At 69.6% G+C, this 55033-nt stretch carries 57 protein-coding genes and 2 pseudogenes (2 of these 59 running past the window's edge); 39 read left to right on the forward strand and 20 right to left on the reverse strand.

Annotated features, from left to right (window positions below; translation table 11 throughout):
• Positions 1-927: the 5' portion of an ABC transporter ATP-binding protein gene (locus N5079_RS22900; RefSeq protein WP_261586031.1), read on the reverse strand. The gene continues 9 nt to the left of window position 1, outside the view; the window shows 927 of its 936 coding nt (coding positions 1-927); it begins with the start codon at positions 925-927; the stop codon falls past the left edge of the window.
• A gap of 110 nt (positions 928-1037) precedes the next feature.
• Between N5079_RS22900 and N5079_RS22905 the strand changes: the two genes are divergently transcribed.
• The 8 genes and pseudogenes from N5079_RS22905 (at position 1038) to N5079_RS22940 (ending at position 8945) form a co-directional block, all read left to right on the forward strand.
• Positions 1038-1487 carry a universal stress protein gene (locus N5079_RS22905; protein ID WP_261586032.1) on the forward strand — a complete coding sequence of 150 codons (450 nt, stop codon included), beginning with the start codon at positions 1038-1040 and terminating at the stop codon, positions 1485-1487.
• A gap of 237 nt (positions 1488-1724) precedes the next feature.
• Positions 1725-2336: an ArsR/SmtB family transcription factor gene (locus tag N5079_RS22910; protein WP_261586033.1), complete on the forward strand. Its 612-nt coding sequence runs from the start codon at positions 1725-1727 to the stop codon at positions 2334-2336.
• Between the two features lies 1 nt (position 2337).
• The gene (locus tag N5079_RS22915; protein WP_261586034.1) at positions 2338-3087 is read left to right on the forward strand and encodes an SRPBCC family protein; all 750 of its coding nucleotides are present in this window, start codon (positions 2338-2340) and stop codon (positions 3085-3087) included.
• 700 nt (positions 3088-3787) lie between these two features.
• Entirely contained in the window at positions 3788-5398 is a 1611-nt protein-coding gene (locus N5079_RS22920; protein WP_261586035.1) for an MFS transporter, read from the forward strand.
• A 334-nt stretch (positions 5399-5732) separates the two neighbouring features.
• Complete coding sequence (locus tag N5079_RS22925) at positions 5733-6251, forward strand: toxin-antitoxin system HicB family antitoxin (protein ID WP_261586036.1); 519 nt, start codon at positions 5733-5735, stop codon at positions 6249-6251.
• Between the two features lie 83 nt (positions 6252-6334).
• Positions 6335-7183, forward strand: a complete 849-nt coding sequence (locus N5079_RS22930; RefSeq protein WP_261586037.1) for a DUF4097 family beta strand repeat-containing protein — start codon at positions 6335-6337, stop codon at positions 7181-7183.
• Positions 7184-7205: 22 nt separating this feature from the next.
• Positions 7206-8156 carry an ATP-binding cassette domain-containing protein gene (locus N5079_RS22935; RefSeq protein WP_315967879.1) on the forward strand — a complete coding sequence of 317 codons (951 nt, stop codon included), beginning with the start codon at positions 7206-7208 and terminating at the stop codon, positions 8154-8156.
• A pseudogene (locus N5079_RS22940) lies at positions 8153-8945 on the forward strand (ABC transporter permease). Before N5079_RS22935 ends, N5079_RS22940 begins: the two are co-directional and overlap by 4 nt.
• Positions 8946-9003: 58 nt before the next feature.
• Here the strand turns inward: N5079_RS22940 and N5079_RS22945 are convergent.
• Together N5079_RS22945 and N5079_RS22950 are read right to left on the reverse strand one after the other, a co-directional pair.
• Positions 9004-9786, reverse strand: a complete 783-nt coding sequence (locus N5079_RS22945) for an ATP-binding protein (RefSeq protein WP_261586038.1) — start codon at positions 9784-9786, stop codon at positions 9004-9006.
• Between the two features lie 167 nt (positions 9787-9953).
• Complete coding sequence (locus N5079_RS22950; protein ID WP_261586039.1) at positions 9954-10520, reverse strand: TetR/AcrR family transcriptional regulator; 567 nt, start codon at positions 10518-10520, stop codon at positions 9954-9956.
• Positions 10521-10648: 128 nt separating this feature from the next.
• On the opposite strand from N5079_RS22950, the gene N5079_RS22955 reads away from it, so the two are divergent.
• The 3 genes from N5079_RS22955 to N5079_RS22965 all read left to right on the forward strand — a co-directional run bounded on the left by N5079_RS22955 (position 10649) and on the right by N5079_RS22965 (position 12876).
• Positions 10649-11173: a nuclear transport factor 2 family protein gene (locus N5079_RS22955; protein ID WP_261586040.1), complete on the forward strand. Its 525-nt coding sequence runs from the start codon at positions 10649-10651 to the stop codon at positions 11171-11173.
• 125 nt (positions 11174-11298) lie between these two features.
• Positions 11299-11706: a DUF3224 domain-containing protein gene (locus N5079_RS22960; RefSeq protein WP_261586041.1), complete on the forward strand. Its 408-nt coding sequence runs from the start codon at positions 11299-11301 to the stop codon at positions 11704-11706.
• Between the two features lie 75 nt (positions 11707-11781).
• Positions 11782-12876, forward strand: coding sequence for a diacylglycerol/lipid kinase family protein (locus N5079_RS22965; RefSeq protein WP_261586042.1), 1095 nt, complete (start codon positions 11782-11784; stop codon positions 12874-12876).
• A 216-nt stretch (positions 12877-13092) separates the two neighbouring features.
• Here the strand turns inward: N5079_RS22965 and N5079_RS22970 are convergent, their stop codons facing one another.
• Positions 13093-14211: a hypothetical protein gene (locus tag N5079_RS22970; protein ID WP_261586043.1), complete on the reverse strand. Its 1119-nt coding sequence runs from the start codon at positions 14209-14211 to the stop codon at positions 13093-13095.
• Between the two features lie 332 nt (positions 14212-14543).
• Here N5079_RS22970 and N5079_RS22975 point away from each other — a divergent pair, with 332 nt between their 5' ends.
• The 3 genes from N5079_RS22975 (at position 14544) to N5079_RS22985 (ending at position 17459) form a co-directional block, all read left to right on the forward strand.
• Positions 14544-14996: a ribosomal protein L7/L12 gene (locus N5079_RS22975; protein ID WP_261586044.1), complete on the forward strand. Its 453-nt coding sequence runs from the start codon at positions 14544-14546 to the stop codon at positions 14994-14996.
• Between the two features lie 255 nt (positions 14997-15251).
• Complete coding sequence (pip, locus tag N5079_RS22980) at positions 15252-16211, forward strand: prolyl aminopeptidase (RefSeq protein ID WP_261586045.1); 960 nt, start codon at positions 15252-15254, stop codon at positions 16209-16211.
• 186 nt (positions 16212-16397) lie between these two features.
• Positions 16398-17459 (forward strand): tyrosine-type recombinase/integrase, encoded by a 1062-nt coding sequence (locus tag N5079_RS22985; RefSeq protein ID WP_261586046.1) that lies wholly within the window; start codon positions 16398-16400, stop codon positions 17457-17459.
• Positions 17460-17481: 22 nt separating this feature from the next.
• Here the strand turns inward: N5079_RS22985 and N5079_RS22990 are convergent, their stop codons facing one another.
• A complete protein-coding gene (locus N5079_RS22990) occupies positions 17482-17784 on the reverse strand; it encodes an amidohydrolase family protein (protein WP_261586047.1) in 303 nt (100 codons plus the stop codon).
• A 327-nt stretch (positions 17785-18111) separates the two neighbouring features.
• Between N5079_RS22990 and N5079_RS22995 the strand changes: the two genes are divergently transcribed.
• The 4 genes and pseudogenes from N5079_RS22995 to N5079_RS23010 all read left to right on the forward strand — a co-directional run.
• Positions 18112-18831: an SIR2 family NAD-dependent protein deacylase gene (locus N5079_RS22995; RefSeq protein WP_261586048.1), complete on the forward strand. Its 720-nt coding sequence runs from the start codon at positions 18112-18114 to the stop codon at positions 18829-18831.
• 174 nt (positions 18832-19005) lie between these two features.
• The gene (locus N5079_RS23000) at positions 19006-19764 is read left to right on the forward strand and encodes a MerR family transcriptional regulator (protein ID WP_261586049.1); all 759 of its coding nucleotides are present in this window, start codon (positions 19006-19008) and stop codon (positions 19762-19764) included.
• A 280-nt stretch (positions 19765-20044) separates the two neighbouring features.
• Positions 20045-20776, forward strand: coding sequence for an HAD family hydrolase (locus N5079_RS23005; protein WP_261586050.1), 732 nt, complete (start codon positions 20045-20047; stop codon positions 20774-20776).
• A 34-nt stretch (positions 20777-20810) separates the two neighbouring features.
• Positions 20811-20936: pseudogene (locus N5079_RS23010) on the forward strand (SAM-dependent methyltransferase); the annotation flags it as partial.
• 34 nt (positions 20937-20970) lie between these two features.
• On the opposite strand, the gene N5079_RS23015 reads toward N5079_RS23010, so the two are convergent.
• The 3 genes from N5079_RS23015 to N5079_RS23025 form a co-directional block, all read right to left on the reverse strand.
• Positions 20971-21753 (reverse strand): GNAT family N-acetyltransferase, encoded by a 783-nt coding sequence (locus tag N5079_RS23015; RefSeq protein WP_261586051.1) that lies wholly within the window; start codon positions 21751-21753, stop codon positions 20971-20973.
• Between the two features lie 28 nt (positions 21754-21781).
• Positions 21782-23209, reverse strand: a complete 1428-nt coding sequence (gene purB / locus N5079_RS23020) for an adenylosuccinate lyase (RefSeq protein WP_261586052.1) — start codon at positions 23207-23209, stop codon at positions 21782-21784.
• 97 nt (positions 23210-23306) lie between these two features.
• Positions 23307-23726 carry a hypothetical protein gene (locus tag N5079_RS23025; RefSeq protein WP_261586054.1) on the reverse strand — a complete coding sequence of 140 codons (420 nt, stop codon included), beginning with the start codon at positions 23724-23726 and terminating at the stop codon, positions 23307-23309.
• Between the two features lie 258 nt (positions 23727-23984).
• On the opposite strand from N5079_RS23025, the gene N5079_RS23030 reads away from it, so the two are divergent.
• Positions 23985-24164: a hypothetical protein gene (locus N5079_RS23030; RefSeq protein ID WP_261586055.1), complete on the forward strand. Its 180-nt coding sequence runs from the start codon at positions 23985-23987 to the stop codon at positions 24162-24164.
• A 46-nt stretch (positions 24165-24210) separates the two neighbouring features.
• Here the strand turns inward: N5079_RS23030 and N5079_RS23035 are convergent, their stop codons facing one another.
• Complete coding sequence (locus N5079_RS23035) at positions 24211-24783, reverse strand: TetR/AcrR family transcriptional regulator (RefSeq protein WP_261586056.1); 573 nt, start codon at positions 24781-24783, stop codon at positions 24211-24213.
• Between the two features lie 83 nt (positions 24784-24866).
• Between N5079_RS23035 and N5079_RS23040 the strand changes: the two genes are divergently transcribed.
• The gene (locus N5079_RS23040) at positions 24867-25817 is read left to right on the forward strand and encodes an NADP-dependent oxidoreductase (protein ID WP_261586057.1); all 951 of its coding nucleotides are present in this window, start codon (positions 24867-24869) and stop codon (positions 25815-25817) included.
• A gap of 378 nt (positions 25818-26195) precedes the next feature.
• Here the strand turns inward: N5079_RS23040 and N5079_RS23045 are convergent, their stop codons facing one another.
• Positions 26196-26390, reverse strand: coding sequence for a transposase (locus N5079_RS23045; protein ID WP_261586058.1), 195 nt, complete (start codon positions 26388-26390; stop codon positions 26196-26198).
• A 366-nt stretch (positions 26391-26756) separates the two neighbouring features.
• Complete coding sequence (locus N5079_RS23050; RefSeq protein WP_410007822.1) at positions 26757-29918, reverse strand: efflux RND transporter permease subunit; 3162 nt, start codon at positions 29916-29918, stop codon at positions 26757-26759.
• 210 nt (positions 29919-30128) lie between these two features.
• Here N5079_RS23050 and N5079_RS23055 point away from each other — a divergent pair, with 210 nt between their 5' ends.
• The gene (locus N5079_RS23055) at positions 30129-30740 is read left to right on the forward strand and encodes a MarR family winged helix-turn-helix transcriptional regulator (protein ID WP_261586060.1); all 612 of its coding nucleotides are present in this window, start codon (positions 30129-30131) and stop codon (positions 30738-30740) included.
• Positions 30741-30869: 129 nt separating this feature from the next.
• A complete protein-coding gene (locus N5079_RS23060; protein WP_261586061.1) occupies positions 30870-31643 on the forward strand; it encodes an SDR family NAD(P)-dependent oxidoreductase in 774 nt (257 codons plus the stop codon).
• Positions 31644-31743: 100 nt separating this feature from the next.
• Here the strand turns inward: N5079_RS23060 and N5079_RS23065 are convergent, their stop codons facing one another.
• Complete coding sequence (locus N5079_RS23065) at positions 31744-32223, reverse strand: pyridoxamine 5'-phosphate oxidase family protein (RefSeq protein ID WP_261586062.1); 480 nt, start codon at positions 32221-32223, stop codon at positions 31744-31746.
• A 217-nt stretch (positions 32224-32440) separates the two neighbouring features.
• Between N5079_RS23065 and N5079_RS23070 the strand changes: the two genes are divergently transcribed.
• The 4 genes from N5079_RS23070 (at position 32441) to N5079_RS23085 (ending at position 35546) form a co-directional block, all read left to right on the forward strand.
• Positions 32441-32815, forward strand: coding sequence for a MerR family transcriptional regulator (locus N5079_RS23070; protein WP_261586063.1), 375 nt, complete (start codon positions 32441-32443; stop codon positions 32813-32815).
• The gene (locus N5079_RS23075) at positions 32812-33789 is read left to right on the forward strand and encodes an aldo/keto reductase (protein WP_261586064.1); all 978 of its coding nucleotides are present in this window, start codon (positions 32812-32814) and stop codon (positions 33787-33789) included. The genes N5079_RS23070 and N5079_RS23075 overlap by 4 nt, the downstream gene beginning before the upstream one ends.
• 589 nt (positions 33790-34378) lie before the next feature.
• The gene (locus N5079_RS23080) at positions 34379-34756 is read left to right on the forward strand and encodes a helix-turn-helix transcriptional regulator (RefSeq protein WP_261586145.1); all 378 of its coding nucleotides are present in this window, start codon (positions 34379-34381) and stop codon (positions 34754-34756) included.
• A 67-nt stretch (positions 34757-34823) separates the two neighbouring features.
• On the forward strand, positions 34824-35546 hold the full coding sequence (locus N5079_RS23085) for a VOC family protein (RefSeq protein ID WP_261586065.1): 723 nt from the start codon (positions 34824-34826) through the stop codon (positions 35544-35546).
• 191 nt (positions 35547-35737) lie between these two features.
• Here N5079_RS23085 and N5079_RS23090 read toward each other — a convergent pair whose 3' ends face one another.
• A complete protein-coding gene (locus tag N5079_RS23090; protein WP_261586066.1) occupies positions 35738-36763 on the reverse strand; it encodes a helix-turn-helix transcriptional regulator in 1026 nt (341 codons plus the stop codon).
• 71 nt (positions 36764-36834) lie between these two features.
• On the opposite strand from N5079_RS23090, the gene N5079_RS23095 reads away from it, so the two are divergent.
• Entirely contained in the window at positions 36835-37623 is a 789-nt protein-coding gene (locus N5079_RS23095; RefSeq protein ID WP_261586067.1) for a DeoR/GlpR family DNA-binding transcription regulator, read from the forward strand.
• Positions 37624-37677: 54 nt separating this feature from the next.
• Positions 37678-38991 carry an MFS transporter gene (locus tag N5079_RS23100; protein ID WP_261586068.1) on the forward strand — a complete coding sequence of 438 codons (1314 nt, stop codon included), beginning with the start codon at positions 37678-37680 and terminating at the stop codon, positions 38989-38991.
• Positions 38992-39143: 152 nt separating this feature from the next.
• Here N5079_RS23100 and N5079_RS23105 read toward each other — a convergent pair whose 3' ends face one another.
• The 3 genes from N5079_RS23105 to N5079_RS23115 all read right to left on the reverse strand — a co-directional run bounded on the left by N5079_RS23105 (position 39144) and on the right by N5079_RS23115 (position 41969).
• Positions 39144-40130, reverse strand: coding sequence for a sensor histidine kinase (locus N5079_RS23105; protein WP_261586069.1), 987 nt, complete (start codon positions 40128-40130; stop codon positions 39144-39146).
• A 219-nt stretch (positions 40131-40349) separates the two neighbouring features.
• A complete protein-coding gene (locus tag N5079_RS23110; protein ID WP_261586070.1) occupies positions 40350-41120 on the reverse strand; it encodes a sulfite exporter TauE/SafE family protein in 771 nt (256 codons plus the stop codon).
• A gap of 93 nt (positions 41121-41213) precedes the next feature.
• A complete protein-coding gene (locus N5079_RS23115; protein ID WP_261586071.1) occupies positions 41214-41969 on the reverse strand; it encodes a hypothetical protein in 756 nt (251 codons plus the stop codon).
• Between the two features lie 198 nt (positions 41970-42167).
• On the opposite strand from N5079_RS23115, the gene N5079_RS23120 reads away from it, so the two are divergent.
• The 9 genes from N5079_RS23120 to N5079_RS23160 all read left to right on the forward strand — a co-directional run bounded on the left by N5079_RS23120 (position 42168) and on the right by N5079_RS23160 (position 49773).
• A complete protein-coding gene (locus N5079_RS23120) occupies positions 42168-43142 on the forward strand; it encodes an AAA family ATPase (RefSeq protein WP_261586146.1) in 975 nt (324 codons plus the stop codon).
• A gap of 96 nt (positions 43143-43238) precedes the next feature.
• Positions 43239-44156 (forward strand): DUF58 domain-containing protein, encoded by a 918-nt coding sequence (locus tag N5079_RS23125; protein WP_261586072.1) that lies wholly within the window; start codon positions 43239-43241, stop codon positions 44154-44156.
• Positions 44153-45100: a VWA domain-containing protein gene (locus N5079_RS23130; protein WP_261586073.1), complete on the forward strand. Its 948-nt coding sequence runs from the start codon at positions 44153-44155 to the stop codon at positions 45098-45100. The genes N5079_RS23125 and N5079_RS23130 overlap by 4 nt, the downstream gene beginning before the upstream one ends.
• A gap of 193 nt (positions 45101-45293) precedes the next feature.
• Positions 45294-45728 (forward strand): ester cyclase, encoded by a 435-nt coding sequence (locus N5079_RS23135; RefSeq protein ID WP_261586074.1) that lies wholly within the window; start codon positions 45294-45296, stop codon positions 45726-45728.
• Positions 45729-45837: 109 nt separating this feature from the next.
• Positions 45838-46449, forward strand: coding sequence for a class I SAM-dependent methyltransferase (locus N5079_RS23140; protein ID WP_261586076.1), 612 nt, complete (start codon positions 45838-45840; stop codon positions 46447-46449).
• Complete coding sequence (locus N5079_RS23145; protein ID WP_261586077.1) at positions 46446-47000, forward strand: TrmH family RNA methyltransferase; 555 nt, start codon at positions 46446-46448, stop codon at positions 46998-47000. The genes N5079_RS23140 and N5079_RS23145 overlap by 4 nt, the downstream gene beginning before the upstream one ends.
• A 58-nt stretch (positions 47001-47058) precedes the next feature.
• Positions 47059-47862, forward strand: coding sequence for a glycerophosphodiester phosphodiesterase (locus tag N5079_RS23150; protein WP_261586079.1), 804 nt, complete (start codon positions 47059-47061; stop codon positions 47860-47862).
• 21 nt (positions 47863-47883) lie between these two features.
• Positions 47884-49305, forward strand: coding sequence for an MFS transporter (locus tag N5079_RS23155; RefSeq protein WP_261586080.1), 1422 nt, complete (start codon positions 47884-47886; stop codon positions 49303-49305).
• A gap of 123 nt (positions 49306-49428) precedes the next feature.
• A complete protein-coding gene (locus tag N5079_RS23160) occupies positions 49429-49773 on the forward strand; it encodes an RNA polymerase-binding protein RbpA (protein WP_261586081.1) in 345 nt (114 codons plus the stop codon).
• Between the two features lie 449 nt (positions 49774-50222).
• Here N5079_RS23160 and N5079_RS23165 read toward each other — a convergent pair whose 3' ends face one another.
• Together N5079_RS23165 and N5079_RS23170 are read right to left on the reverse strand one after the other, a co-directional pair.
• Complete coding sequence (locus N5079_RS23165) at positions 50223-50687, reverse strand: MarR family winged helix-turn-helix transcriptional regulator (protein WP_261586082.1); 465 nt, start codon at positions 50685-50687, stop codon at positions 50223-50225.
• Between the two features lie 122 nt (positions 50688-50809).
• The gene (locus N5079_RS23170; RefSeq protein ID WP_261586083.1) at positions 50810-52738 is read right to left on the reverse strand and encodes an amino acid transporter; all 1929 of its coding nucleotides are present in this window, start codon (positions 52736-52738) and stop codon (positions 50810-50812) included.
• Between the two features lie 273 nt (positions 52739-53011).
• Here N5079_RS23170 and N5079_RS23175 point away from each other — a divergent pair, with 273 nt between their 5' ends.
• Positions 53012-53623 (forward strand): class I SAM-dependent methyltransferase, encoded by a 612-nt coding sequence (locus tag N5079_RS23175; protein ID WP_261586084.1) that lies wholly within the window; start codon positions 53012-53014, stop codon positions 53621-53623.
• Here the strand turns inward: N5079_RS23175 and N5079_RS23180 are convergent.
• Together N5079_RS23180 and N5079_RS23185 are read right to left on the reverse strand one after the other, a co-directional pair.
• Positions 53616-53921: a hypothetical protein gene (locus tag N5079_RS23180; protein ID WP_261586085.1), complete on the reverse strand. Its 306-nt coding sequence runs from the start codon at positions 53919-53921 to the stop codon at positions 53616-53618. The two genes, N5079_RS23175 and N5079_RS23180, sit on opposite strands and share 8 nt — an antisense overlap.
• 187 nt (positions 53922-54108) lie before the next feature.
• The gene (locus tag N5079_RS23185) at positions 54109-54333 is read right to left on the reverse strand and encodes a hypothetical protein (protein WP_261586086.1); all 225 of its coding nucleotides are present in this window, start codon (positions 54331-54333) and stop codon (positions 54109-54111) included.
• A 176-nt stretch (positions 54334-54509) separates the two neighbouring features.
• On the opposite strand from N5079_RS23185, the gene N5079_RS23190 reads away from it, so the two are divergent.
• Positions 54510-55033: the 5' portion of an HAD domain-containing protein gene (locus N5079_RS23190; protein WP_261586087.1), read on the forward strand. It continues 7 nt past the right edge of the window; the window shows 524 of its 531 coding nt (coding positions 1-524); the start codon lies at positions 54510-54512; the stop codon falls past the right edge of the window.

Consider the following 55033-nt stretch of genomic DNA (forward strand, 5'->3'; position numbering starts at 1 on the left):
CAGCGTCCGGCCGGTCAGGTGAAGGAACACGTCCTCCAACGTCGAGCGGCGCACGAGCACGCTCGCGGGCGTCAGGCCCCGCCGGTGCACCTCGGCCACGGCCGAATCCCCGTCGTCGGCGTAGACGAGCACCCGGTCGGGCAGCGGGTCGACCCGCTCACCCACCCCATCGAGCTTGGCCGCGTAACCGGCGTTGCCGTCCAGCCCGTCCGGGAAGCGCAGCTCGACCACCTCGGCCGTGGAGTAGCTCTGGATGAGAGAGCGCGGCGACCCCTCGGCGACGATCTTCCCGCCGTCCATGACGACGAGCCGGTCGCACAGCTGCTCGGCCTCGTCCATGTAGTGCGTCGTCAGCACCAGCGTCGTCCCGCGCTGCTTCAGCCGGAACAGCCGCTCCCACAGCAGATGGCGGGCCTGCGGGTCGAGGCCCGTGGTCGGCTCGTCCAGCAACACCAGGTCGGGCTCGTTCACCATCGCCCGCGCGATGGTCAGGCGCCGCTTCATGCCGCCCGACAGCGGCTCGACCTTCCCGTTGGCGCGATCGGACAACTGCACGAACTCCAGCAGCTCGTCGGCCCGCCTGCGGCCCTCGGCCCTCGACAGTCCGAAGTAGCGCGCGTAGGTCGTGAGGTTCTCCCGGACCGTCAGGTCGGGGTCGAGATTATCGAGCTGCGGGCACACCCCCAGCCGACCCCGGATCGTGGCCCCGTCACGCACCGGATCCATCCCGAGGATTCGCAACTCGCCAGACGTGGGCGCGGACACGCATCCGATCATTCGCATGGTGGAGGACTTCCCCGCCCCGTTGGGCCCCAGGAAGCCGAACGCCTCACCCGGCGCCACCTCCAGGTCGATCCCATCGACGGCGGTAAAGTCCCCGAAGCGTTTGACCAGGCCACGAGCGAAAATCAAAGGTTGGTCAGCCACACGTCGAGACACTAACGAACCGCCCCGACATTTCCGCAAGCGATTATTCAGCCCGTACGGCAGGCACCCCCGGCTCGGGCCGCGAGCCGGGCCGCCATAGGCTCACGGACATGAGCGCCTTCGAGCTGGGTACGGACGGTCCCAAGGTCATCGTCGTCGGCGTCGACGGCTCCGACAACTCGCTCCGCGCCGCCGCCTACGCCTGGGGACTCGCCCGCCGCCAGGGCTCCGAGGTGATCCTCGTCCACGTCACCGACCTCGGAACGCTCAGCGCCCTGGTGCCCGACGCGTCGGCGTCCGCCGCCGCGGCGGGGGAGCAGGTGGCAACCGAGCTGCGCGAACGGTTCGCCCAGTTCGCGAGGTCGAGCGCCAGCCCGGTCCAGTACACGTTCAGAACTGAGCGCGGCGAGGCCTCGGCCGCCCTTGGACGTGTCGCCGACGAGGTCAGAGCCGACGCCGTGGTCGTGGGCGCCTCCGCACAGGCGGGGCACCGTCTGATCGGCTCGGTCGCGGTCCGCCTGGTCCGCGCCGGCCGCTGGCCCGTCACCGTCGTCCCCTAAGCCGCACGGCCAGAGCCATCCCCTGCCGAAGCGCCATTCCCGGCCGGGCGTTCCCGCCCGGGGGTTCGGTTGCGCGTTCCCGTCGCCGTTCCCAGCCGTACGGCACCAGCCACTTTTCCCGTGCCATCCGTTCCCCACAGCGCGCTGGCGGCTCTGCGCGCCCTGAGCCCTTAAGCCGATCTCGCCGACAACTTCCAGAGTCTTGACAATAACTCTTGTCGGTGAGAGTGTTGCGGCATGTTCGAAGTGGCGGTGATCGAGGACCCGGCCGCGGCCGAGGTCTCGCTGGACCCGGTGCGGGCCCGGCTGCTGGCCGAGCTGGCCGAGCCGGCGTCGGCCACGATGCTGGCCGCGAAGGTCGGCCTGGCGCGGCAGAAGGTCAACTACCACCTCAAGGCGCTTGAGCAGCACGGGCTCGTCGAGCTGGTGGAGGAGCGCCGCAAAGGCAACGTCACCGAGCGGGTGATGCGCGCCACGGCGGCGTCCTACGTGATCTCGCCGACCGCGCTCGCCGCCGTGGCCCCGGACCCAGACCGCTCGCCTGACCAGCTGTCGGCACGCTGGCTCCTGGCGGTCGCCTCCCAGCTCGTCCGCGATGTGGGCGCACTCATCACCGGCGCGGCCAAGGCGAAGAAGAGGGTCGCGACCTTCGCGATCGACGGCCGGGTGCGTTTCGCCACGGCCGCCGACCGGGCCGCCTTCGCCGAGGAACTGGCCAGCGCGGTGACCACGCTCGTCGGCAAGTACCACGACGACGCCGCCCCCGGCGGACGGGACCACCGCGTGATCGTCGCCGTCCACCCGAGCATCACCCACGACATGACCCAGACCGAAACCAAGGAGTTCTGATATGCCGCACGAGTTCGAAGTCCGTGAGGAGATCGTCCTGGAGGCCACGCCCGAGCAGGTGTGGGACGCGATCGCCAAGGGACCGGGAATCGACTCCTGGTTCATGGGGCGCAACGAGGTCGATCCCGGCGAGGGCGGCGCGGTCCGGATGACCCTCATGGGCGTCACCAGCGAGTCGACCGTCACCGCCTGGGAGCCGTCCAAGCACCTGGCCTACCGGGGGGTCGGCAACCCCGACGGGACGTTCATGGCGTTCGAATACCTGATCGAGGCCCGCGACGGGGGCAGCACCGTGCTCCGGTTCGTCCACAACGGCTTCCTCGGCGACAACTGGGAGGCGGAGTACGACGCGCTGTCCAAGGGCGACGGCATCTACCTCAAGAAGCTCGCCACTTACCTCAAGCACTTCCCCGGCAGGACCTCGACGTTCAACCTGTTCCTTCCCGGCCCGCAGCTCACCGACAAGGAGCGCGTCTGGGCGGCGTTCGGGGGCGCGCTCGGGCTGACCGGCACGGCTGCCCCGGGGGACCAGGTGCGGCTCACGGTCGAGGGGCTGCCGGCGTCAAGCGGGGTCGTGGAGTTCACCGACTCTCACGAGTTCGTCGTCGCCCGCACGACCGACTCGCTGCTCACCTTCGGCCACGGATATCAGGACATGGTGTTCGTGGAGCAGCACAACTTCTCCGCCGACGCGGACGAGAAGGAGACCGAGCAGGCCTGGCAGACCTGGCTCGCCCACTCCCTCGCCTAACCGCCGCACGACCAACCGCACGACCAACCGCGCAACGACGCGGAAGACGAGCGACCGTCCCGACCCGCAACCGTCGACCTCCAACCGTCGACCTCCAACCGTCGACCTCCAACCGTCGACCTCCAACCGTCGAGCGGCAATCGCACGCGGCCCCGCCGCGCCGGACCGGGCACATCCGACCAGACCAGACCAGACCACGCCGACGCAGGCGGCCAGGTCGGCCAGGTCGGACGATGTCCCGACCCGTGTCCCGACCCGTGTCCCGACGCGCGGTGCGGCCGCCCACAAACCTCGTTGGCGGGGCTATCAGGAACCCCCCCACCAAGCCCCGCCAACGAGCCACTCCCGGCGAAGCCCCACCGCGACTACGCGTCAACCCGGCGACCGCGGTGACAGTCCGCTGAGGCTCACTACGCCGCCCTGCGACTCCCGGTGCGGCCACCGAACCGGCGAACCGGATCGTTCGCGTCCAGCACCGCCGAACGACCGCTGAAAGCCGCCAAATCTGCGAAACCCGCACCCGCGAAACCCGTGAAAAACGCCGAAGCAGCAGAAAACTCGGCGAAAGATCGGCGAAAGGCCACCGCAGAGGTTCCGTACGGCCCGCCCGCCCGGCCGTTCTCACTCACGCATCGCCGCCCGCGCGCGGCTGACCACCAGGAATCAACGATCATCCGTAGCCCACCATAGGGAGTTCCAAATGACTGCGACGACTGTCGACGCCGGCCCACGGGCCGGGCGACGGGAGTGGATCGGGCTGGCCGTGCTGGCCCTGCCGACCCTGCTGCTGTCCCTGGACGTCAGCGTGCTGTACCTGGCCCTGCCCCACCTCAGCGCAGGCCTCGGGGCCGACTCCACCCAGCAGCTGTGGATCATGGACATCTACTCGTTCATGCTCGCGGGATTCCTCGTGACGATGGGCACGCTGGGGGACCGCATCGGGCGTCGCAAGCTCCTGCTGATCGGCGCGGTGCTGTTCGGCGCCGCCTCGGTGGCGGCGGCCTACTCCACCAGTCCCGGAATGCTCATCGCCACCCGGGCACTACTCGGCATCGCCGGAGCCATGCTGGGCCCCTCGACCATGGCCCTGATCAGGAACATGTTCAAGAACCCGCAGCAGATGGCCATCGGCTTCGCCGTGTGGTTCAGCTGCTTCATGGGCGGCATGACCCTCGGCCCCCTGGTCGGCGGGCTGCTCCTGGAGCACTTCTGGTGGGGCTCGGCGTTCCTGCTCGGCGTGCCGTTCATGGTGCTGCTCCTCGTGATCGGCCCGGCGATGCTGCCGGAGTACCGTGACTCCAGCGCCGGCAGGCTCGACCTGACCAGCGTGGCCCTGTCACTCGCCGCGATCCTGCCGATCATCTACGGCCTGAAGGAGGCCGCCAGGCACGGCTGGCAGGTCATACCCGTCACCGCCATCGTCGCCGGCGCCGTCTTCGGAGTGGTGTTCGCCCGGCGGCAGCGCAAGCTGACCAGCCCGCTGCTCGACCTGCGCCTTTTCACCAACCGCGGCTTCAGCACCTCGCTGGCCATCATGCTGCTCAGCGGGATCGTCATGGCCGGCGCCTCGCTGCTGTCCGCCCTCTACCTGCAGATGGTCGTCGGACTCTCCCCGCTGAAGGCCGGGCTCTGGCTGATCCCACAGAACATCGCGATGGTCCTCGGATCCCTGCTGTCCCCGGCCCTCGCCCGCCGCCTCAACCCGGCGTACATCATGGCGATCGGCCTGGCCATCGGCGGCACCGGACTTCTCCTGCTCACCCAGGTCCACAGCGTCGGCGGCGTCGGCGTGCTGGTCACCGGGCTCGTCCTCGCCGCCGGCGGCATCGCGCTTCCGATGGCGCTGGTCGCCAACCTCATCATCGGGTCCGCGCCTCCGGAGAAGGCGGGATCCGCGGCGTCCATCATGGAGACCGGCGGCGAGTTCGGCGTCGCCCTCGGCGTGGCCTCCCTCGGCACCCTCGGCATCGTCGTCTACCGCAGCCGGCTCGCCGACACCATCCCGGCGGGCGTTCCCGACCACGTGGTCGACGTCGCCCGTGAGAGCATCACGGCGGCCGTGACCGCGGCGGCGCAGCTGCCCGGCCAGCTCGGCACCGCCCTGCTCGACGGCGCACGCGCCGCCTTCACCAGCGGCCTGAACGTCGTGGGCGGCGTCGGAGCCGTCGTCTTCGTCGGCCTCGTCATCGCGGCGGCCGGGCTCCGCAACAGCAGCCTGCCCGTACAGCCGGCCCCGCAGGCAGATCCCGCTCAGGCCGACGCGGACGCGGAGACGGCGCTGGCCGGCGCTCCCGAAACCCGCCCCGTCTAACCCGCAAGAGAGCAGCACGAACCATGAGGAGCCGGGTGTCCACGACCCAACGTGGCCACCCGGCTCCTTCGCATCCGCACCCAGGTACGGCAAGCCACAGCGCCGTCCCCCGAATGCGGGGCGCCGGTGATCAATGCGGCTGCGATCCGGAAGGCTTCGGCTCCGCCCCGCGCATCTGAAGGGCATTGGCGCGACGACCGCACCCCTCTGACGTGCGAGTTCGGGAGTCCGTCTGTCGTGTAGTGATCAGCTGAACATCCAGCCTGAGCCAGAGTGGTGCCAATCTGAGCCAATATGGCTTGCCGATGGCACCATGGCGTGCCATAGTGATGCCATGGACCTGACCCCGTATGTGGCCTCCCTCGGTCGCGAGCTGCTAACCGCCGTCGAGACCGGTGAGGGTGACGCCAGTGTGCTGATCGAGCGGTTGACCGTGACGATGGAGTCGGCGATCCGGCTCACCCTGCTCGAGGCGTTGTCGGCGGCCGCCGACGAGATCACCCGAGACCTGGCTCCCGGTTCGGTCCAGGTGCACCTGCGTGGACGTGACCCGAACTTCGTCGTGACGGTTAGGCAGGCGGAGCAGCCACTCGATGACACCCCCGATCTGGCCGCGGTGTCGGCTGATGACGCCGCGGCGAGCTTCGAGGACGGCCCAGTGGCACGGATCAACGTCCGCCTCCCGGAACAGCTCAAGGCCGCGATCGAGGAGGCGGCGGGCAAGGAAGGCCGCTCACTCAACGCCTGGCTGGTGCGGGCCGCCTCGACCGCGCTACGTGCCCCGGAGCGCGACCACGGCTCCGACCGGCGCGGCAAGCGCAGCGCTCAGCGTTACACCGGCTGGGCTCGCTAGCCCACTCCGACACCCAGAACCACCTTCTTCGTACATCTCCGACCAGCGGAGATGTTCCTCTGACTCATTCCGAGGGGATAGCCATGCCTGTTTTCGCCACGCCTGAACCGATTACCGCCACGATCGAGCTCTCCGTCGGCGACGTGCAGATCATCGCGAGCGACCGGACCGACACCGTCGTCGAGGTGCGGCCCAGCGACGAGTCCGACGAGTCCGATGTGGACGCCGCGCAGAAGACGCGAGTCGAGTACGCCAACGGCACGCTGACGGTCCGTGGGCCGAAGGCCCGCCTGCTCGACTTCTCCAAGAAGACCAGGTCGGTCGACGTGCTGATCGAACTTCCCACCGGCTCGCACGTGCACGCGGACCTGTCGGTAGCGGACCTGCGCGGCGTCGGCACGCTGGGGGAGTGCCGGCTCAAGGCGTCGGTCGGGCATTTCCGCCTCGACCGGACCGGACCGCTTCGACTGGCCACCTCCGGCGGCGACATCACCGTCGAAACGGTCGCGGGCAACGCCGACGTCTCCACCGGCACCGGGCGCGTGCACATCGGCGAGATCGGCGGCACCGCCGTCATCAAGAACTCCAACGGCAACACCGGCATCGGCACCGTCACCGGCGAACTGCAGGTGCGCTCGGCCAACGGCGACATCTCCGTCGACCGGGCCGACGCCATGGTGGAAGCCAGGACCTCCAACGGAACCATTCGCGTCGGCCAGGTCACGCGCGACACCGTCACGCTGCACACCTCGACCGGCCACCTCGAAATCGGTGTCGCCGCCGGCACCGCCGCATGGCTCGACCTGAACACCTCGCACGGGCGGGTGGACAACTCGCTGGACGGTCTCAGCGAAGCACCGGAGAAGTCCGAGCAGACCGTCGAAGTCCGCGCGCACACGTCGTTCGGCGACATCACCGTCCGCCGTTCCTGACCAGACCTCGAAAGGGGTTCTCATGACCATGCCATCCCAATCCGCGATCACGGCGACCGGACTGCGCCGGTCGTACGGCGACCACGTCGTGCTCGACGGCGTCGACCTGAACGTGCCACGTGGCACCGTTTTCTCGTTACTCGGCGCCAACGGCGCCGGCAAGACCACCACAGTCAAGATCTTGTCCACCCTGATCCGCGCCGACGGGGGCAGCGCGCGGATCGCGGGTCACGACCTGTCCGCCGAGCCGGACGCGGTGCGTGCCGCGATCGGCGTCACCGGCCAGTTCTCGGCGGTCGACAACCTGCTGACCGGTCAGGAGAACCTGACCCTGATGGCGGATCTGCACCACCTCGGCCGGAAGGCGGGCAGGCGCAGGACCGCCCAGCTGCTCGAACAGTTCGACCTCGTCGACGCGGCAAAGAAGACGGCGGCGACCTACTCCGGCGGGATGCGGCGGCGGCTCGACCTCGCGATGACGCTGGTCGGCTCACCGCAGGTGATCTTCCTTGACGAGCCGACCACCGGGCTGGACCCGCGCAGCCGCCGCGCCATGTGGCAGATCGTGCGGGAGCTCGTGGCGGGTGGCGTCACCATCTTCCTCACCACCCAGTACCTGGAGGAGGCCGACGAGCTCGCCGACCGAATCGCGGTGCTCGACCACGGGAAGATCGTCGCCGAGGGCACCGCGGACGAGCTCAAGCGGCGCATTCCCGGCGGCCACGTCCTGCTGCGGTTCGCCGACGAGCGCGACCTCGAATCCGCCGCGCGCGCCGTGGGCCAGGTGTCCCGCGACAGCGACACGCTCGCCCTGCGCGTACCGCACGACGGCAGCCTCAGGTCGCTGAAGGCGCTGCTCGACCGGCTTGACCAGAACGGGGTCGAGGTCGACTCGCTGAGCGTGCACACCCCCGACCTCGACGACGTCTTCCTCGCTCTCACCGGCAACAAGGAAAAGGTGACCGCACGATGAGCACTGTGTCGTACGCCCTGACCGACTCGGCGACGATGCTTCGCCGCAACCTCAAGCGCATGGTGCGCTACCCGTCCATGACACTGCAGCTCATCGGCATGCCGATCGTCTTCCTGCTGCTGTTCGTCTACGTCTTCGGCGGCACGCTCGGCGCCGGGCTCGGCGGCGTCTCCGGCGGACGTGCGGAATACGTCAACTACGTCACCCCCGCGATCATCCTGATGACGATCACCGCCGCGGTCCAGGGCACCACCATCTCGATCGCCATGGATATGACCGAGGGCATCGTCGACCGGTTCCGCACCATGGCCATCGCCCGCGTGTCCGTCCTCACCGGACACGTCATCGGCAGCCTCATCCAGACGATGCTCAGCATCGCGGCGGTCACCGGCGTCGCGCTGCTCATCGGCTTCCTGGCCGTCGGCGGGGCCCGGCGAATGGCTCGCCCTCATCGGTGTCCTGGTGATGATGGCCTTCGCCTTCATCTGGCTGTCGGTCGCGTTCGGCCTGGCCAGCAAGACCGTCGAGTCGTCGAGCAACGTCGGTATGCCGCTGCTGCTGCTCCCGTTCCTGGGCAGCGGGTTCGTCCCGACCGACTCGATGCCCACCGTGCTGCGCTGGTTCGCCGAGTACCAGCCGTTCACGCCGCTCATCGAGACCCTGCGCGGCCTGCTGATGGGCACGCCGATCGGGAACAACGCCGTCATCGCGGTCGGCTGGTGCGTCGTCATCACGCTCGGCGGCTACCTCTGGTCGAAGAAGCTCTTCAACCGCGAATCCACCCGCTAAGCCTCACTTGAGCCAAAGACAAAAGATACGCCGGATGCGCATCGGGCCGCGGCGTCGGTCAGTCGCCGTCCCCTTGCTGCGTACTGTCGGATCGCCGCGTGCTGTCGGAGAGGTCGAGCTTGCGCAGCCCCTCCAGGACGCGGAGCAGAGTGGCCGCGTCGGGGCCCTCGGCGCGCCTGCCCCGAGGGTTGCGCCGCATCCGCCGCGGCAGCGACGCATGCGGCTCACCGGCCTCGGCCCCAAATGGACCAAGGCTTTCCAGCGGCTCCAGCGAACCCACGAACTCCGGTGAGTCCAAGAAGTCGGGCGATTCAAGGGCGCTGAGGCCCTGGGCGCCAAAGCTGGGCGGCGGTTTCGTAACGGAGTCCGGCGTGCGGGGGAGTGGGACGGCGAGCTCGCACCAAACGATCTTCCCCCGGTCGGGCGCCGTGTAGTGTCCCCACTTCGTCGCCAGGCTGCCCACCAGGGTCAACCCGCGGCCGCCTTCGTCCCATTCCCCACTCTCGGCGGGCACCGGCTCGCGCTCGCTGCCGTCCCACACCTCGATGAACAGGCTGCGCGGCCCCGACGACAGACTCAGCCGCAGCGCCACCATGCGCAGCGTCACGGGGAACATCGACGAGGCGATCGGAACGCTCGACACCGAGTTCGTGGCCTGCACCGCGTTCGTCACCAGCTCCGACGCCAGCAGCTCCGCCGTGTCGACGAGCTGCGGCAGCTCCCACCTGCCGAGCTGGCATCTGACGAAGGCCCGTGCCCGCCTCGGAGCGGTCGCGGCGGAGCCGAACACCTTGTCGGCGGCCCTCCGGTCCTCATGGGAGGGAAAGGGAGACGTCAGCATCCCCGGGGCAGTCCTCGAACAGCCCGTCCCGCCTGGACGGCTCGGCCGTACACCGCGCGAACGGCCGGTCGGGGAAAACGCATGCCTCCGATCATCTGTCATGACTCGCGGCAAAGTGAGCCGGTTCGCAGCATTCAGATAAGTTTCTCGCCTGAATTACCCGCACGTCACCCAGGCGACCGCAACCCGTCGAACACGATGTCGAGCATCCGGCTCCGGACTTCCGGTTCCACGTGCTCGGCGGCCCGTGACGCGCCGATCAGCAACGCGATCAGCTCCGCCACGCCGATGTCCAGGCGTACGGCCCCGCCCCGCTGGGCCCGCGCGAGCAGCGCCTCCAGGGCGGCCGCCAACTCCGCCCCAACAGGCGACGGCTCCCCATCACCACCCTTTACGGCGGCGGCCTCGGCCAGAACCTCCGCATAGGCGCTCTGCGTGGCGGCCTGCTCGACCGCGTAGGTGAAGAACGCGAAGAACGCCGCTCCCGCGTCGGATTCCGACAACGACGCGGCCTTCTCGGCGAGCCGGCGAACCCGGCCGAGGAACACCGCCTGGATCAGCGCCTCTTTCGTCGGGAAATGCCGGAAGACGGTTCCGACGCCGACACCGGCCTCCTTCGCCACGTCCTCGGTCGACGCCGACAGGCCCTGTCCGGCGAAGACGGCCTCGGCCGCCTCGAGAATCTTCGCTCGGTTTCGCCGCGCGTCGGCGCGCAGCGGCTTCTCCTCAGCCATCGGCAAGCGGGCCATTGACAATCGGAGTCGCCGCTCCGTATCTTCTATTCGGAGTCACGACTCCGATTGTACGGCACGCCGCCCTGAGCCACAGATCCACGATCCGACGGAAGGAACCGTGACCCTCGATGACCCTGACCCCACGCGAAGCCTTCACCCGCTGGCAGCAGGCGGTCCTCGCCGGATCCCCGGACCAGGCCCACGACCGAACCGGCGACCACACGCCAGACCACACGGGGGACCATTCAGCGGGGGAGCCCTACGTGGGCGACCTCAACGCGGACGACGTAGTGGTGGAGTGGCCGTTCAACCCGCCCGGCAGGCCCCGGCGGATCGAGGGCCGCGCCGCGTTCGACGCGATCGCGAAGGCCGGCCGGGACGCCCTCCCCGTCCGGTTCGAGGAGTTCCGCGACGTGGTCGTCCACGAGACCGCCGACCCCGAAGTGATCATCGCCGAATACGAGCTCACCGGGACGATCCTCACCACCGGCCGCCAGGCATCGGCCCATTTCGTCACAGTTCTCCGCGTCCGCGACGGCAAGATCGTGCATGTCCGGGAGTATCAGGACGTCCTCGCCATGGCGGACGCCCTCGGCCAGCTCCCCGCACTGCTCCGGGGCATGACCGTGGCCGGGAAAGAGAGCCCTGTCTGACACGCCGCCGAGACCAGACGGGAATCAGAAGCGGGGCGCTACAGCGCGGCCAGGTGCTCGTAGTCGGGGGCCCTGACCGCCCCTACCTGACAGAAGATGGCAGGAATGGGCGCGAAGGTAGGGGCATGACGAACCACGCGACAGGCACCTTCGACATCACCGGCTGGAACGAGCTCGCCACGGAGGAACGGGAAGGCGCGACGGTCGGCCGGATCCTGATCACCAAGGCGTTCCACGGCGACCTCGAGGCCACCAGCACCACCGAGATCCTCACCGTCGCCACCGCGGCCGGCCCAGTCGCGTACGTCGGCATCGAACACCTCGACGGAACCCTCGGCGGCCGAAAGGGCACCTTCGTCCTGCAACACAGCGCGGGCAGCGACGACGGCGCCCAGTGGATGCGGTGGCAGATCGTTCCCACATCCGGGACGGGGGAGTTGTCCGGACTGCGGGGCGAAGGCAGGATCGAGCGCCGCGAAGACGGCAGCCATGTGTTCACCCTGGACTACGAACTGCGGGACTCGCCCGAGTGATCGGCCCGATGGCCGTGGCCCGGCCATGACCTGGCGGCACGCCTAACTCGCCTAACGGTGGGTAGCTGGTGCCGCATGCTGTCTCCCGCTGATCGACAGGCCGCCGAAGACCCGGCCACCGAGCAAACGACCACGCAAACGGCCACTCCAGAACCGGACGCCGGACCGGCCAAGGATCCGGCCGACGGGCGACCCGCCACCGCACAGCCGGCGGACGACCTGGCCACCGGGCGCCACGCCGAGCCCGAGTCCCGCACGCGGTCGGCCCACGGCAAGGCTCCACGCGTCGCGGTCATCGCCCACCGCAAGAAGTCCCTCGGCGGCGGGCTCGACGAGCTTCGCAAAGTGATCGCGGACCACGAGGTCGGCGACCTGCTGTGGTACGAAGTGCCGAAAAGCAAGAAAGCCCCGAAGAAGGCCCGCGAAGCCCTCAAGAAGGGCGCGGACCTGATCTTCGTGTGGGGCGGCGACGGCTCGGTCCAGCGCTGCGTCGACGCGCTCGCCGGCACCGACGCCACGGTCGCCATCATCCCCGCGGGAACGGCCAACCTGCTCGCCCGCAACCTCGGCATCCCGCAGGATCTGCCCGAGGCGGTACGGATCGGATTCCAGGGCCGCCGCGTCAAGCTCGACCTCGGCAAGATCAACGGTGAGCACTTCGCCGTCATGGCCGGCGTGGGGTTCGACGCCGAGATGATCGCCGACGCCGACCGGGGCCTGAAGGACCGCCTCGGGCGGCTCGCCTACGTCTGGACCGGCCTGCGGCACGTCGGCGGCGCCGTCACGCCCATGAAAATCAAGATCGACGGCACGGACTGGTTCGAAGGGGACGCCAGCTGCGTGCTCGTCGGCAACGTCGGCACCATCACCGGCGGTGTCGAGGTCTTCGACGAGGCCCGGCCCGACGACGGCTGGCTGGAGGTCGGTGTCTCCACCGCCGAAGGCCCCATCCAGTGGGCGCGCGCCCTCGGACGCATGAGCGCCGGGCGCGCCGAGGACTCCCCGTTCGTCCGCGTCACCCGGGCCCGCAAGATCTCCGTCAAGCTCAGCACCCCCATGGCGTACGAGCTGGATGGCGGGGCGCGCGGAGAGGTCAAGCGCGTGAAGATCAAGGTCGTGCCGCGCGGCATCACCCTCTGCCTGCCGGACAACCCCGCCGACCAGGGATGACGGCCATCCGAGGCGGGGGAGCCGGGGCGGCCGAGACGGGGAGGGGAACCGGTCCGCGGCCATTCCTGCCGGCGTAGCGCGACGCGTGGGCCCGGCACATGCCGAGAGTTACGCCGGTTCGGCGGCCCGCACATCCCCGGAGGAGGCGGCCCGGCGGTGCCACGCGAAATGCCGGGGGAGACCGACGGCTGCGCTCGAATGCGGGACCTCGGCCGGCTACCAGTCGCGAACGGCGTCCACGCCCGCGGCCAGGCTTCCTCTCACCGCGCCTAGGGCCAAGCCGAGGGTTGCTTCGGCGTCGCTCACGATGAAGTCGAGGGCGGCGAAGAGTTCCTCTCTTTCGTCGGTCGCGATGAACCGCGTTCGACGATCCAGCTCGTTGAAGCCCATGCCGTACTCACGGCCGATCTGGACCAGCTGAGCCGGCAGGTTCTCGTCAGAGTGGCCAGAAAGCACCGCTATGACCGCCTGCCGCGTCTCCTTGTACTGCGCGACGGCCTCCTTGTAGCAGGTTCCGCTGATGTGCTCGCGACCGTCCCAGTCACGCAAGGGGTTGGCCCGGTTCTCCGCGACCCACTCGGGCTTGCGAGCAGCGGTGATCTCGACGAACGTGCCATGCGGGATCTCCGGGCGCCAGGTCGCCCGCATGGCGACGGCGTACTCGTGCGGGACGCTGTGGAGACACAGCAGCTCCAGCGCAGGAACGCACTTAGGTAGTAGACGATCGGACTTGCTCATCCCGAAGAGGTCCGTGATGTGCAGCCTTCGCAGCGACGCCAGCCGGTTGAGACTCGATGCCTGGGAGAGCAGGCCCAGGTTGCCGGACAACGAAAGCAGCACCAGCGCGGGGAAATGCTCGGCAAGCCGGTCGCAGTCGAGAGACTCGACCTCTGTGACGGACAAGCTGCGAATGTCGCGACGAGGCCCAGCAAGCTCGTTCATCGCCTGGTTGATCTCGGCGCCTGTGCGGGTCATCTCGCGCGGATCAGACCAAGGTTCGCGCTCGCCTCTGTCCCAGCGTCTTTGGCGGGCGAGCTGTTCGCCGAGCCACCACCCGGTGGAGTAGCTCGATGACGGCTTGGTGCGCAAAAGCGGCAGCTTGCCGATGACCTTGTAACCGCGCGGAAGAACCCATTCGTAGTTGCAATGAGACGGCCGGCCTGCCCAGTTGTGGTGGGTCAGCACAAGGGCCGACACCTCACCGAGGTCGGTCACTGATTCGGGCTCTGGGCCGGACCAGTTCAGCTCAAGCACTCCGGCCGTTTTCCAGTCGGGATTGAGATCAGTGATCTGCGCGGCAGTCCACTCATCGAGGGACTCAGAGAATGCAGCCACAACATCCCCTGGTGCGATCGGCCTTGGGGGCGCAGACTTCCGGCCAGCCATGCATGAAAGGGTAGTGCCCGACGCCATGCCGTGAGGCGGGAGAACTTACCGCTGATGAAGCCCTGATGGGGGACTCCTTCTGAGGTTTACTTGACATAATGTTCCTTATCAAGCATCGAGGTGACACCGCGACCGGGGGCTCTGATCATCAGGTGAACGCGCACCTTACGCTCGTGGACGGCGGTCGTTTTCCCGAAGACGCGTCCCGGAGATATGGACGAGACGGGACGTAAGCCGCCAAGTGATCACCACTGAGGCGCGCCAGGCCGTACGATCACGGCATGTCCGGCCTCGGTGTGACAGAGCTTCTCGTCGTTGGATTAGTCGGCCTGATCTTTCTGGGCCTGGTCATGGTGGTGTTCTTCGCCGTCCGCGCCGGCGCGCGTCCCAGCACGCAACTCGGCTGGCGCAGCGCGACGCTCCCGCCGCCCGTCTCCGCCGACCTGCAGAACCATGTACGGCATCTCTACGCGGCCGGCAGGAAGATAGAGGCGATCAAGGTCATCCGGGAGGCCACAGGCCTGGGACTCAGGGAGGCGAAAACCCTGGCCGAAGCCCTCGCGTCCGGACAGGTCATCCCGGCCGTCCCGGTCGGCGACCCCGCCCGTCCCGATCTGGCCTCCCGCGCCCGTCAACTCAAGGCCGCGGGCCGTGCCGAACAGGCGGTTTTCCTCGTCCGCGGCGAAACCGGAATGGGACAGTCCGAAGCGGAAGCATTCATAGAAGCCTTATAAAGGTGATACCAGACAGAAGGTGAATTCTGTTCGGTATAATCCATTCGTCCCACTGGGCAGCTCCGGTGTGGATTCGCCAGAGGAATTGGTTCGACAATCGGCCCCCCGCGGAGCTGCCATGACAGGACCGTGCTACGCGCCGCTGACAATTAACCTTCTGGTCCGGCATGGGATTGAATACGCGTCCTGAAGTGCTCTCAAGCTGTCCTTTCTCACGAAATCCTGTCCCCTGTCTGACCGCTTATAGTCGGGTCCATGTATCCCCCCATCGAGCCTTACGACCACGGGCACCTGGACACCGGCGACGGCCACCTCGTCTACTGGGAGGTTTGCGGGAATCCCGAGGGCAAGCCTGCGCTGGTCGTCCACGGCGGCCCCGGCTCGGGCTGCACACCGGGCCAGCGTCGCGGCTTCGACCCCGAGCGCTACCGCATCATCCTGTTCGATCAGCGTAATTGCGGCCGGAGTCTCCCCCACGCCGGCGACCCGACCACCGATCTGACCACCAACACCACACACCACCTGGTCGCCGACATGGAACGGCTGCGCGAGCACCTCGGTGTCGACCGGTGGCTGCTCTACGGCGGGTCATGGGGGTCCACGTTGATGCTCGCCTACGCCGAAGCGCACCCCGCGCGAGTGTCGGAGATGGTCTTCACCGGCATCACCATGACCCGCCGTTCCGAGATCGACTGGCTCTACCGGGGCGTCGGCCGATTCTTTCCCGAGCAGTGGCAGCGCTTCCGGGAGGGTGTCCCTGAGGGCGTACGCGACGGCGACCTGCTGGCCTCCTACGCACGGCTGACGTCCGACCCCGACCCCGCCGTCCGCGCCAAGGCCGTCCGTGACTGGACGACGTGGGAGGACACAGTGATCTCTTTGGAGACCAACGGCAAGCCGGACGCCTACAGCGACCGGCCACCCGCCGCCCTCGCGGCCTTCGTCCGCATCTGCAGCCACTATTTCTCCAACGCCGCATGGTTGGAGGAAGGCGTTCTGCTGCGCGACGCGCACAAGCTGGCCGGCATCCCCGGCGTGCTCATCCACGGCCGCTTCGACCTGGGCTCTCCGCTGGAGACCGCCTGGCAACTGGCACAAGCGTGGCCCGGCGCCCGCCTCGTCGTGGTGGACGATTCAGGGCACACCGGCAGTGACACCATGCGCAAGGAAGTCCGCGCCGCCCTGGACGGTTTCGCGAGCACCCGGCACCCGTAGATTGATCGACCATCCCCCTGCCGTCCACGGCGCGTCATCGGCCGACCGGCCGGGAGCACACGCCGGCGGCCGAAATGCGTGTGTGAGGCGCAGTAGTGCCGAGCGTCATGGCCGCTCCCCCGGGCTCCGAGTTCAGGGACGGAATGCGCGGGGCGAATGTCAGTGGCTCCCGATACGGTATTGATCATGCTGCCCGCACAGTTGAACCGTCTCACCGTGGAGGAGGCCGCCGATCGTTACGTGGACCTGGTCCGGGCGAAGACGGTGACGGGGGCGCTCTCCCCCGCGACCGCCGAGGTGTACGCCCGTGACGTCGCCACGTTCGTACGGCTGGCCGGTCCGGGCAGGGTGCTGGACGATCTGACCGGGGAGGACGTCGACGCGGTGCTGCTGGCTTTCGCCCGCAAGCCTGACGAGCGCCGCAAGGAGCCCGGCGGCAGCCCGCAGAGCGCCGCGTCGCAGGCCCGGTTCCGCCGGTCGGTGTCGGCGCTGTTCAAGCACGCGGCGTCGGCCGGCTGGGTGCAGCTGAACCCGATGGCGGCCGCGTCGGTGACCGCCAAGGAGCGCGGCGGACTGCGGGCCGAGCGCCGCGCGCTCACGAAGGAGCAGGCGGAGGGGCTGATCGGGGCCGCCCGCTCCCCCGCCGCCGAGCCTGCTCGCAGGCGTGACCAGCGGACCGACGTCCGGGACGCGCTGATCGTGTTAGTGCTCGCCACGCTGGGGCCGAGGGTGTCGGAGCTGGTCAGGGCCAACGTGGAGGACTTCTACACCAACGACGGCGTGCGCTACTGGCGGATCTTCGGCAAGGGCGGGAAGACCAGGGACGTCCCGCTCCCCCATGATGTGGCCGAGGTGCTCGACGCCTATCTCACGGTGCGGGCGGCGAGCCCGGAGAAGGCCCAGGAGAAGGCGCTGCTGCTGTCGTGGCGTGGCCGCAGGCTCGCCCGCGGCGACGTCCAAGGGGTGATCGACCGGGTGCAGCAGCGGATCGAGCCCGGGCGGCGGCGCAGCGTCACCCCCCATGGGCTGCGGCACACGACCGCGACCCACCTGCTGGCGGACGGGACGGACATGGACGCGGTGCGCAGGGTCCTCGGGCACAGCGATCTGTCCACCCTGGGCCGCTACCGCGACGAGCTTCCCGGGGAGCTCGAAGTGGCGATGCGGTGGCATCCCCTGCTGCGCGGCAAGGAGGAGCGCCGGGCCACGGACGGCCGGCCGGCGGAAGGCGGTCCGCCGCAGGGGTGACGCCGGCCGGCCTGCGGCTGTGTCACGGCGTGGGCAGGCCGCCGTGGACCGCTTCTCCGCTCGCGATCACCGCCTCCACGTGCAGCGTCTCGCTGAGGACGACCAGGTCGGCGTCTTTTCCGGGCTGGACCGCACCCGTCCGGCCGGAGATGCCGAGCAGGTGGGCGGGTGTAGTGGAGGCCGCGACCGCCGCGTCCACGATGGGAATGCCGATGCGCCGCACTGCGTGCCGTACGGCGGCGTCCATGGTGAGGGCGGAGCCGGCCTCGGTGTGCCCGACCGCCGCGATCGCCCCCGCCGCGGTGACCTGGCGGAGCAGGTCCATGCCGCCGGGCAGTTCGGGAGTGTGACCACGCGTACGGTGCCGTCTCCGGCCTCGATCAGGTGCCTCAGCGTCGCCGGGTCCGGATCGAGGAGGTGTTCGCTGTGGTGTGAGCCCCTCTTCGAGGGGTTGAGGAAGGGGCCCTCCAGGTGCACGCCCACGATTCTTCCGCGGCGGTGGTCACCTGAGCGTGTCTGCCTCGATGACGATCCAGCCCGGATCCAGCACCCGGCGGGGAGTGACGACGCGCGCGTTCGCGATGACCACCACAGCCCGGACCGTAGCAAATCAACCGGGCGTGGATCCGCTGGGAGTGCGTACGATCCTGGAATGAAGGTGACCGTACTGTCGGGCGCGGGGATCTCCACCGAGTCCGGCATTCCGGACTATCGGGGGCCGAGTGGGCTGTGGCGCAGGGACCCCGACCACGAGAAGCTCGTGACGTACGACTACTACATGGGCGACCCGGAGATCAGGCGGCGCTCATGGCTGTTCCGCCGGGACAATCCGGCGTGGAAGGCCGAGCCGAACGCGGGTCATCGCGCCCTCGCCGAGCTGGCCGCCGCGGGCATGGATGTGTGGATCGTCACGCAGAACGTGGACGGCCTGCACCAGCGGGCGGGGTCGCCGCCGGACCGGGTGCTGGAGTTGCACGGGAACATGTTCGGCGCGGTGTGCACGGCATGCGCGGCGCGGTCGACGACGCGGGAGGCGATCGACCGGGTCCTGGCGGGAGACGGTGACCCGGCGTGCCTGTCATGCGGCGGGATCCTGAAGACCGCCACGGTGATGTTCGGTCAGGCCCTCGATTCGGGCGTGCTGGGCAGGGCCGTCGAGGCGGCCGGGGACTGCGACCTGTTCGTCGCGGTCGGCACGTCGCTCCAGGTGCAGCCCGCCGCGTCCCTTGTCCGGATCGCGGCCGAGGGCGGAGCCCGGCTGATCATCGTGAACGGCGAGCCGACGCCGTACGACGGCCTGGCGGACGAGGTGATCCACGAGCCGATCAGTGAGGCGCTCCCCCGGTTGGCCGCCCGGCTCCTATTGGCCTGATCATTCCTTCATGCCGAGATTTCCCTGATCGCGGCCCTAGAGCACCTTGAGCATCTGGGGCACCCCGAGCACCTCGGGCGGCTGGATCTGGTGGTCGACGCCTAACGGTCTCGATCCGGCTTGACCCTCACGTAGCGGGAGGTGGCACGCTGGGGCGCGGAAAGGAGGGAGACCATGGGCTACTCGGTCGGGCAGGTGGCCGCTTTCGCCGGGGTGACGGTGCGGACGCTGCACCACTACGACGAGATCGGCCTGCTGACGCCCGGCGAGCGGACGAGCGCGGGATACCGGCGTTATACGGAGCCTGACCTTGACCGGCTGCAGCAGGTGCTGTTCTACCGTGAGCTCGGGTTCTCCCTGGAAGACATCGCGACCATCCTGGACGAGCCCGGCGCGGGCCCGTTGACGCATCTGCGCCGCCAGCACGAGTTGCTGCGGCAGCGGATCGCAAGGCTCCAGTCGATGGTGGCGGCGGTCGAACTGGCGATGGAGGCACAGACGATGGGGATCTCCCTGACACCGGAGGAGCGGTTCGAGGTGTTCGGCGACTTCGATCCGGATGAGCACGCGCAGGAGGCGGAGGAGCGGTGGGGCGGCAGCGACGCGTTCGAGCAGAGCCGCCGCCGTACGGCCGCGTACACGAAGGGCGACTGGCTGCGGATCAAGGAGGAAGGGGCGGAGGTGATGCGGGGGTTCACCGAGGCGTTCGAGGCGAGGCTGCCCGCCGGGAGCGACCAGGCGGTGGACGCGGCCGAGCGGCATCGGGAGCACATCAGCCGGTGGTTCTACGACTGCTCCTACGAGATCCACAGGGGGCTGGGCGACATGTACGTGGCCGACCCCCGGTTCGCGGCCAACTATGAGACGGTCGCCGAGGGGCTGGCGACGTACGTCCGTGACGCGATCCACGCCAACGCGGACCGCCGCGCCTGAGCCGTTCCGAGGAGGCTCCCGCCGGAAGCCCCGGAAGATCCCCGGCCAGACGCGATTCCCGGGTGGCCGGACGGTGAGATTCCCTCCGGCCACCCGGCGAAAGCCGGGCGGCGTCCCATCATGAGCGGGCCACGGCGAGCCGTACCCGGTCATCCGCCGCTCGTAGTCAGGGATGGCCGCCACGACGCGCGGACGGCCGGAGTAAGGCTGTGGAGTCAAATGGCCGGGCCTTTTATGCGTGTGAAACGTCGCTGAAACACCCGCTGGCCACGATGGCTTCGTGATCAGGGCCATTCTGTTCGACCTCGACGAGACCCTTTTCGATCATCGCAGGGCGGTGGCGTACGCCGCGACCTGCTGGACCGAGTCGGTCTCCCCGGGCCATCAGCTGCTGATGGAGACCCCGGCGCTCTGGCTCGACCTGGAGAACAAGCACCTGCCCGCCTGGCACGCCGGTGAGTGTTCCTTCGCCGAGCAGCGGCGCAGGCGGCTGCGGGAGTTCTGCGGGCGGCTCGGCCTGCCGGTCCCCGGCGATCTCGACGCGGCCTACGCCGGCTTCCTCGTGCACTACGAGGAAGCCTGGGCGGCGTTCCCGGACGCCGCCGAGGTCATCGACGCCCTGGGCGGCGCCGGCCTGACCCTGGGCGTGCTCACCAACGGCGCGCCGGTCCAGCAGGAGGCCAAGCTGCGCCGGATCGGCCTGATGGACCGCCTGGAGCCGGTCCTGACGCCCGACTCGCTGGGCGGGAACTTCAAGCCGGCCCCGGAGTGCTACCTCGCGGCGGCGGCCAAGCTGGGCCTGCGGCCGGACGAGGTCCTCCTGGTCGGCGACAACCTAATGCTCGACGCGGTCGGCCCCACCAAGGTGGGGATGCACGGCGTCTGGCTGGACCGCTACCGGAGCGAGCCCGCGCCCGAATCCGTCATAAAGATCACGACGCTGTGCGAGCTGCCGGACGTGCTGAGCGCGCTCCAACGGCAGCCGGTGAACCGCCCGTCCGAAGCCGCGTAATCTTCCTCCGCCGAGCCGGCGTGATCGATTCTTCGACGGCATGAAGCCCGTCGACCCGGGCATCGTCAAGGTCTGGGAGTGGCGCCCCGACGGCCAGTACCTGACCGTCCCGGCCCCCTCAGAGCTCACCGTGCTCGGCGAGGTCGCCGCCAAACCGTAAGACGCATCGTGACACCCGCCTTCCAGCCTGCCCGTCACCGCGACGCCGGCGAAGCGGCGGCCCCCGATGGGGATACGCGAACCCCGGCGGCGGCGACGCCGCGCCGGGAGAAGCCGAGGCGCTCGTAAACGATGATCGCGGCCCGGTTCCAGTCGTCGACCATGAGCGCCGCTCTGCCGTGCTCCGCCAGCAGCGCCGAGACGACGAACCGGCACACCCGCTCCCCCAGGCCGTGCCCGCGCGCGGACACGGCCGTCGCCACGCCGGCCAGCAGGCCCACGGTGGGAGCGGACCAGGCGTCGGCCGCGACGGCGACCAGTTCCCCTCCGGCGTCCCGGATCCCCGCCCATCGGCGCACCTCGGGAATGCCCGGCATAGCGTAGGAGTCGGGATTAGCCGTCTTGAGCAGGTCGGTCACGTCCGGCTCATCCTCCTCCCCCAGCCAGGCGACGCCGCGGGCGTCCGCGACGACCTCCCTGGAGGTGAGCGAGGTGGTCAACATCCAGGAGAAACCGCCGATGAGCTCCACCTCGTCGATCCCCTGGACCACCTCGTGGACCAGCGCGGCGTCGCCCAACGGCCGGAACGACGGGCCCGACTCCGCCAGCGCGTGCCGTACGAGCGGGATGGCGTGAGCGGCGCTGCCGCTGACGGCGAGCCGGTCACGCCTGGACGCCGCGGGGCTGGCCACGGCGACCGCGTCGCCGGACGCCCACGCCCGCACGCCCGGCTTCATCCCCTGCGCAGCCCAGACGATCAGGTCGTCGTCGCCCGAGGCGTCCACCACCTCGGCGACGCGCCGCAGCTCCCTCACCATCACCACACGTGGGCCGTACGGCGTGCCGTCACAGGATCGCACCGGGGGCGTAGGCCGCGGCGCCCGGGAACCGGGCGGTGACCTGGCCGATCCGCTCCACCAGCTCGGCCACCTGACCCGCCGCCGCGCCCGTGAAGGAAATGCGGTCGGCGAGCAGCGCGTCGAGCTCGGTCCGGCCGAGGGGGAAACGGGTGTCGGCGGCCAGCCGGTCCAGCAGCTCGTTGGCCGCCCCTCGCGAGCGCATCGCCAGCGCCGACGCGACGGCGTGCTCCTTGATCAGCTCGTGCGCGGTCTCCCGGCCCACCCCGGCCCGGACGGCCGCCATGAGCATCTTGGTGGTGGCGAGGAACGGCAGATAGCGGTTGAGCTCGGCCTCGATGACGGCCGGGAACGCGCCGAACTCGTCGAGCACGGTCAGCATGGTCTCGGCGAGGCCGTCGAACGCGAAGAACGCGTCCGGCAACGCCACCCGGCGGACGACCGAGCACGACACGTCGCCCTCGTTCCACTGGTCGCCCGCCAGCTCCCCCGCCATCGACGCGTACCCGCGGAGGATGACGGTCAGCCCGTTGACGCGCTCGCAGGAGCGGGTGTTCATCTTGTGCGGCATCGCCGACGAGCCGACCTGGCCCTCCTTGAAGCCCTCGGTGACGAGCTCGTGCCCGGCCATCAGGCGGATGGTCTTGGCCAGCGACGACGGCGCCGCGGCGAGCTGCACCAAAGCGGTGAGCACGTCGTAGTCGAGCGAACGCGGGTAGACCTGGCCCACGCTGGTGAAGCGCCGCGAGAAGCCGAGATGCGCCGCGACCCGGTCCTCCAGGTCCGCCAGCCGCTCGGCGGACCCGAGCAGGTCGAGCATGTCCTGCGCGGTGCCGACCGGCCCCTTGACGCCGCGCAGCGGGTAGCGCTCCAGCAGGTCCTCGAGCCGCCCGAACGCCACCAGCAGCTCGTCGGCGGCCGTCGCGAACCGCTTGCCGAGCGTGGTGGCCTGGGCGGCGACGTTATGCGACCGGCCCGCCATCACCGTCGAGGAATGCTCGGCCGCCAACCGTCCAAGCCGGGCCAGCAACGCCACGACCCGGCCCCGGACCAGCAGAAGGCTGTCGCGGATCTGCAGCTGCTCGACGTTCTCGGTGAGGTCGCGCGAGGTCATGCCCTTGTGCACGTGCTCGTGCCCGGCCAGGGCGTTGAACTCCTCGATCCGGGCCTTCACGTCGTGCCGGGTGACCCGCTCACGCTCGGCGATCGAGGCGAGGTGGACCTGCTCGACGACCTTCTCGTAGTCGGCGACCACCTGCTCCGGCACGTCGATCCCGAGATCGGCCTGGGCCTTCAGCACCGCCAGCCAGAGCCGGCGCTCCAGCACGACCTTGTGCTCGGGAGACCACAGGCGGGCCAGCTCCGCCGACGCGTAGCGGGTGGCCAGGACATTCGGGATACGCGGCTTCGCACTCACGTTGCCTCATCCTATTGAGCCCGGCCACTCGTTGAGCCCCCGCCACCCGCTCGCTCCGCCGCCCTACGGCTTGAGGACCCGGTGGCGGATTACGTAATCACCATTCAGGGGGACCCTTGCTGGAGTCGGAGGCCGTCGCCGTAGTGGCCGAGCAGGATCCGGGCGCGGTCGTAGCCCAGCCGGCCCGGCCGGTTTCCGGGCAGATGCCGTCCGGGTCGGTGGTGGCGCGGCGGTGCGGTCCGGGGCGGTATTCGGACAGGAACAGCGGGCCGCGTTGGCGGCCTGCGACCACCGGGGCAGCAGGTGGGCGGTGTCGGTGCCCCAGGTGATCCACATGGTGTCGCCGCCCTTGACGGTGACCCCGGGCCTGCTTGTTGGGCAGGTCGAGGTCCTCGATGTTCAGGGCGAGCACGGCGCTGGCGCGGGAGGCGGATTCGTAGAGCATCCGCCACAGCGTCTTCTCCCGCACCGGCACGTCGCGGTGTCGGCACAGCCGATCGATCCGGGAGCGGGACACGGCCTTGGTGTCGTCGTTGTTCTCGCGCCGCCGCTCGGCCGAATCCGGCAGGATGGGTGCGGTCCAGTGCTGCTTGGCCGCGCACCAGGTGAGCCAGGAGCCGACGGCGGCGCGGTTGCGGTTCCAGGTCGCCGCTTCGCGGTGCCCCAGAGCGCGGTGAGCGCCACGGCGATCTCGTCGTCGGCGACGTCGGCCAGCGCTCGGTCCGGGCCGAGCGTCTCGGCGGCCCGATCGAGCACGTTCGTGTAGGCGGGAAGGGTGTTCGGGTTCGTCCTGATCTTCGGGGAGTCGAGGAAGGCGTCGATGGCGGCGCGGACGGTCGGCCCGCCGGTCTTGCCGGGTGCGGTCAGCCGAGTGCCGAGTTTGGTTACGGTCGCCGCCATCGTCGCCCTCGATTCGGTCGACCTACCGGATAACGCGCACGAGTCGCGGCCCTGAAGCATTACACGGGCGCGAAGAGCCAACCCTGCAGGCAACAGTCGACTCAGCGGACTGTCGGAGCTGGCAGCGTGACCGCCTCGCGCAGCTCGGCGGTGGCCTCGGCCATGAGCTGAGCGAGGGTGGTGTCGGGCTCGGCTAGCCAGCGGGGCATGGCGCGCCGGTGGATCGCCAGCACCACGTCGATGATGAAGCGTGCTTTGCCGGGCTCGACGCCGCGGCGCTCGAGCGCCGGTGCCAGCGCGTCGGCGATGTCGACGAGCTTGATCAGATCGCGCTCGGCCAGTGCCGGGTTGGCGGCGATCACTCTTCCCCGGCGCAGCAGGAAGTCGCGTGGGCGGAAGATCTCCTCGGCTGTTCCCAGCGCGGTCAGCAGCGCCTCGATCGGGGTGAGGCCCGGGTCGGCCGCCTCGACCTGGGCGACGAGGTGGGCCTCGAGTTCGTTGCCGGCGAAAAGGACTTCCCGCTTGTCGGGGAAATAGCGATAGAAGGAGCGCTCCTTCAGACCGGCGGCGCCTGCGATCTGCGCGACCGAGGTGCGCTCGAACCCCTGCGTCTCGAACAGCTCGAGCGCCGCGCGTTCGAGCCGGCCCTGTGCGTCGGATTCCCATCGTGGCATACCCACCAGGGTACGACAACAGGAGCTGTTATCAGCTGGTACTGTCAATGACAACAGATGCTGTTATCAGCCAGGAGATCGTCATGAAAGCTCTGCAATTCGACCGGTTCGGTTCCCCGGACGTGATCGTGCTCCGCGACGTCCCACAGCCGGAGCCGGGACCCGGCCAGATCCGGATCGCCGTGCGGGCGTGCGGCCTGACTCCGGCCGACTGGCACGTCGTCGACGGTCTCCTCGCCGACCATCTGCCGCCGCTGCCGCGCGGGCTCGGCCTCGAGGTCGCGGGCACCGTCGACGCGCTCGGTGAGGGCGTCACCGGCGTCCAGATCGGCGACCGCGTGTTCGGCCCGGCCACCTTCGACGGCCCGACGGCCGGCGCCGCCGAGTACGCGCTGATGCCGGCCTGGGCACGCATTCCCGAGGGCGTAACCGCCGAGCAGGCCGCCGCGCTGCCGATGGCGGCCGAGACGGCGTGGCGCGCGCTCGACGACCTCGGCGTCCAGCCGGGTGAGCTGCTGCTCGTCCACGGAGCGGGCACCACCGTGGGTGAGGCGGCGGTGCGCTTCGCGCTGCACCGGGGTATTCGGGTGATCGCCACAGCCGGGCCGACTCGGGCCGCCGCCCTGGAAGAGATCGGCGCCCAGGTGACCGCCTACGGCGAGGGCATGGCCGAACGCGTCAGCGCACTGACCCCAGGCCCCGTGGACCGCGCCCTGGACACCGCGCCGACCGGGGGCCGGATCGACCGCGCGGACAAGCCCAGCCCGGCCGGAGGCTCGCTACCGACCTTGATCGAGCTGACCGGGGATCCCGACCGTGTCCTCACCGTCTCGGACTTTGCCGCCGCAGCCGAACTGGGCGTCCGGATCACCACCGAGATACGCTACGACCAGATGAATGAGTTCGCCAGGCTCGCCGGCGAAGGCATTCTGGTCGTACCGGTCGCCCGCACCTACACCCTCGGCCAGATCCAGGAAGCGGCCAAGCTCAGCCAATCCCGCCGCCCCGGCGGCAAACTCATGCTCGTCCTGTGATCGCCCTGCCAGTTTGATAAAGCGAGACCACCTCGACGAGGAACGGGGCCAGGCCTCTTTTCCTCGTCCGGGCACCTTGTCCTGTCCGGCGGTCAGAACAAGGTGTCACGTACCCGCAACGGCCGGTACCCGGTCGGGCCGAGCTGGGCGAGTTCACCTTCGATGTCGATATCGAAGGCGCCGAAAAAGTTGATGCTCTCGCTGTGCGCCGGGGAGATGTGGCGTGATGGCCTGCGGCACGACAACCGTCCACCAGCGTCGCCTCACCGCATGCCCCCCGCCTGTCATGTCCCGTTTTGGCGCAACCTGTCGCCATGGCCGCACAGCATCGTACGGACTCCTGCTGGCCTCGGCACCTCGCCCTGCCCAGCCGGCCGGTTAGGGCGTCAGCCCGAGCTCGCGCAGTTGCGCGGGTCGCAGCGGCCGCCAGCCGCTGGTGTCGAGCTTGGCCAGCTCCGCCTCCACGTCCACGTTGATGACGCCGAAGAAGTTGATGTTGTCGCTGTGGCCGGGCGAGATATGCGACAGGATCTCGTCCGGCACGTCCCGGCCGTGGGAACGCAGCTCCAGCACCGCTCTGGAATTATTCGGGCGTCCAGGCGGCCACCGCGTTGGTCAGCAGGGTCAGGCACCCTCGCGTCCAAGAACGAGGGGCATACCACGATCACCGAGGAGCTCTGCTCCTGGATCCTCGACCAGCTTCCGTAGCCCGGCAGCTCACACATGTGGAGGTCGGGACCCCGGGGATCGGGCGGGGTCCCGACAGCGGGCGCCGCACGCGCGTGGATTCCCGCTCGAACGTGGCGGGATAAGTCCGGCGCGATAACGCGACCAGCGCCCACCGGCATGGCCGCCACTGACGTCACGCCGGTCACACCACGGTCACCCGGTCGGTCGGCCCGGTGAGAAGGCGTCGCCCGCGTTCCCGGTGGCGTCGCCTTACTTGGCCGGGGCCAGGGCCTCCTCGTCGTAGACCGTGACCTCAGGCTCGCCCGACGGAGCCTTGGGCGTACGGCGCAGCCGCTCCTTGGCCCGCTCGACCATCGTGTAGAGCGTCGGCACCAGCACCAGCGTGAGCAGCGTCGACGAGATCAGCCCGCCGATCACGACGATCGCCAGCGGCCGGGAGATGAATCCGCCCGAGCCCGTCACGCCCAGCGCCATCGGAGTCAGCGCGCAGATCGTCGCGATCGCGGTCATCAGAATGGGCCGCAGCCGCCGCCTGCCGCCCTCCATGACAGCCTCCACGATGCCCAGGCCCTGCGCGCGGTACTGGTTGATCAGGTCGATCAGCACGATCGCGTTGGTGACCACGATGCCGATCAGCATGAGCATGCCGATCAGCGCCGGGACGCCCAGCGCGGTGCCGGTCGCCAGCAGCAGCCCGATCGCGCCGGTCGCCGCGAACGGAATCGACACCAGCAGGATCAGCGGCTGCACCAGGCTGCGGAACGTCGCCACCATGATCATGAAGACGATCGCGATCGCCAGCAGCATCGCCATGCCCAGGTCGGAGAATGCCTTCTGCTGGTCGGAGCTCGCGCCGCCGATCTCGTACTTCACCCCCACCGGCAGCGACAGCGTCTTGAGCTTCTCGGTCACCTTCGCCGTGATCGCGCCCAGGTTGGAGGCGTCTGCCGCACCGGACACGGTCGCGGTCCGCTCACCGTCCTGCCGGGTGACCTGCGTGGGACCGCCGGCCTTGATCACCTTCGCGACATCGCTCAGCTCGATCAGGCCGCCCGCCGTGGGAATCTTGATCTTCTCGATCGCGGCCAGGTCGCCGGGCGCGTCACCACCCCGCAGGACGATGTCGCTCGACCGCCCGTCCAGGTCGAGCGAGCCGATCGGCGCGCCGCGGAAAGCCTGCGCGACGAACTGGCCGATCCCGGCCTCGGTCAGCCCCTTCGCCGCGGCCTTCTCCCGGTCCACGTGGACCTCGACGCGCGGCGCGCTGTCCTCCAGGTTGGACGCCACGTCCCGCAGACCGGCGATCCCGCTGACCGCGTCGCGCACGGTCGTGGCGGCCGTCCGCAGCTCGGCCGTGCCGGAGCCCTGCAGGATGACCTGCAGCTGGTCGGAGTTGAACCCGCCCCCCTGCCCGCCGACGGTGATGTCTCCGACGCCCGGCAGGGCCTTCAGCCGGTCCCGCAGCGTCTGCTCCACCACGGGAGTCTCCGCTCCCTCCGCGATCGAGACCGAGAACGACGCGCGGTCCGCCCCGCCGCCCAGGCCGCCGAGGAACCGGTTGCCCCCGCCGACCGTGACCTGGTAGGACCTGACCTCCGGAAGCGAGGCCAGGACGGACTCCACCTTCTTCGCGGCCGCGTCCGTCGTCGCCAGGTCGGTCCCGACCGGCATCCGCTGGCTGATCTGGGTCGTGTCGTTACCGGAGGAGTCGAGGAAGTTCGTCCGCAGGTTCGGCGCGAGCGCCATCGTCCCCACGAAGATCAACACGCCGATCAGCAAGGTGAACACCCGCCGTCGCGTCGCGAACCGCAGGACCGGCACATAAGCCCGCTGCAGCGGGCTACGCAGCTCCTTGCGCTCCGCGTCCTCCCGTACGGCTTCCGCCTCCTGCGGCGTGAGCTTCGGAGCCTTGAGGAACCAGTACGCCAAAACGGGGATCACCGTCAGCGCCACCAGCAGCGACGCCAGCAGCGCCACCGTGACCGTGATCGCGAACGGGCCGAACAGCTGGCCGACCAGGCCGCCGACGAACGCGATCGGCAGGAACACCGCCACCGTCGTCAGTGTCGAGGCCGTCACCGCCCCCGACACCTCACGCACCGCGGTGATGATCGCCTGCCGTTTCGGCTCGCCGTACGTCAGGTGTCGTTTGACGTTCTCCAGCACCACGATGGAGTCGTCCACCACCCGGCCCACGGCGATGGTCAGAGCGCCCAGCGTCAGCAGATTGAGCGAATAGTCGCCCACCCACAGAGCGATCAGCGCGATCACCACCGACAGCGGAATCGACACCGCCGTCACGAGCGTCGACCGGACCGACAGCAGGAACACCAGGATGATCAGGACCGCGAAGGCCAGGCCCAGCAGGCCCTCGGTGGTGAGGTCCTCGATCGAGCGTTCGACGTACGGCGCCTGGTCGAACACCACGGTCAGCTCCGAGGCGTCGCCCAGCGCGCGGGTCAGAGCCGGCAGCGCGGCGTTCACGTCGTGGGAGATCTGGACCGCGTTGCCGTCGGGCAACATGGTGATCGACACACCCAGGCTGGGCCTGCCGTTCGTCCGCGTCAGCGTCGTGGCGGTCGCGTCCCGAACCTCGACTGTAGCCACATCGCCCAGCTTGACCGGCTTCGGCTTCGGCAGCGCCTTCACCGGCACCTTCCCCGGAATGCCCGGAATGCCCGGCGTCCGGGACTGCCCGGCCGCGAAAGCGGTGGGCGCGGCGGGAGAGAGGTAGAGATTCTTCAGGTCGTCGACGGTCTGGACGCGGTCGCCGGTCTGCACGGTGAGCGACTTGCCGTCCTCCGTGAGACTACCCGCCGGGATCGCCACGCCGTTCGACCGCAGCAGGTCCGGAATGGCGGCCGCCGACAGGCCGAGCAGCGCGAGCTTGCCCTGGTCCGGCGTGATCACGACCTGCTTCTCCCGCGCGCCGCTCACGGTCACGTCGCGCACGCCCGCGATCGATCGCAACTGCGGTGCCATCACCCGCTCAAGCTTGTCCAGCATGCCGTGCGGGTCGTCGCCGGCGCCCACCGCGATGACCATTACGGGGATGTCGTCGGTGCTACCCGCGACGACCTGCGGGTCCACGCTCGCCGGGAGTTGCGGCTTGACCCGGCTCACGGCCTGCTGCATCTTGCCGACCATGCCGTCGATGTCGGTGCCGTAGTCGTAGGCCACCTGGATCTGCGCCACGCCCTCCCTTGAGGTCGAGGTGATGCCGGTGACGCCGGTGATGCCCTGGAAGGCGCTCTCGATCGGCTTGGTGACCTGCTCCTCGACGATCTCGGGCGACGCGCCCGGATAGCTCGCCACCGCGAACGCCGCCGGGAACTCCAGCGACGGGAACAACTGCTGCTTCAGCGAGGGGATCGCGAAGGCGCCGAACACGCCCAGCACAAGCGCAATCATGATGACGAGACTGCGATTGGCGAGGCTGAGCCTGGCCAGGGAGGTCATTCGACGAGCTCCTTCATACGACACCGACGAACGTTCGGCCACCATAACACTTCGCTTGGCACGAACATTTAGCTTTGCCCATTAAGTCCTGGTAACCTCTCGCGAGAGGTGAACGTGAGCGACTGTCGAGCAGGGCGGCGCGGCCGCACAGGCGGCGAGCCAGTGGAACGGCCCGCGACCTGGCCCGCGCAGCAGGAGCCCACCGCAGACGAGCCCCATGAGGAAGCCGCGCAGCAGTCCATGCAGGACCCAACGCGAGGCGCGGCCTTCACCCCCGTGCAGGGCTCCGGCGACGACCAGAGCACCGACCGGCCGGAGATCATCGCCAGGCTGGCCGAACTGCAGCGGGGCCTCGGCCGCTTCTTCGCCCGCGACCGGTCCATGCCGATCATGGCCTCCAACCTCACCATGCAACAGCTCAAGGTCGTGGTGCTCCTGTCCTACCAGGGCTCCACCTCGGGTCAGGAACTGGCCCGCCACCTCGGCGTCGGCCTCGGCACCGTCACGGGGATCGTGGACCGGGTCGTCGCCCAGGGCCTGGCCACCCGCAGGGAGGACCCCAACGACCGGCGGATCCGCCGCGTAGAGCTCACCGAAGCCGGACGCCGGCTCACCACCGAGATGCTCGACGCCGGAGCCGCCGGATACCGCCGCCTCCTGGAGCGCCTCGACACCGGCACCCTGCGCACCATGGAAACCGTCATGGGCAAGATCCACGAGGCGATGCGCCAGATGGAAGCCGAAGACCACGCGGGCGACCACCAAGCCCCCTGACCCGGCGCGACCCACACCCCACCCGAACCCGCCACACGCAACCTTTCCCCGCCATAGCGGCACGCCTACTCGGGCACAGATAGGGCCTCAACCGATGCCTGGACATGGTGGCTGCTACCTTGCCCGGTTATGTCGTCGTACATCGAGGGGCTGTTCTCGCTCGCGGGCCGCGTCGCCCTGGTCACCGGGGGGAGCTCCGGCATCGGGTACGGCATGGCCGAGGCGATCGGCCGCGCCGGGGCCGCGATCGTGCTCGTCGCCCGCCGCGAGCCGGAGCTGGCGAAAGCCGTACACCGCCTGGAGGAGCACGGTGTGCGCGCCGCCGCGATCAGCGCCGACCTTGGTGACCGTACGGCCGTCACCCGCGTGTGCGCCGAAGCGGCCGGCTTCTTCGGCGACATCGACATCCTCGTCAACGACGCCGCCAACAACATCCGCCGGCCCATGGCCGAGCTCACTCCCGACGACTACGAAGAGACCATCGCGGTCAACCTCACCGCCCCGTTCCTTCTCGGCCAGCACTTCGGGCCGCGCATGGCCGAGCGCGGCTGGGGCCGGATCATCAACATCGGCTCCCAGCAGTCGATCAGCGCGTTCGGCGACAGCGGCGTCTACGGAGCGGCCAAGGCGGCCATCTGCGGCCTGTCCCGCTCGCAGGCCGAGGCCTGGTCGAAGGCCGGCGTCACCAGCAACACGATCATCCCCGGATTCGTGCTCACCCCGCTGACCGAGCCGGCCCAGGCCGTGCCGGGGCGCGTCGAGGCCCTCGCCGCCCGTTCCATGATCGGCCGCAACGGGATCCCCACGGACTTCGCCGGCGCCGCGATCTTCCTGGCCGGTGACGCCTCCGCGTATGTCACCGGCCAGGCCATCTGCGTCGACGGCGGTTTCAGCGTCCACTGACGGCGCCCCCAGACTCGCGGGCACCGACCACACCGACCAGGCCCACCACGCAGGCCCACCAGGCCGACAGGCCCGGCGGTCGGCTGCGACGTGTGGCGGGTCATTTGCGGCGGATCACCCGGTGGCCGGTGCCCTCGTGCCACACCTCGATCACGAGGTGCTCCCCCGCCTCGTCGACGCGAGTGACGACGACCTCGGTGACGTCGATTCTGAACAGGTGGAACTCCTGCCCTGGCGGCCCCCCATAGCGGGCATGGACCTCCGGGTCGGCCACCTCGACGGCTCTGCCCGCCAGCTTCGCGTCACCGCTCCACGCACCGGGATTCGCCTCGTCCGGATCGTCTGACCCGCTGTGCAACGCCAGCCGCGGATCCCGGCGCAGGTCGAGCGCCTTGACCGCTCCCAGCATCGACCCCACCCAGGCCTCGCCGTCCTTGAACTCCACCTCTGTCCCGCTGATCCTGGGCGAGCCGTCCTTGCGGAGCGTGGCCATCGTCTTGTGCTTGTGCTTCCCCATGATCGACCGGACTTTCGCGGCCAGCTCGGGGATCTCCTGCTCGATCGTCTGCCATGACGCCATGCCGACATCCTGCCGCCCACCACCGACATTCCCGGCCCGGCGGAGGAACGGCCGGTGGAGCGACCTCCCACAGTCCCGCTCAGGTCAGCGGCGCCTTCAAGCCGGCGTCGCTTTCACGCCACTCCCTCCAGCCCACGCCTCTGGCGCCGGGATAGGCTTCGCTCGATAGGACCCCCGGCTTGACTTAGACCGCGCTCGAACTCGCAGACTGGTCCCCATGGACGAGGGCATGACGATCGCGCAGGTCGCGGAGCGCACCGGGCTGACCGCCCACACGCTCCGCTACTACGAGCGGACAGGCCTGCTGCTCGAACCGCCCCCGCGCGGCGGCAACGGCCACCGCCGCTACACCGACCGGGACGCCGACTGGATCCGCCTGCTCAGCCGCCTGCGCGGGACCGGCATGTCCATCGCGGGGCTGCGCCGATACGCCGACCTCGCCCGCCGCGGGGAGGACACCTACGCGGCCCGCAAGGAGTTGCTGTTAGCCCACCGGGCCGAGGTCGTCGCCAAGATCGAGCAACTCCAGGACGACCTCGCCCACGTCGACTACAAGATTGAAATTTACGACAAACTGATGGGGGAACGATGAAGCGGCACACGCTCGGCCAGGGCCTGCGGACTCCGGCGCTCGGGCTCGGATGCATGGGGATGAGCGAGTTCTACGGCCCCGGCGACGACGCCGAGTCGATCGCCACGATCCACCGGGCGCTCGACCTCGGGATCACTTTCCTGGACACCTCGGATGTCTACGGCCCGTTCACCAACGAACAACTGGTCGGCAAGGCGATCGCCGGCCGCCGTGACGAGGTCGTGCTGGCCACCAAGTTCGGCATCGAGCGGCGGCCCGACGGCACCCGCGTCGGCGTCAACGGCCGCCCCGAATACGTGCGGCGGGCCTGCGACGCCTCCCTCGCCCGCCTCGGGGTCGACCACATCGACCTCTACTACCAGCACCGCGTCGACCCGGCCGTCCCGGTCGAGGACACCTGGGGAGCACTCAAGGAGCTCGTCGAGGCCGGCAAGGTCCGCCACCTCGGGATCTCCGAGGCCGCCCCCCAGACGGTACGGCGGGCGCACGCCGTCCACCCGATCACCGCCGGACAGTACGAATACTCCGTTTTCACTCGCGACATCGAGGACACGCTGCTGCCCACGCTCCGGGAGCTCGGCATCGGCCTGGTCGCCTACAGCCCCCTGGGCCGCGGCATCCTGACCGGCGCCTACACCAACCCCGACGATCTCGCCGGCAACGACTTCCGGCGCCACAACCCCCGCTGGCAGGGCGACAACTTCGCCACCAACCAAACGCTCGCCACCAAGGTCGGCGAAGTCGCCACGAACATCGGCGCCACGCCCGCCCAGGTGGCGCTCGCCTGGGTCATCGCCCAAGGCGACGACATCGTGCCGATCCCCGGCACCAAACGCGTCAACCGCCTCGAGGAGAACGCGGCGGCCACGGAGATCCAACTCGGCTCCGGCGACCTCGACGTGCTGAACTCGCTCGCGTCCGGTGTGTCCGGCCAGCGGTACGACGAGACCGGCATGGCCAGCGTCAACCGCTGACACCCGATCCGGGCCCGGTACGGCTCCGCCCGCGAGAGCCGTACCGGGCCGACACCGTTCAAGTCGAAGGTTCGCTCCCCCACCACACCGAAAACTCCGGCCACCCGCACCGGCGCGGCCAGGACGGGCCCAGCCGCGCCGAAGAGCGCTGAGCCCGACGCCGATTTTTCGTGGGGTGCTGCCCTGGCTGCTTGGTTTTGGAGGCTAATGGGTTGAGTCAACCGAACCCTCCGCCTTTACAAAGTAAATTAGGCCCGTAGGAGTCCGACCACGGTGGCATAGCTGGGCGCGAAGTTGGAGTGGCAATCGGCGAAACGCCGTCGAGCCCGTCTCTCCCTGCCGCAATACGAAGGCGAGGTCTCCAGCATCGACATGCGGCAGATCGAACACACTCATGCGGGCCTTACCTCCGGGCTGGTGAACATGTCCCGCCAGGTGGGTGCGCAATCGGCCTCGCCGTGCTGACAGCCGTCGCAGCAACCACCAGCTACAGCCACAGAATCGCCGCCGCCGGCGGCGATCGGTGCTGTGGGATGCTGGTCGCGTGACGTTGGAGGACCTTGTCCGGCTGCGCCGAGCCCGTGACCTCATGGACCGCGACTACGCGAAGCCGCTCGACGTTCCGGCGCTGGCCCGCGCCGCCCTCATGTCGCCGGGCCATTTCTCCCGCAGCTTCCGCGCCGCCTTCGGGGAGACGCCCTACAGCTACCTGATGACGCGCCGGATCGAGCGGGCCAAGGCCCTGCTGCGGCGAGGTGACCTGACGGTGACGGAGGTCTGTTTCGCGGTCGGATGCACATCCCTGGGATCGTTCAGCTCGCGGTTCACCGAGTTGGTCGGCGAGAGCCCGAGCTCATACCGGGCCCGCCGCCATGACGAGGGCGCCACCGTCCCGGCATGCGTCGCCAAGATCCACACGCGACCGATCAGGAATAGAGAGCCGAAGCCTCCCCCGCCCATAGCGTGAGACGCATGGACATCAAGCTTTCACAGAGTTTCATCGCCGTCGATTGTGTAGCAGATTGGAGATGCGGATGACTTCTCAGCTCGTCGCGCTCTGCTTCGATGCGAACGACCCGCTCCGTCTCGCGCGCTTCTGGGCCGGAGTCCTGGGCTGGGAGATGGCCAACGACCCCCACGATGGCATCACGCTCCTGCCGAGCGATGACACCGGGTTCAGGATCCGATGTCTTCCGACCCAGGAGAAGAAGACCGGCCCGAACCAGATGCACTTCGATCTGACGAGCACGTCCCTCGAGGACCAGGAGCAGACGGTGGCGAGGTCGCTCGGACTCGGTGCGCGGCACATCGACATCGGGCAACGCCCGGAGGAGGGTCATGTGGTGCTCGCCGACCCCGAAGGCAACGAGTTCTGCGTCATCGAGCCGGACAACAAATTCCTCGCTGACTGCGGATTCATCGGAGCGCTCGCGTGCGACGGTTCGCAGGAGGTCGGGTACTTCTGGAGCGAAGCGCTGGGCTGGCCGTTGGTCTGGGACCAGGACCAGGAGACCGCCATCCGCTCGCCGCACGGTGGTCCGAAGATCACATGGGGCGGTCCGCCAGTGGCGTCGAAGACCGGGAAGAACAGACTGCACTTCGACCTTGCTCCACCTACGCACGGTGATCAGCAAGCGGAGGTCGACCGTCTCATCTCCCTCGGAGCGACTCGAATCGACATCGGCCGGCGCGAGGTCAGTCAGGTAGTGATGGCCGATCCCGATGGCAATGAGTTCTGTGTGCTGACCTCCCGATAGCGTGACCAGACCCGGAGGCGCGCCTCCACTCCACCCGGGGCACGATGTGATGCCTCGACGGCCGCCCGTGCCCTCCAGGCCGCCGCCAGCAACCTGGGCGCCACATGGTGTCATGCCCGCTCAGCATCGCCTAGACAGGTCAAAATCAACGTCGTTTGGGGGTCATGACAGGCTTCTTACCGACGCCCCTTCTACCGGGACGTTCCCGGCTTCGAGGTGCGCAATGACGTCGGGGCAGGGTCGGGGCTGCCGATGCCGTACATGCCGGAAAGCTCCGACACGGCCTGCACCATGAGATCGCGTAGCTCGGGCGGTTCCAGGACCTCGACGGATGCTCCGAGGCGGAGGAACTGCCACCGGGCGTGCCGGATCGACTCGATGGGAAGCATGACGCGGGTCCAGCCGTCGCCGTCGGTGACACCGTCGGCCAGGGCCTTGTCGACGACGTCGTCGCCGATCGTGTACCGCAGGAGGCCCTCGATCTCCGGTGCGAGCCGTACGACGGCGTGGGCAGTGTACATGCGGGAGGCGAAGTCGGCGGCGAACTCCCGCCAGAACGCGACCAGGTCGAAATCCGCCGGCCGCTTGAACCGCTCATCCAGGACGTCCACCCCGATGATCCGGCTGACCCGATAAGTCCGGACGCTTTCCGAGCAGGCGGCCGCCAGATACCACGACCCGCCCTTGAGGACGAGACCGTAGGGGTGGATCAGGCGCTCGACCTCGGAGGGCCCCCATCGGCGGTAGCGGAGCCGGACCACGCGGTCCTCCCAGACGGCCTCCGCGACCTGCGTCAGGAACGGTGCGTCGTCGCTGCTCCGGTACCAGCCGGGCACGTCGAGGTGGAACCGCTCCCGCATCCTGGCGGCGTGGGAGCGTGGCTCCGGCGGCAGCGCGGCGAGGAGCTTCAGCTCGGCCGCCGCCGCGACGTCCGCCAGGCCCAGCTCCGCGGCGGGGCCGGGAAGGCCGGCCAGAAACAGGGACGACGCCTCCTCGGCGGTCAGCCCGTTCAGCCGAGTGCGATACCCGTCGAGCAGCCGATATCCCCCGAGCGGCCCCCTGTCCGCGTAGACCGGCACGCCGGCCGCCGACAGAGCCTCCACGTCGCGGTAGACCGTACGGACCGATACTTCCAGCTCGGCGGCCAGCTCTGAGGCGTTCATGCTGCCGCGGGTCTGTAACAGCAGCAGGAGGGACAGTAACCGGCTCGCGCGCATGCGTCCAGTCTGCCACCTTTACAACGTAGATTCATTTGCTTTGCGCACAACCACCATGTTCAAATGCACACATGGAGAGTGCCAACCGCATACGCGCCATCATGGGCGCGCTGCGCACGTCCGACAGCGTCTCGGTCGCCGAGCTGGCCGCCCTCTACCAGGTCTCCGAGATGACCATCCGGCGCGACCTGGACGAGCTGGCCCAGCAGGGCGTGGTCAGGCGCGTCCGCGGAGGCGCGCTCAGCCTGCTCCTGCGCGGCGAGGAACCGCCCTTCGGGGTGCGGGAACGGGAGGCGACCGACGCCAAGCGGCGGATCGCGGCCGAGGTCGCGGGCCTGCTCGCCGACGGCGAGGCCGTGCTGCTCGACGGCGGCACCACGGTGCTGGAGGTCGCGCGGGCGATCCGCGAGCGCCGCCTGACCGTGCTGCCCCTGGCGCTCCAGGCCGCTCAGGAGCTCGCCACCGCGCCGCGCATCCGCCTCGTCCTGCCGGGAGGCGAGGTGCGGCACGGCGAGATGAACTTCGTCGGCCCGCTCACCGAGACCTCCATCAGGGCCCTCCGGTTCGACACCGCGGTAATAGGCTGCTGCGGCCTGTCGGCGGAGCACGGCCTGACCGCCCACGACCTGCCCGAAGTGGCCATCAAGCAGGCCGCGATCATGTCCGCCCGCCGCGTCCTGGTGGCCTGCGACTCGGGCAAGTTCACCCGCACCGCCTTCGGCGCCGTCTGCCCGCTCGACAGGCTCGATGTGGTGGTGACCGACGACGGCATCCCCCAGGACCAGCACGACGCCCTGACCGCCGCGGGAGTGACCGTCCGCGCCGTCCGCGCTGTCCAGGCCCTCCCCGCGACCCCGTGACCACGGATACCACTGCCCCACTGCCCCACTGCCCCACCCCTGGAGCGTCCCGACATGGCTCTCACGGCTCTCCTCTCCCCCGCCCGGCCGTCCCCGCTCCGCGCCCGCGTGGCCGTCTTCGGGCTGTTCCTGCTCGCCGGGATGGCCATCGGCACCTGGACGGCCCGCATACCCGCCATCAAGAGCGGCCTCCATCTGAGTGACGGCCGGCTGAGCCTCGGACTCCTCGGCATCGCGGCGGGAGCGATCACCGGCATGCAGGTCGTCGGCCGTCTCGTCGACAGGTACGGCAGCGACCGGGTCATGATCCCGATGGCCCTCGCCCAGGGCGTCGTCCTGGTGATCCCCGCCTACATGCCCGGCCTGGTCACGCTGGCCCTGGCCCTGTTCCTGTTCGGCGCCGTCCACGGCACGCTCGACGTCGCGATGAACGCCAACGCCGTCGTGGTCGAGCGCGCGTACGGCAAGCCGATCATGTCCTCGTTCCACGCGGTGTTCAGCATCGGCGGGTTCGCCGGGGCGGCGGCCGGCGGCCTGTTCGCCCACGCGGGTGTCAGCCCCGGCGTCACCTTCGCCGTCGTCGGGGCGGTGGTCCTCACCATCGCCCTGCTCTCGTCCCGCTGGGCCATGCGAGACGATCCCCGCCGCCACACGCCGCCGCCCACGGACCCGCCACCCTCCGGCACCGTGGCGGCCGGCCATCTGACCGAGCCGGCGGACGGCCGGGCACCGCGTTCGCTGGACCCCGTGACTGTACGGCGGCGCCGGACGGCGGGCGGGGCCCTGTTCCTCGGTGTGCTGGCGTTCTGCTGCCTCGTCGGCGAGGGAGCCTCCGCCGACTGGAGCTCGGTCTACCTGCGCGACGACCTCGGATCCTCACCCGGCTTCGCGGCCGCCGGATACGCCGCGTTCTCGATCATGATGACGGCGGGACGTTTCGCCGGTGACCGGCTCGCCGCCCGCCTCGGCCCCGTGATGCTCGTCCGGTGCTGCGGCACACTCGCTGCCGCCGGGCTCGCGATCTCCCTCCTGATCGGCCGGCCGGTGGCGGGCGTGATCGGCTTCGGCCTCTTCGGCGCGGGGCTGTCGTGCATCATCCCGCAGGTCTTCTCGGCCGCCGGGCATCGCGATCCCGCGCAGGCGGGGCGCGCTCTGGCAACCGTGGCGAGCCTCGGCTACACGGGCTTCCTGGCGGGGCCGGTGCTGATCGGAGGGACCGCTGAGCTGCTCACCCTTCCCTATGCACTGTTCGTCCCGGCCGTCCTGGCGCTGTTCGTCGCCTTCGCGGCTCCGGCCGTACGGTCACCTCGGACGCAGGCCGCGGGCGAGGCGTCCACCACGGCTCCCCCGCCCCGCGCCCACGCGTGACCTCCCTCGATCGCCAGGCCACCTCGACGTCGGCAGGAGGGCGGGGGTGACGTGGGGGGGACGTGAGGGGGGCGGGGGCGAGTGGGCATGCGCGCACGCTCGCCGGGCGAGCCCGAAGACGGCGAGTGGGCGCGCCGTCTATCAGGTCCACGTCATTCGTCCGCGAAGTCTCCCCCGAGGCTGTCGGTCCGGGGAGGAACCGCGAGGGGCAGGCGGAAGAGGAATCGCGCGCCGCCGAGGTGAGAGTCCTCCACGTGGATGGACCCGGAGTGCGCGCGGGCGACGTCCATGACGAGCGCCAGGCCGAGGCCGGTGCCCTTCCCGTCGCGGCGGCGGCCCTCCTCCAAGCGGGTGAAACGCTCGAAGACCCGTTCCCGGTCCCGCTCCGGGATGCCGTGCCCGTCGTCGGACACGACCAGCTCCGCGAAGCCGTCCCGGCCACGCGTGATCTCGACCTCCACGGCGCTCTCGGCGTGCCGCTGGGCGTTGTCGAGCAGGTTGGTGAGCACGCGGCACAGGTGCTCGCGCACGCCGCAGACGACCACTCCGGAGATGAGCCTGACGCTGACCGGCACCCGGTCCACGCGCCCGCTGACCACCTCCTTGACCACCTCGGCCAGGTCGAAGAGCTCGGGATCGGCGTCCTGGCCCGATCGGGTCCTGGCGAGCACCAGCATGTCGGCGATGATGGCCTCCACGCGGTCGAGGTTGCCGAGCACGCGGCCGAGCAGGAGGTCGTAATCCGTGTGGTCGGGATGGAGCCGCGCCTCCTCGACTTCCAGGCGCAGCCCGGCGAGCGGGGTGCGGAGCTCGTGGCAGACGTCCGAGGAGAACTGGCGTTCACGCTCGCACTGGTCCAGGGTCTTGTTCACGCTGCGGGTGAGCTGGACGATCTCATCCTGGCCGGGAGGTAAGGACACGTGATCGTGCCGGTCGCTGTCGTTGATCTCCGAGAGCTGCGTGCAGATGCCCTTCACGAGCCGGCGGGTCCGCCTGGTCACCTTCCACACGGTCGCCGCCAGCACGACGACGGCGATCGCCTCCACTACGCACACGTGGACGGGGACCGTCAGGGGGAGGGTCAGGAGGAGGGTCCCGGTCTCCGGGGAGGATCCCCCATGAGTCAGGGGCGGACCCATGGCGGCCAACGACGAAAGAGCGGCCCACCGGTCCGTGAACCGGCGCCGTCCCCCGCGCTTCCCGGCGTGCTTAAGCGCCGTCCTCAAAAGCCTGTTCGGCACCTGCATGGCACGCGATCCCCCATCTCGCACCATATGTGGTTTTAGGACCTAAGTCACAATTTGCCCCATCAAGATACAGTACTGCTGTTTATGCTCGATTGACCGGTTCGTCAATCTTCACAAGCGGGGGGCGAGTTCCTCGTAGCCGAGCTTCAGGACGAGAGCGGTCACCACGCAGAGCAGGACCACCCGCACGAACCCGGCCCCGCGCTTCAACGCCATGCGGGCGCCGATCTGGGCCCCGGCGATGTTGCAGGCCGCCATGCCGAGCCCGAGCCCCCACAGCACGTGACCCTGGAGACCGAAGACGATCAGCGCCCCGAGGTTGGTGCCGGTGTTGATGACCTTCGCGGTCGCGGAGGCGTGCACGAAGTCCATGCCCAGAATCGAGGTGAACGCGATGAGCAGGAACGTGCCGGTCCCTGGCCCCAGGATGCCGTCGTAGAAGGCGATCGCCATCCCGGCCACCGCGACGGCGGCCACCACCCGGCCCCGCGTCCGCAGATGCGGGTGCGGCATCCGCCCGAACGCCGGCCGCAGCGTCACGAACGCCGCAACCCCGAGCAGCACGACCATGACCAGTGGCTTGAGCACCGCCGCGTCCAGCAGGGCCGCGGAGGCGGCGCCGAGCCCCGCGAAGGCCACGGCCAGCAGCCCGGACGGCACGGCCACCGCCCGGTCGAACTTCGTCCTGCGGGCGTAGGTCACCGCGGCGGAAGCCGTACCGAAGATCGCGGCGGACTTGTTGGTGGCCAGCGCCTGAACGGGAGAGAGGCCGGCCAGGATCAGCGCCGGAAGCTGCAGCAGCCCTCCCCCGCCGACGACGGCGTCCACCCAGCCCGCGGCGAGCGCCGCCAGAAGCAGGAGCACGATCTGTCCGGCCTGCATGCGGCGCGGCCCTCCTCTTGGTCCAGTCCAGGTCCTGACCTCAGACTCTTTTGACCATGCCGAGACTAGCCGCCGTCGCGCGGGGCCCCGCGCTCAGATGTCCTGGCCCTGGTCGTCGTTGCCGGGAGGCATCGGCGTACGGCTGCCCGTGCCGCCCCCGGAGGGGCTCGGTGTGGGCTGCCGCGGCTCCGGCGACGTCGGCACCGGCGGCGGCGTGGGGACGAAGTTCGTGGCCGGCAGGGGCCGGGGCGGCGCCGGATCCTCGTCGCCGCGGAACACGAGCAGCCACAGCACGACCATCAGCACCAGGACCAGCGTGGCCAGCAGCGCGGAGGCCAGGACCACCGACCGGCGCGTCGAGACCGGCGGCGGAGCGGGCGCCGGCGGAGCGGGCAGCGCGGGGTCGCGGTCGCCCAGCCAGTGGGGCACGAACTCCGGCCCGTGCCGTTCGCCGATCAGCGTCCCGGAGACCATCACCGGGTCGAGGAACCGCTCCGCGCCCGGCCCTCCCGGCACGTACGGCACGGCCACCCAGGGGGCGTGGCCGTCCTGCATCGCCACGACCGGGGGCGAGTCGGCCGCCACCCGGCCGCGGACCCGTTCGACCAGTGAGGCGCCCCAGCCGCGGATGCCTGTGCGGCGCTGCTCGGCCTCCTTGATGGCGGTCACGAACCGGTCCCTGGCGGCCGCGTCGAGCGCCGCCCCGCTGGTGAGAACGGCCACGGAAACCGCCCGACCGTCGGGCGCCTGGCCGAGGTAGACCAGCCCGGCCGGCGCGGTCCGCAGACGCGCCTGCAACACGAACGGCCCCAGGTGGGGCGGGTCGCCGTACTGCAGCGGAGTGACCATCACCTCATGAAAACACACGCACCAGCGAGGTGTGTGTCCATGCGGTCGCACGGGCAAATGAGCAAGAAATGGATTCTCCCGCCGAGTCACGATTGAATAACGTGCATGACCGTTGCCGATGAACGCAGTGACCCGGAGCCGGGAAAGGCCGTGGCGACCCAGGAATCGGAGGCGGACCTCGAGGTGCTGCACGACGCCATGACCCAGGTCCGGCGGGTCATCGTCGGCCAGGACCACATGGTCGAGCGGCTGCTGGTCGCCCTACTCGCACGGGGGCACTGCCTCCTGGAGGGCGTGCCGGGGGTCGCCAAGACGCTGGCCGCCTCCACGCTGGCGACCGTGGTGGGCGGCACGTTCGCCCGGATCCAGTTCACCCCCGACCTGGTGCCGAGCGACATCATCGGCACCCGCGTCTACCACCCGAGCTCCGAGCGGTTCGACGTCGAGCTGGGTCCGGTGTTCGTCAACTTCCTGCTGGCCGACGAGATCAACCGCGCGCCGGCGAAGGTGCAGTCGGCGCTGCTGGAGGTCATGGCCGAGCGGCAGGTCACGCTGGCCGGGCGCACGCACCCGCTGCCGAGGCCGTTCATCGTGCTGGCCACGCAGAACCCGATCGAGTCCGAGGGCGTCTACCCGCTGCCGGAGGTGCAGCGCGACCGGTTCCTGTTCAAGGTGCGGGTGGCCCATCCGAGTGCCCACGAGGAGCTGGAGATCCTGCACCGGATGAGCGTCCGCCCGCCGGTGCCCCGCCCCGTGCTCGACCCGGCGCGGCTGCTGAAGCTGCAGGACCTGGCCGAGGAGGTCTCGGTCCACCAGCTCGTCGCCGACTACGTCGTACGGCTGGTCATGGCCACGCGGGCCCCCTCCGAGTACGGCCTGGGCGACCTGGAGGAGACGATCGAGATCGGCGTGAGCCCCCGGGCGACGCTGGGCCTGATCGCCGCCGGCCGGGCGCTCGCCCTGCTCCGGGGTCGTGACTACCTGCTGCCCGACGACATCCAGGACGTCGCCGTCGACGTCATGTCCCATCGGCTGATGCTGACCTTCGACGCGCTGGCCGACGACGTGGACGCCGAGGACGTGGTGCGCCGCATCCTGCAGGCCGTGCCACCGCCGCTCGTCGTGTGGAGCAACCCGGGGCCGCGGCGGGAGGACCGGCGGGAGGACAGGTGAGCGGCCGGTGAGCACGGAGGGAATCCGACGCGGTGAGCGAAGCGGCACGCGGGGGACGAGCGGCCCCCGAAGCGAACGAGGAGCGGTGAGCGGCCGGTGACCACGACGCCCGAGCAGGCGCTGCGGCGGCTGGAGCTGACCGTGGTGCGGCGGCTCGACGGGCTGCTGCACGGCGGGCACCAGGGGCTGATCCCGGGGCCGGGCAGCGAGCTGGGCGACACCCGCGTCTACGTGCCCGGCGAGGACGACGTGCGGCGGATGGACTGGGCGGTCACCGCCCGCACCACCACGCCCCACGTGCGCGACCTCATCGCCGACAGGGAGCTGGAGACCTGGGCCCTCGTCGACCTGTCGGCCAGCATGGAGTTCGGGACCGCCGACGTCGCCAAGCGCGACCTGGTGATCTCGGCCGTGGGCGCAATCGGCTTCCTGGCGAGCCGGATCGGCGACCGGTTCGGCGCCTACATCCTGCACGGGGAGGACGTCCACCGCTACCCGGCGCGGCCCGGCCGGCCGCCGCTGTACGGGCTGCTCCACTCCCTGCTGAGCGCCCCGCCCGCGCGGGGGGCCACCGACCTCGGGCAGGCGGTCGAGATGATGTCCGCCGCCCACGGCAGGCGCGGCCTGAGGGTGATCGTGTCCGACTTCCTGGACGACCCCGGCGGCTGGGAGCGGCCCATCCGCCGGCTGGCCGCCCGCCATCAGGTGCTGGCGGTGGAGGTCATCGACCCGCGTGAGCTGGAGCTGCCCGACGTCGGCCTGGTGACGCTGGCCGACCCGGAGTCCGGCCGCACCCGCGACATCTTCCTGTCGAGGCAGATCAGGGAGCGCTACGCGGAGGCGGCGTCCGAGCAGCGGGAGTCGACCCGGATCGCGCTGCGCCGCGCCGGGGCGGGGCACCTGGTCCTGCGCACCGACCGTGACTGGGTGTTCGACATCGCCCAGTTCGTCCTGCGGCAACGGCGCACCTCCCACCTGATACGCCGCACGGCCACAAGAGGGGGAGGAAAGTGATCTTCCTATCGCCCGGCTGGCTCTGGCTGTTCGTCCTGGTGGTCGCGCTGGCCGCGGCGTACGTCGCGCTGCAGTTCGCCCGCCGCCGCTACACGGTGCGCTTCACCAACCTGGCGCTGCTGTCGCTGGTCGCCCCCGAGCGCCCGGCCTGGCGGCGGCACGTCCCGGCGGCGCTGTTCCTGGTCATGATGAGCCTGCTGATCCTCGGCGCGGCCAGACCGGCGGACGCCGTCCGGGTGCCCCGCGACCGCGCCACGATCATGATCGCCGTGGACATCTCGCTGTCCATGGAGGCCGGGGACGTCCCGCCGACCCGGCTGATCGCCGCCAAGCAGGCCGCCCAGCAGTTCGTCAACGACCTGCCCGAACGCTTCAACGTCGGCGTGGTGGCCTTCGCCCGGTCGGCGGCCGTGGTGATCTCCCCCACGACCGACCACACGGCCGTCAACACCGCGATCTCCAACCTGACCACGCGGCCCGGCACCGCGATCGGCGAGGCCGTGTTCAACTCGCTCGACTCGATCAGGTCGTTCGACCAGCGGGCGGTCACCGACCCGCCGCCCTCCGCGATCGTGCTGCTGTCCGACGGGGACAACACCTCCGGCCGGTCGGTCAACGAGGCCATCGAGGCGTCCACCGGCGCCAAGGTGCCCGTCTCCACCATCGCGTACGGCACGCCCGAGGGCACGGTGACCATCGACAACAGGCCCATCCAGGTGCCGGTCAACAAGGCCACGCTGAAGTCACTGTCGGACGGCACGGGCGGCCGGGCCTACACGGCCGAGTCGGGCAGCGAACTCCGCGACGTGTACGCGCAGATCGGCACGTCACTCGGCTACAAAGTCGTCCACCAGGAGGTCACCCAGCGGTTCCTCATCGCCGCGATCGTCGCCGGGCTCCTGCTCGCTGGGGCGGCCATGCTCCTGGGCGCCCGGCTGCCCTGAAAGTTCACAAGGTCCGCCGCCCTGTGAACGGCCCTAGGGACGGCCCTGTGAACGGCCCTGTGAACGGCCCTGTGAACGGCACGCGGAAGCGGTGACTCACCATGGTTCAGTTTCCGGTAAAAGCCCTTTGGCCCCGGCTTGCGGAGGCATCGGTAGCGTGAACCCCCACATGCGCGACGGGGGGGTGCTCGCAATGTCAGACGCCGAGAAGATCGTCGACCAGGCCATAAGGACGCTCAACGATCACGACCTCGATGGCACGATGCGGTGGTTCAGCCGCGACGTCGTCAGGGTGGGCCCGGCAGGCCAGGCGGAGGGTCACGAAGAGGTCGCGTCCTACTACGCCCTGTTCCTGGACGCCTTCCCGGACGCTCGTGTGACGGTCTGGAGCACGTACGCATTCGGTGACATCGTGGTGGTCGAGGGCATGTGCACCGGTACGCATCGGGGTCCGCTGCTCCTGCCGGGAGGTGAAGTGCTGGAGCCGACCGGCCGAGGCGTCAGCGTCCGCATGTGCGCCGCCTTCACCGTCGAGAACGGGCTCATCGTCAGCTGCCGGAACTACTTCGACCAGTTGGAGCTTTTCGCTCGCCTCGGTGTGGGGCTCGCCGTCAATCCCGCGCCCTGAGCCGCGGGGACGCTTCGGGGCACGAGCGCTGTCCCAAAACCAGATCGAAGGTCCTCTTCCCCTTTGGACACGGGATCACCGGCTCCCGGGCATTGGTACGTTTGGGCACGTGGCACATTACTTCGAGGAGAGCCCCCAGGCGGCCAGCCGTCCCGGCCAGGTGACCCTGGTCCTCCCCGATCTGCACCTGCGGCTGGAGACCGACCGGGGGGTCTTTTCCCCCGACCGGGTCGACGCCGGCACCCGGGTGCTGCTGGAGACCGTGCCACCGCCGCCCGCCGAGGGCGACCTGCTCGACCTGGGCTGCGGCTACGGCCCGATCGCGCTGACGATGGCGTCGAGGGCGCCCGGCGCGACGGTCTGGGCGGTCGACGTCAACCGCCGCTCGGTCGAGCTGTGCGAGCGGAACGCCAAAAGCGCCGGCCTTGACAAAGTAAGGCCGGTTCACGTGGACGACGTGCCAGACGATGTCCATTTCCGGGCCATCTGGTCCAACCCCGCGATCCGCATCGGCAAGCCCGCTCTTCACGAGATGCTGACCCGATGGCTGGACCGGCTCAGCCCCGACGGCGTGGCCCACCTCGTGGTCCAGAAGCACCTCGGCTCCGACTCCCTGCAACGCTGGCTGAGCGACCAGGGCTGGCCCACCACCCGGCCGGCCTCCCGCGCCGCCTACCGAATCCTGAAAGTGACGGCCCGGAAAGTGACACCCGCCCGATGAGCACCCCGAACCCGCGCAGGCAACTGCGGCCGACCGATGTCAAGCGGCTGAACCGCACCTGGCGCCGCAACACCCAGGGACGGCTCGCGCTGATCGTGGAGTCGGTGACGGGCCCGTTCAACGTCGGGTCGATCTTCCGCACGGCCGCCGCCTTCGGCGTGGACACGATCTGGCTCGCCGGGAACGCCACGCCGCCGACGAACCCCAAGGCGCAGAAGACCGCGCTCGGCACCGACCGGCTCGTCGAGTGGCACGAGCCCGTCCCGGTCTCCGAGGCCGTCAGGGCCGCCAAGGAGGACGGGTTCACCGTCGTCGCCGTCGAGCTGACCGGCGACGCCGTACCGCTGCCGGAGGCCAAGCTGGGCGGAGACGTGTGCCTGGTGCTCGGCAGCGAGGACCACGGCTGCTCCCCCGCCTCGCTCGAAGCGGCCGACGGCGTCGTCTACATCCCGCAGGTCGGAAGGGTCGGCTCCTTCAACGTGGCGGTCGCGGCCGCCATCGTGATCGCCGAGGTCAGGCGGCAGGAATGGGTCTCAATGGGGAGCTCGTGACCCAAATCTTCACCGGTGCTCGCTGACGGCACGGCCTGGCAACCGGCATACTCTGCTCGTGCAGCGCCGCTACCCGTTTCTCGACCACCCGGGGCCGCTGGCCTTCGCGCACCGCGGAGGGGCGGCGGAGGGCCGGGAGAACACCATGTCCGCTTTCTCCAGGGCCGTGGACCTCGGCTACTCCTACCTGGAGACCGACGCTCACGCCACCGCGGACGGCGTGCTGCTCGCCTTCCACGACCACACCCTCGACCGTGTGACGGATCGCGCCGGCCGGATCTCCCAGCTCCCCTACCGCGAGGTCCGGAAGGCCCGCATCGGCGGCGCCGAGGAGATCCCGCTGATCGAGGAGCTGCTCGGCACGTGGCCCGACGTGCGGTTCAACATCGACGTCAAGGAGACCCCGGCGATCCTGCCGCTGGCCCGGGCCATCCGCCGCACCGGCGCCTACGACCGGGTCTGCCTCACGTCGTTCTCCGACCTGCGGCTCGCCCAGGCCCGCAAGGCGATCGGCCGTGAGGTCTGCTCGTCGCTCGGCCCCCGAGGTGTCGCCGCGCTCCGCACCGCCGCCCTGGGAGGCGGCTACGGCCGGCTCCTGACCGGCCTCGCCCGCGCCGGGGTGCCGTGCGCCCAGATCCCGATCGGCTTCCGGGGCCTGCGCGTCACCAGCCGCTCCCTCGTCCGTACGGCTCACGCCATCGGCATGCAGGTCCACGTCTGGACGATCGACGACCCCGTGACAATGGGACGCCTGCTCGACCTCGGCGTCGACGGGATCATGACCGACAACATCACCGGCCTGCGCGACGTGCTCGACCGCCGAGGGCAGTGGCACCCTCGCGAGACCCTCAGGCCTACTTAGGCCACTTAGGCAAGGAGAACCATGACCGCCCCCCTGGTCATCGAAGCCGAGACGCCCCAGGCGCGCAGGCGCGAGCAACGCGGCTGGTACTGGTACGACTGGGCCAACTCGGCCTTCTACACCACGATCATCTCGGTCTTCCTCGGGCCCTACCTCATCCCGGTCGCCAAGACCGCGGCCTGCCGCCAGGACTTCCCGTCCATGCCCGCGGACACGTGCGTGCGGGACTTCGACAGGCTCGCCACGAACCGTCTCGGCTTCGTCGACGTGCTCGGAGCCGACATCCGGCCCGCGGCGTTCTTCGGGCTCGTCCTCACGGCGTCGGTGCTGCTGCAGATCGTCCTGCTGCCCATCGTCGGGGCGCTGGCCGACCACACCGGCCGCAAGAAGGAGCTCCTCGGCGGGTTCGCCTACGCCGGCGCGCTGGCGACCCTGGGACTGTTCTTCGTCGCCGGTGACCGCTACCTCCTCGGCGGCGTCCTGTTCATCCTGGCCAACGTCTCCTACGGCGCGTCGATCGTCGTCTACGACTCGTTCCTGCCGCAGATCTCCGCCGCGGACGAGCGCGACGCGGTCTCCTCACGCGGCTGGGCCATCGGTTACCTCGGCGGCTTCCTCCTGCTCGCGCTCAACCTCGTGCTGTTCCTGAAGCACGACGCCCTGGGGCTGTCCGAGGGCATGGCCGTACGGATCTGCATGATGTCGGCCGGGCTGTGGTGGGCGATCTTCACGATCATCCCGCTGCTGGCCCTGCGCAACCGGCCCGTGCCGCCGCACGAGAGCACGGCGCTGCGCTCGGTCGGCGGGAGCTTCCGCCAGCTCGGCCGGACCCTCGCCGAGCTGCGCCGCTACCCCGGCACCCTGCTCTTCCTCGTGGCCTACCTGATCTACAACGACGGCGTGCAGACGGTCATCGGCAACTCGGCCGCCTACGCCTCCGAGGCGCTCAAGCTCAGCAAGACCGTGCAGATCACCGCCATCCTCATGGTCCAGCTCGTCGCGTTCCTCGGCGCGCTGTTCCTGGGCCTGCTCGCCCGCCGGTACGGCACCAAGCGGACGGTGCTGGGCAGCCTGGTGGTGTGGACGGCGATCGTCGTCGTGGCCGTCTTCCTCCGCGAGGGCGCCGCGACGCAGTTCTACGCCATGGGCTTCGCCATCGCCCTCGTCCTGGGCGGCACGCAGGCGCTGTCCCGGTCGCTCTACTCCCACGTGATCCCCCGGGGCCGGGAGGCGGAGTATTTCAGCCTGCTGCAGATCAGCGACAAGGGGTCGGCCTTCATCGGCGCGCTGACCGTCACGCTGGCGCTGCAGTTCTCCAACAGCTACCGGGTGGCGATCGTCTCACTTGTGGTGTTCTTCATCATCGGCTTCGTGATGCTCATGGCCGTCAACCTGCCCAAGGCCATCCGCGAGGCGGGCAATGAGGTGCCAGAGCACATCTGAGCCGTGCGCGCCGGAAAAAGCGCGATTGGATCAGGTCTCTGGTGGGAATCCACACACGGTATCAAGCGTTGTACGCGGTGGAGACAAACCCCTCTAAGGCGGGGACCTCAGGAGGCTTAGAACATGGGCGAGCGTGCACTTCGCGGTACCCGGCTCGGCGCTACCAGCTACGAGAACGACCGCAACACCGATCTGGCTCCGCGCCAGGAGGTGTCCTACACCTGCCCTAAGGGCCATCACACCACCGTACCGCTTGCCGCCGAGGCGGAGATCCCCGCGACCTGGGAGTGCCGCAGCTGCGGCTCCCCGGCTCTCCGGATGGACGCCGAGCAGCCCCAGCAGAAGAAGGCCAAGCCGCCCCGGACCCACTGGGACATGCTGCTGGAGCGGCGCTCCATCGAGGACCTCGAGGAGGTCCTCAACGAGCGTCTCGCCATCCTCCGGGCCCAGCGGCGCAAGAGCGCGTAGACGGCAGGTAAGGGAGACGCCCCCGGTAGACCACTACCGGGGGCGTTTTCTTTGTGCCCGCGAGTTCTTCTGTGCTCCGCGAGAAACCGCGTGGGCGCCGTCGCCGAGGTCGCCGCCGCCGTGCGTCATCCCATGGCGTCCGACGCGGCGGGTGGGACGCCAGGTCGAGCAGTTCGTCGACAGACCATTGGTCATAAGCGTGCTCGCCGTACTTGACGGCGAGCACGTGCCCGTCACGGCTGATCAGGAAGTCGGCGGGAAGGCCGAGCCGACCGCCATGCGGCCTGGCCGCGTTCACTCACTCACGGCCAACTGGCCGCGGCCGCCCTCGCCGTCATCGACCGAGACGGGCTTCCTGGGCTCTGGACCTGCGGAGCCCGGGGGGACGGCGACTTCCGTTTTGACCAGACCGCGTGCCGACGCTTGACCAGACCGCGAGCTGACACGGCTCAGGCGTCGTCTTGGGCGAGCCTGGCGAGGAGCCGGTGGAACACGTCACCGAGCTGGTCGAGCTCCTCGTCGGTCAGCGGATCGAAGAAATACCGCCGGACGGTCTCCACGTGCTCCGGCGCGGCGGCCTCGATCGCGGACCGGCCTGCGGCGGTCAACCGCACGATGGAGCCCCGGGCGTCTTCCGCGCATTCCTCCCGGGCCACGAGCCCCCGCTTCTCCATCCGGCCGACCTGGTGCGACAGCCGGCTGCGGTCCCAGCCGACGGACAGGCCGAGGTCACGGGCCCGCAAGGCACCCTTGGGCGCCTCGGACAGCGGTACGAGCAGCGCGTAGTCGGCACCGGACAGACCCGCGTCGCGGACGAGCTGCCGTTCGAGCGCGCTCTGCAGCTCGCGGCGCACATCGCGATAGGCCTGCCAGATGCGGGCCTCCCGCTCATCAAGCCATCGCGGTTCCGTCATGATGGTCATGATAGGCCTTTTGTTGATGCGTCACGTAACCCGCGCGGCCGCCTCAAGGACCAGAGCTCAGCTGAGCGGCGCGCCGACCCCTGTTTGACCGACGTGGTGTCCAGCCGAGGTGCCTAGCCGACGTGGACGTGCGGGCGCCGCTCGACGTTGGGTTCGGCCTGCCGCAGGACCTCGCGGGTCAGCGGCGGCACGTCTCCCCCGCCGAACATCAGATAGCGGAGCATGGCCACGATCGGATTGCCCTCCGCCCAGTGGAAGTAGATGTGCGGCGCCCGGCCGGTTCGGTCCCGGAGGTAGAGCAGCAGCGCGGCGAGCGCGTTCGGGACCGTCGAGCTCTCGATCCTCAGGATGCGATGGCCGTACCGCTCTTCGCCCTGGACCCGCAGCTCGGTCTCGAACTCCGAGGCGTCCGGCACGGTCACCTCGACGAACATGACCGGCTCGGAGCTGCGCAGACGGTGGTTCAGCCACTGCTCGCGCAGCTTGTCGTTGTACTCGGCCTGGTTCCGCTCGTGCGGCTCATTGGCGATCAGGTGGGTGTCGCCCAACGCCTCGACGACGAACCGCTCGGCCAGCGGGTCGAGATGGACCTCGGTCACCCGAAGCTCGGTGGAGCGCGTGGCCCGCGAGACCAGCGATGTGACGATGATCGCGACGATGAAGAAGAAAGCGATCTTGACGCCGTCCGGCCGCTCGAAGACGTTGGCCACCAGCGTGTAGGCCAGCACCACGCCGATCAGGGAGAACGCCATCAGGAGCCTGACCTGCCCCGCCCTCGCCGCGGCTATGGCCACCGCGACGTTGGCCGACATGAAGAGCACCAGAACCCCCGTGGCGTACGCGCCGCCCTGCGCCTCGACGTCGGCGCCGAAGATGATCGTGATGGCGAACGCGATGACCATGAAGACCAGCACCAGAGGCCGTACGGCCCGCGTCCAGTCGGGGGCCATGCCGTACCGGGGAAGGTAGCGGGGCACGAGGTTGAGCAGCCCAGCCATCGCGGACGCGCCCGCGAACCAGAGGATCGCGATCGTGCTGACGTCGTACAGCGTGCCGAACCAGTCGCCCAGGAAGCCGTGGGCGAGGTAGGCCAGGGCGCGGCCACTCGCCTTGCCGCCCTTGCCGAACTCCTTCGCCGGGATCAGGACGGCGGTGACGAAGCTGCTGAAGATCAGGAAGACGCTCATGATCAGGGCGGCGACGGTCAGGAGACGTTTGGTGCCCTTGATCCGCCCCGCGAGGCCGCCCTTGACGAGCGGCATCACGGCCACGCCGGTCTCGAACCCGGACATGCCGAGCGCCAGCTTGGGCATCACCCACAATGAGACAGCGATCATGCCGATTGGGCTGCCGTGGTCGGTGGTCAGCACGTTCTGCCAGCTCACGACGAGGTCCGGCTGGCGCAGCACATGGAGCAGCCCGACCGTGACCACGACGGCGTTGAGCACCAGATAGGCACCCACCAGCACCACGGCGATGCCGATGGCCTCGCGGAACCCCTTCAGGAAGATCCCGCCGAGCAGAGCGACGAGCACCAGCGTGACGAGGACCTGGTGGCCCTCCAGGAAGCCCGGCACGAACGGGTTCTCCAGGATGTGGGCTGTCGCGTCGGCGGCCGACAGGGTGATGGTGATGACGAAGTCGGTGGCCGCGAAGCCGAGCAGGACCAGCACGAACAGCTTGCCCCACCACTGCGGGACCAGCTTCTCCAGCATGGCGATCGAGCCCTGCCCGTGGGGGCTCTCGACGGCGACCCGCCGGTAGATCGGCAGCGCGCCGAACAGGGTCAGCAGGACGAGCAGCAGGGTGGCGATCGGCGACAGGGCCCCCGCCGCCAGCGCGGCGATCCCCGGCTGGTAGCCGAGCGTCGAGAAGTAGTCGACGCCCGTGAGGCACATGACCTGCCACCACGAGTGCTGCTTGTGCGGAGCCTCGGGCCCGTGCGGCCCCACCGCCTTCAGGTCCCCCTGCTGGAGCCCGTCCAGCAGCCACGCCCGCAGCGACCGGTCCCCGGCCGTCGCGGACTGCACCGACCCGGCCAACCCGTCACCTCACATCAAGCGCACACAAAGACGCAAAGCACCCTACTGAGGTCAGACGAGGATTTCCGTGATCATGACGTCAAGAAAGCGTATATATCCGTAGGCCCCTCGATCGGCCGGCGTCAAAAACGCGTGGCGATACCGGGATCGGCCGTCAGGGATCAGTCAGGAACGCCGCCGGAGCGTGACGAGCGCCTCCATAGTGGCCTCATGACGACGCGTTCGCTCGGGCAGGACCGACCTCCGGACATGAGGCCGCGGCATGGTCGCGGCATGGAGCAGTTCCACCATCCGCGTTCCGTGTACGCCGGTCACGGCCCGTCCACGCGGCCGACGGAGGAGCGCCGGCGTCTCCTTGAGGGTCTCACCGGGACGGTGCTGGAGATCGGCGCGGGCGACGGCGTCAAGTTCACCTGCTACCCGGACGCCGTCACCCGGATCGTCGTCGCGGAACCCAACCCGTTCCTGCTTCCGACGGTCAGGACGGTCTGCTCGGACGCCCCCGCCCCGGTCGATCTGGTCACCCCGGCCGATCTCAGCCGTCTTCCCCTGCCGGACGAGTCCGTGGACGCCGTCGTCTGCTCGCTCGTCCTTTGTACGGCACGGCGCCTCGGCCGGACCCTGGCCGAGATCGGGCGAGTCCTCAGGCCCGGTGGCGAGTTGCGGTTCTACGAGCACGTGCGGTCGGCCAACCCGCTCGCGGCGATGGCTGAGAGCCTCGTGACCCCCGTGTGGTCGCAGGCCTGCGGCGGCTGTCACCCCGCCCGGGCCACCGTGATCGCAATCGAGGAGGCGGGCTACGCCGTCGGGCGCGTCGACCGGTTCGCCTCCCACGGGGTAAGCCATGTCCTGGGCGCCGCCCGGAAATCACGCGGAGCTAGTTGAACGGCTGGACCTTCTGCGAGATGTTGCAGGCGTGTGGCGTCTTCTTGCAGAAAGCGGCCTGGGTATAGGTCTTCTCACTGACACTGATCGAAATCTGCTGCGTGCCGCGCATGATGGTCGGGCTCTTCACCGCCGAATATCTCTTGTGGCGCTTGCCGTTCTCGTTGTGGGTGTTGCCGTTGCCCTGCTGACCATGCGAGCCCTGCGGCCACGCGGCGCTCGCATCCGCCTCCGGCGACGTGACGGCCCCCGACATCACGATCGCGAGCGCGGTCAACGGCAATAGCCGTACGGCCACGCCGGAAATCCCACTTGCCCCACAACGACTTGTCATTTCAATTCCTTTGGGTTAGACCTGCGGCATCACCCTCCTTACCCCGCGACCTGCGATTTCATTGGTGCCGGTGTGCAGGTCGGCCGTCATGTGGTTGGCCGTGGGTGACCAGAATCGAGGATGTCCCCTCCAGCGAGCGCCTTCGGGTCGGTCAGACCACCCGGGCCGACCCCTCGACCCAGCCGGGAAGACCGGCGAGGTCTCGGCGGACGACGTCGGCCTCCTCGGGTGAGACCGACGGGTCGGCGATCCGGAACTCCGCCGCCGCGGCGAGCCTCGCTGCCGACACCTGGCCCTCGGCGACCGTACGGCCCGAGCCAGCCCACGGAGCAAGGCTCGGCGCAAGGGCGGTCCTGCCGGCCGCGATCAGCTCCACGCGCCCCATCCCTCTACCGACAGCAGAACGGACGCCCCGCTCACCGTGACGACGCCCGTTGAATCTTGGTCTGGCACTACGGTAACCGCGTGGGTTTCTCCCCTTTGTCCATGCCGTAAGAAAGGCCGTCCCGTGAAGACCCTGGAGCATGCCCTCGGCCCGACGCTGAGCGCCTGATGAGGCCGCTCATCCTGCTGGACGTGGACGGGGTGCTCAACCCCTCCCGCAGGTCGTCGCCGCGCTTCCGCCGTTACGACGGGGTCCTGGACGGCGAGCCGTACAAGGTCCTGCTCGACCCACGGGACGGTTCCCGGCTCCGGAACCTGGCCGAAGCGACCGGCGCCGAGCTTGCATGGGCCACCACCTGGGAGGACCGGGCCAACGAGGAGATCGGCCCGCGCATCGGCCTGCCGTACCTGCCGGTGATACCGGTCATGGGCGATCCGGCGTCGCTAACCGGCGAGCATATGAAGACCCGTGGCATCGCCCGCTACGTCCGGCACCGTCCGTTCGTCTGGTTCGACGACAACCTCGTCGAGGCGGATCACGAGTACCTGACCCGGCACCCCGGCGTGAGCGACTTCCTCCTCGTGGAAGTCGACCCCCGCACCGGGCTCACCGATGACCATCTCGGCAGGGCCCGTGAATGGCTGATGATTCCGTCGCTGAGAGCCGAAAATCGATCGACCTCCGGAGGGTC

Origin of the sequence: Planotetraspora sp. A-T 1434 (genome assembly GCF_025420585.1) — a bacterium.
Classification (GTDB): Bacteria; Actinomycetota; Actinomycetes; order Streptosporangiales; family Streptosporangiaceae; genus JAOEGB01.

Bases quoted from the DNA above. Each gene is read 5' to 3' on its own strand.
- N5079_RS22905 (WP_261586032.1), top strand. From the start codon at position 1,038: ATGAGCGCCTTCGAGCTGGGTACGGACGGTCCCAAGGTCATCGTCGTC.
- N5079_RS22910 (WP_261586033.1), top strand. From the start codon at position 1,725: ATGTTCGAAGTGGCGGTGATCGAGGACCCGGCCGCGGCCGAGGTCTCG.
- N5079_RS22915 (WP_261586034.1), top strand. From the start codon at position 2,338: ATGCCGCACGAGTTCGAAGTCCGTGAGGAGATCGTCCTGGAGGCCACG.
- N5079_RS22920 (WP_261586035.1), top strand. From the start codon at position 3,788: ATGACTGCGACGACTGTCGACGCCGGCCCACGGGCCGGGCGACGGGAG.
- N5079_RS22925 (WP_261586036.1), top strand. From the start codon at position 5,733: ATGGACCTGACCCCGTATGTGGCCTCCCTCGGTCGCGAGCTGCTAACC.
- N5079_RS22930 (WP_261586037.1), top strand. From the start codon at position 6,335: ATGCCTGTTTTCGCCACGCCTGAACCGATTACCGCCACGATCGAGCTC.
- N5079_RS22935 (WP_315967879.1), top strand. From the start codon at position 7,206: ATGACCATGCCATCCCAATCCGCGATCACGGCGACCGGACTGCGCCGG.
- N5079_RS22945 (WP_261586038.1), bottom strand. From the start codon at position 9,786: ATGCTGACGTCTCCCTTTCCCTCCCATGAGGACCGGAGGGCCGCCGAC.
- N5079_RS22950 (WP_261586039.1), bottom strand. From the start codon at position 10,520: ATGGCTGAGGAGAAGCCGCTGCGCGCCGACGCGCGGCGAAACCGAGCG.
- N5079_RS22955 (WP_261586040.1), top strand. From the start codon at position 10,649: ATGACCCTGACCCCACGCGAAGCCTTCACCCGCTGGCAGCAGGCGGTC.
- N5079_RS22960 (WP_261586041.1), top strand. From the start codon at position 11,299: ATGACGAACCACGCGACAGGCACCTTCGACATCACCGGCTGGAACGAG.
- N5079_RS22965 (WP_261586042.1), top strand. From the start codon at position 11,782: ATGCTGTCTCCCGCTGATCGACAGGCCGCCGAAGACCCGGCCACCGAG.
- N5079_RS22975 (WP_261586044.1), top strand. From the start codon at position 14,544: ATGTCCGGCCTCGGTGTGACAGAGCTTCTCGTCGTTGGATTAGTCGGC.
- pip (WP_261586045.1), top strand. From the start codon at position 15,252: ATGTATCCCCCCATCGAGCCTTACGACCACGGGCACCTGGACACCGGC.
- N5079_RS22985 (WP_261586046.1), top strand. From the start codon at position 16,398: ATGCTGCCCGCACAGTTGAACCGTCTCACCGTGGAGGAGGCCGCCGAT.
- N5079_RS22990 (WP_261586047.1), bottom strand. From the start codon at position 17,784: ATGGACCTGCTCCGCCAGGTCACCGCGGCGGGGGCGATCGCGGCGGTC.
- N5079_RS22995 (WP_261586048.1), top strand. From the start codon at position 18,112: ATGAAGGTGACCGTACTGTCGGGCGCGGGGATCTCCACCGAGTCCGGC.
- N5079_RS23000 (WP_261586049.1), top strand. From the start codon at position 19,006: ATGGGCTACTCGGTCGGGCAGGTGGCCGCTTTCGCCGGGGTGACGGTG.
- N5079_RS23015 (WP_261586051.1), bottom strand. From the start codon at position 21,753: ATGGTGAGGGAGCTGCGGCGCGTCGCCGAGGTGGTGGACGCCTCGGGC.
- N5079_RS23035 (WP_261586056.1), bottom strand. From the start codon at position 24,783: ATGCCACGATGGGAATCCGACGCACAGGGCCGGCTCGAACGCGCGGCG.
- N5079_RS23040 (WP_261586057.1), top strand. From the start codon at position 24,867: ATGAAAGCTCTGCAATTCGACCGGTTCGGTTCCCCGGACGTGATCGTG.
- N5079_RS23050 (WP_410007822.1), bottom strand. From the start codon at position 29,918: ATGATTGCGCTTGTGCTGGGCGTGTTCGGCGCCTTCGCGATCCCCTCG.
- N5079_RS23060 (WP_261586061.1), top strand. From the start codon at position 30,870: ATGTCGTCGTACATCGAGGGGCTGTTCTCGCTCGCGGGCCGCGTCGCC.
- N5079_RS23065 (WP_261586062.1), bottom strand. From the start codon at position 32,223: ATGGCGTCATGGCAGACGATCGAGCAGGAGATCCCCGAGCTGGCCGCG.
- N5079_RS23070 (WP_261586063.1), top strand. From the start codon at position 32,441: ATGGACGAGGGCATGACGATCGCGCAGGTCGCGGAGCGCACCGGGCTG.
- N5079_RS23075 (WP_261586064.1), top strand. From the start codon at position 32,812: ATGAAGCGGCACACGCTCGGCCAGGGCCTGCGGACTCCGGCGCTCGGG.
- N5079_RS23080 (WP_261586145.1), top strand. From the start codon at position 34,379: ATGGACCGCGACTACGCGAAGCCGCTCGACGTTCCGGCGCTGGCCCGC.
- N5079_RS23085 (WP_261586065.1), top strand. From the start codon at position 34,824: ATGACTTCTCAGCTCGTCGCGCTCTGCTTCGATGCGAACGACCCGCTC.
- N5079_RS23090 (WP_261586066.1), bottom strand. From the start codon at position 36,763: ATGCGCGCGAGCCGGTTACTGTCCCTCCTGCTGCTGTTACAGACCCGC.
- N5079_RS23095 (WP_261586067.1), top strand. From the start codon at position 36,835: ATGGAGAGTGCCAACCGCATACGCGCCATCATGGGCGCGCTGCGCACG.
- N5079_RS23100 (WP_261586068.1), top strand. From the start codon at position 37,678: ATGGCTCTCACGGCTCTCCTCTCCCCCGCCCGGCCGTCCCCGCTCCGC.
- N5079_RS23105 (WP_261586069.1), bottom strand. From the start codon at position 40,130: ATGGGTCCGCCCCTGACTCATGGGGGATCCTCCCCGGAGACCGGGACC.
- N5079_RS23110 (WP_261586070.1), bottom strand. From the start codon at position 41,120: ATGCAGGCCGGACAGATCGTGCTCCTGCTTCTGGCGGCGCTCGCCGCG.
- N5079_RS23115 (WP_261586071.1), bottom strand. From the start codon at position 41,969: ATGGTCACTCCGCTGCAGTACGGCGACCCGCCCCACCTGGGGCCGTTC.
- N5079_RS23120 (WP_261586146.1), top strand. From the start codon at position 42,168: ATGACCCAGGTCCGGCGGGTCATCGTCGGCCAGGACCACATGGTCGAG.
- N5079_RS23135 (WP_261586074.1), top strand. From the start codon at position 45,294: ATGTCAGACGCCGAGAAGATCGTCGACCAGGCCATAAGGACGCTCAAC.
- N5079_RS23145 (WP_261586077.1), top strand. From the start codon at position 46,446: ATGAGCACCCCGAACCCGCGCAGGCAACTGCGGCCGACCGATGTCAAG.
- N5079_RS23155 (WP_261586080.1), top strand. From the start codon at position 47,884: ATGACCGCCCCCCTGGTCATCGAAGCCGAGACGCCCCAGGCGCGCAGG.
- N5079_RS23160 (WP_261586081.1), top strand. From the start codon at position 49,429: ATGGGCGAGCGTGCACTTCGCGGTACCCGGCTCGGCGCTACCAGCTAC.
- N5079_RS23165 (WP_261586082.1), bottom strand. From the start codon at position 50,687: ATGACGGAACCGCGATGGCTTGATGAGCGGGAGGCCCGCATCTGGCAG.
- N5079_RS23175 (WP_261586084.1), top strand. From the start codon at position 53,012: ATGGAGCAGTTCCACCATCCGCGTTCCGTGTACGCCGGTCACGGCCCG.